Source organism: Alcaligenes sp. GW821-FHT11D07, assembly GCF_058808495.1.
Window position 1 is genome coordinate 180291 of the sequence record NZ_JBXART010000001.1, and the last position, 56458, is coordinate 236748.

The 56458-nt window shown below is 55.4% G+C and carries 50 protein-coding genes and 3 tRNA genes (1 of these 53 running past the window's edge); 29 read left to right on the forward strand and 24 right to left on the reverse strand.

Annotated elements, in window-relative coordinates; translation table 11 throughout:
• Positions 1-2: 2 nt before the first annotated feature.
• From AC1RSM_RS00800 to AC1RSM_RS00810, 3 genes are all read right to left on the reverse strand, one after another.
• A tRNA-Gly gene (locus tag AC1RSM_RS00800) sits at positions 3-75 on the reverse strand.
• 36 nt (positions 76-111) lie between these two features.
• Positions 112-185, reverse strand: a tRNA-Cys gene (locus AC1RSM_RS00805).
• A 42-nt stretch (positions 186-227) separates the two neighbouring features.
• Positions 228-303: transfer RNA gene (locus tag AC1RSM_RS00810), tRNA-Gly, on the reverse strand.
• Positions 304-643: 340 nt separating this feature from the next.
• On the opposite strand from AC1RSM_RS00810, the gene murB reads away from it, so the two are divergent.
• The gene (gene murB, locus AC1RSM_RS00815; protein WP_492928530.1) at positions 644-1654 is read left to right on the forward strand and encodes a UDP-N-acetylmuramate dehydrogenase; all 1011 of its coding nucleotides are present in this window, start codon (positions 644-646) and stop codon (positions 1652-1654) included.
• Here the strand turns inward: murB and AC1RSM_RS00820 are convergent.
• A complete protein-coding gene (locus AC1RSM_RS00820) occupies positions 1651-2322 on the reverse strand; it encodes a GntR family transcriptional regulator (RefSeq protein WP_492928532.1) in 672 nt (223 codons plus the stop codon). The genes murB and AC1RSM_RS00820 overlap by 4 nt on opposite strands.
• A 173-nt stretch (positions 2323-2495) precedes the next feature.
• Between AC1RSM_RS00820 and AC1RSM_RS00825 the strand changes: the two genes are divergently transcribed.
• Positions 2496-3785 (forward strand): C4-dicarboxylate transporter DctA, encoded by a 1290-nt coding sequence (locus tag AC1RSM_RS00825; protein ID WP_492928534.1) that lies wholly within the window; start codon positions 2496-2498, stop codon positions 3783-3785.
• A 111-nt stretch (positions 3786-3896) separates the two neighbouring features.
• Here AC1RSM_RS00825 and AC1RSM_RS00830 read toward each other — a convergent pair whose 3' ends face one another.
• From AC1RSM_RS00830 to AC1RSM_RS00840, 3 genes are all read right to left on the reverse strand, one after another.
• Complete coding sequence (locus tag AC1RSM_RS00830) at positions 3897-5261, reverse strand: MFS transporter (RefSeq protein ID WP_492928536.1); 1365 nt, start codon at positions 5259-5261, stop codon at positions 3897-3899.
• 155 nt (positions 5262-5416) lie between these two features.
• Positions 5417-6664 carry an iron-containing alcohol dehydrogenase gene (locus AC1RSM_RS00835; protein WP_492928537.1) on the reverse strand — a complete coding sequence of 416 codons (1248 nt, stop codon included), beginning with the start codon at positions 6662-6664 and terminating at the stop codon, positions 5417-5419.
• The gene (locus tag AC1RSM_RS00840) at positions 6661-7386 is read right to left on the reverse strand and encodes an alpha/beta fold hydrolase (RefSeq protein WP_492928539.1); all 726 of its coding nucleotides are present in this window, start codon (positions 7384-7386) and stop codon (positions 6661-6663) included. Before AC1RSM_RS00840 ends, AC1RSM_RS00835 begins: the two co-directional genes overlap by 4 nt.
• A 135-nt stretch (positions 7387-7521) precedes the next feature.
• On the opposite strand from AC1RSM_RS00840, the gene AC1RSM_RS00845 reads away from it, so the two are divergent.
• Positions 7522-8250, forward strand: a complete 729-nt coding sequence (locus AC1RSM_RS00845) for a GntR family transcriptional regulator (protein ID WP_492928542.1) — start codon at positions 7522-7524, stop codon at positions 8248-8250.
• 14 nt (positions 8251-8264) lie between these two features.
• On the opposite strand, the gene AC1RSM_RS00850 is transcribed toward AC1RSM_RS00845, so the two are convergent.
• From AC1RSM_RS00850 to AC1RSM_RS00860, 3 genes are all read right to left on the reverse strand, one after another.
• Positions 8265-9083, reverse strand: a complete 819-nt coding sequence (locus AC1RSM_RS00850) for a sterol desaturase family protein (protein ID WP_492928544.1) — start codon at positions 9081-9083, stop codon at positions 8265-8267.
• 828 nt (positions 9084-9911) lie between these two features.
• Positions 9912-10703, reverse strand: a complete 792-nt coding sequence (dapB, locus tag AC1RSM_RS00855; protein ID WP_492928546.1) for a 4-hydroxy-tetrahydrodipicolinate reductase — start codon at positions 10701-10703, stop codon at positions 9912-9914.
• An 18-nt stretch (positions 10704-10721) separates the two neighbouring features.
• A complete protein-coding gene (locus AC1RSM_RS00860) occupies positions 10722-11222 on the reverse strand; it encodes an outer membrane protein assembly factor BamE (RefSeq protein WP_492928548.1) in 501 nt (166 codons plus the stop codon).
• A 114-nt stretch (positions 11223-11336) separates the two neighbouring features.
• Between AC1RSM_RS00860 and fur the strand changes: the two genes are divergently transcribed.
• A complete protein-coding gene (fur, locus tag AC1RSM_RS00865; RefSeq protein WP_492928550.1) occupies positions 11337-11792 on the forward strand; it encodes a ferric iron uptake transcriptional regulator in 456 nt (151 codons plus the stop codon).
• A 189-nt stretch (positions 11793-11981) separates the two neighbouring features.
• Here the strand turns inward: fur and recN are convergent, their stop codons facing one another.
• Together recN and AC1RSM_RS00875 are read right to left on the reverse strand one after the other, a co-directional pair.
• Positions 11982-13631 (reverse strand): DNA repair protein RecN, encoded by a 1650-nt coding sequence (gene recN, locus AC1RSM_RS00870; RefSeq protein WP_492928552.1) that lies wholly within the window; start codon positions 13629-13631, stop codon positions 11982-11984.
• Between the two features lie 6 nt (positions 13632-13637).
• On the reverse strand, positions 13638-14537 hold the full coding sequence (locus AC1RSM_RS00875) for an NAD kinase (RefSeq protein ID WP_492928553.1): 900 nt from the start codon (positions 14535-14537) through the stop codon (positions 13638-13640).
• A 127-nt stretch (positions 14538-14664) separates the two neighbouring features.
• Here AC1RSM_RS00875 and hrcA point away from each other — a divergent pair, with 127 nt between their 5' ends.
• From hrcA to dnaJ, 5 genes are all read left to right on the forward strand, one after another.
• The gene (hrcA, locus tag AC1RSM_RS00880) at positions 14665-15678 is read left to right on the forward strand and encodes a heat-inducible transcriptional repressor HrcA (RefSeq protein WP_492928554.1); all 1014 of its coding nucleotides are present in this window, start codon (positions 14665-14667) and stop codon (positions 15676-15678) included.
• A gap of 63 nt (positions 15679-15741) precedes the next feature.
• A complete protein-coding gene (gene hemH, locus AC1RSM_RS00885; RefSeq protein WP_492928556.1) occupies positions 15742-16824 on the forward strand; it encodes a ferrochelatase in 1083 nt (360 codons plus the stop codon).
• Positions 16825-16943: 119 nt separating this feature from the next.
• Positions 16944-17534 (forward strand): nucleotide exchange factor GrpE, encoded by a 591-nt coding sequence (gene grpE, locus AC1RSM_RS00890; RefSeq protein WP_492928557.1) that lies wholly within the window; start codon positions 16944-16946, stop codon positions 17532-17534.
• A 192-nt stretch (positions 17535-17726) separates the two neighbouring features.
• Positions 17727-19652 (forward strand): molecular chaperone DnaK, encoded by a 1926-nt coding sequence (dnaK, locus tag AC1RSM_RS00895; RefSeq protein ID WP_492928559.1) that lies wholly within the window; start codon positions 17727-17729, stop codon positions 19650-19652.
• Between the two features lie 103 nt (positions 19653-19755).
• Entirely contained in the window at positions 19756-20889 is a 1134-nt protein-coding gene (gene dnaJ, locus AC1RSM_RS00900; protein WP_492928561.1) for a molecular chaperone DnaJ, read from the forward strand.
• Between the two features lie 79 nt (positions 20890-20968).
• On the opposite strand, the gene AC1RSM_RS00905 is transcribed toward dnaJ, so the two are convergent.
• The 7 genes from AC1RSM_RS00905 to AC1RSM_RS00935 all read right to left on the reverse strand — a co-directional run bounded on the left by AC1RSM_RS00905 (position 20969) and on the right by AC1RSM_RS00935 (position 31919).
• A complete protein-coding gene (locus tag AC1RSM_RS00905) occupies positions 20969-23788 on the reverse strand; it encodes a M16 family metallopeptidase (protein WP_492928562.1) in 2820 nt (939 codons plus the stop codon).
• Between the two features lie 176 nt (positions 23789-23964).
• Complete coding sequence (locus AC1RSM_RS00910; RefSeq protein WP_492928564.1) at positions 23965-24489, reverse strand: MarR family winged helix-turn-helix transcriptional regulator; 525 nt, start codon at positions 24487-24489, stop codon at positions 23965-23967.
• 12 nt (positions 24490-24501) lie between these two features.
• Positions 24502-25230: a hypothetical protein gene (locus AC1RSM_RS00915; protein ID WP_492928566.1), complete on the reverse strand. Its 729-nt coding sequence runs from the start codon at positions 25228-25230 to the stop codon at positions 24502-24504.
• A 104-nt stretch (positions 25231-25334) separates the two neighbouring features.
• On the reverse strand, positions 25335-27335 hold the full coding sequence (locus AC1RSM_RS00920) for a collagen-like triple helix repeat-containing protein (RefSeq protein ID WP_492928567.1): 2001 nt from the start codon (positions 27333-27335) through the stop codon (positions 25335-25337).
• A 229-nt stretch (positions 27336-27564) separates the two neighbouring features.
• Entirely contained in the window at positions 27565-28155 is a 591-nt protein-coding gene (locus AC1RSM_RS00925; RefSeq protein WP_492928569.1) for a MarR family winged helix-turn-helix transcriptional regulator, read from the reverse strand.
• Positions 28152-29918, reverse strand: coding sequence for a collagen-like triple helix repeat-containing protein (locus tag AC1RSM_RS00930; RefSeq protein WP_492928571.1), 1767 nt, complete (start codon positions 29916-29918; stop codon positions 28152-28154). The genes AC1RSM_RS00925 and AC1RSM_RS00930 overlap by 4 nt, the downstream gene beginning before the upstream one ends.
• 327 nt (positions 29919-30245) lie before the next feature.
• Positions 30246-31919, reverse strand: coding sequence for a ShlB/FhaC/HecB family hemolysin secretion/activation protein (locus tag AC1RSM_RS00935; protein ID WP_492928573.1), 1674 nt, complete (start codon positions 31917-31919; stop codon positions 30246-30248).
• A 761-nt stretch (positions 31920-32680) separates the two neighbouring features.
• Here AC1RSM_RS00935 and AC1RSM_RS00940 point away from each other — a divergent pair.
• The 15 genes from AC1RSM_RS00940 (at position 32681) to AC1RSM_RS01010 (ending at position 47187) form a co-directional block, all read left to right on the forward strand.
• Positions 32681-32863, forward strand: a complete 183-nt coding sequence (locus tag AC1RSM_RS00940) for a Flp family type IVb pilin (protein WP_492928576.1) — start codon at positions 32681-32683, stop codon at positions 32861-32863.
• A gap of 70 nt (positions 32864-32933) precedes the next feature.
• The gene (locus AC1RSM_RS00945; protein ID WP_492928577.1) at positions 32934-33437 is read left to right on the forward strand and encodes an A24 family peptidase; all 504 of its coding nucleotides are present in this window, start codon (positions 32934-32936) and stop codon (positions 33435-33437) included.
• A complete protein-coding gene (locus AC1RSM_RS00950) occupies positions 33419-33949 on the forward strand; it encodes a TadE/TadG family type IV pilus assembly protein (RefSeq protein WP_492928579.1) in 531 nt (176 codons plus the stop codon). The genes AC1RSM_RS00945 and AC1RSM_RS00950 overlap by 19 nt, the downstream gene beginning before the upstream one ends.
• Positions 33946-34437, forward strand: a complete 492-nt coding sequence (locus AC1RSM_RS00955; protein ID WP_492928581.1) for a TadE/TadG family type IV pilus assembly protein — start codon at positions 33946-33948, stop codon at positions 34435-34437. The genes AC1RSM_RS00950 and AC1RSM_RS00955 overlap by 4 nt, the downstream gene beginning before the upstream one ends.
• Positions 34434-35387, forward strand: a complete 954-nt coding sequence (gene cpaB, locus AC1RSM_RS00960) for a Flp pilus assembly protein CpaB (RefSeq protein WP_492928584.1) — start codon at positions 34434-34436, stop codon at positions 35385-35387. Before AC1RSM_RS00955 ends, cpaB begins: the two co-directional genes overlap by 4 nt.
• An 84-nt stretch (positions 35388-35471) precedes the next feature.
• Positions 35472-36806, forward strand: a complete 1335-nt coding sequence (locus AC1RSM_RS00965) for a type II and III secretion system protein family protein (RefSeq protein ID WP_492928585.1) — start codon at positions 35472-35474, stop codon at positions 36804-36806.
• 41 nt (positions 36807-36847) lie between these two features.
• Positions 36848-38101, forward strand: a complete 1254-nt coding sequence (locus AC1RSM_RS00970; RefSeq protein ID WP_492928587.1) for a CpaE/TadZ family protein — start codon at positions 36848-36850, stop codon at positions 38099-38101.
• A gap of 27 nt (positions 38102-38128) precedes the next feature.
• Positions 38129-39463, forward strand: coding sequence for a TadA family conjugal transfer-associated ATPase (locus AC1RSM_RS00975; RefSeq protein ID WP_492928589.1), 1335 nt, complete (start codon positions 38129-38131; stop codon positions 39461-39463).
• Positions 39464-40387 (forward strand): type II secretion system F family protein, encoded by a 924-nt coding sequence (locus AC1RSM_RS00980; RefSeq protein ID WP_492928592.1) that lies wholly within the window; start codon positions 39464-39466, stop codon positions 40385-40387. It begins immediately after the preceding gene.
• Positions 40388-40396: 9 nt separating this feature from the next.
• A complete protein-coding gene (locus AC1RSM_RS00985; RefSeq protein ID WP_492928595.1) occupies positions 40397-41377 on the forward strand; it encodes a type II secretion system F family protein in 981 nt (326 codons plus the stop codon).
• A 5-nt stretch (positions 41378-41382) separates the two neighbouring features.
• On the forward strand, positions 41383-42381 hold the full coding sequence (locus AC1RSM_RS00990; RefSeq protein ID WP_492928597.1) for a tetratricopeptide repeat protein: 999 nt from the start codon (positions 41383-41385) through the stop codon (positions 42379-42381).
• 25 nt (positions 42382-42406) lie between these two features.
• Complete coding sequence (locus AC1RSM_RS00995) at positions 42407-42895, forward strand: DUF3613 domain-containing protein (RefSeq protein ID WP_492928600.1); 489 nt, start codon at positions 42407-42409, stop codon at positions 42893-42895.
• Between the two features lie 33 nt (positions 42896-42928).
• Complete coding sequence (locus AC1RSM_RS01000; RefSeq protein ID WP_492928603.1) at positions 42929-44992, forward strand: pilus assembly protein TadG-related protein; 2064 nt, start codon at positions 42929-42931, stop codon at positions 44990-44992.
• A gap of 20 nt (positions 44993-45012) precedes the next feature.
• Positions 45013-46416 carry a sigma 54-interacting transcriptional regulator gene (locus AC1RSM_RS01005; RefSeq protein ID WP_492928606.1) on the forward strand — a complete coding sequence of 468 codons (1404 nt, stop codon included), beginning with the start codon at positions 45013-45015 and terminating at the stop codon, positions 46414-46416.
• 60 nt (positions 46417-46476) lie between these two features.
• A complete protein-coding gene (locus AC1RSM_RS01010) occupies positions 46477-47187 on the forward strand; it encodes a DUF2968 domain-containing protein (RefSeq protein ID WP_492928608.1) in 711 nt (236 codons plus the stop codon).
• A gap of 73 nt (positions 47188-47260) precedes the next feature.
• Here the strand turns inward: AC1RSM_RS01010 and AC1RSM_RS01015 are convergent, their stop codons facing one another.
• From AC1RSM_RS01015 to AC1RSM_RS01025, 3 genes are read right to left on the reverse strand one after another with little or no spacing between them, the layout of a single operon-like run.
• Positions 47261-48433, reverse strand: a complete 1173-nt coding sequence (locus AC1RSM_RS01015; protein WP_492928610.1) for a vWA domain-containing protein — start codon at positions 48431-48433, stop codon at positions 47261-47263.
• On the reverse strand, positions 48423-49043 hold the full coding sequence (locus tag AC1RSM_RS01020) for a GNAT family N-acetyltransferase (RefSeq protein ID WP_492928612.1): 621 nt from the start codon (positions 49041-49043) through the stop codon (positions 48423-48425). Before AC1RSM_RS01020 ends, AC1RSM_RS01015 begins: the two co-directional genes overlap by 11 nt.
• Before the next feature lies 1 nt (position 49044).
• Positions 49045-49902: an AAA family ATPase gene (locus tag AC1RSM_RS01025; protein ID WP_492928614.1), complete on the reverse strand. Its 858-nt coding sequence runs from the start codon at positions 49900-49902 to the stop codon at positions 49045-49047.
• 232 nt (positions 49903-50134) lie between these two features.
• Between AC1RSM_RS01025 and AC1RSM_RS01030 the strand changes: the two genes are divergently transcribed.
• Positions 50135-50476, forward strand: coding sequence for a c-type cytochrome (locus AC1RSM_RS01030; RefSeq protein ID WP_492931402.1), 342 nt, complete (start codon positions 50135-50137; stop codon positions 50474-50476).
• Between the two features lie 16 nt (positions 50477-50492).
• Complete coding sequence (locus AC1RSM_RS01035) at positions 50493-50861, forward strand: c-type cytochrome (RefSeq protein WP_492928616.1); 369 nt, start codon at positions 50493-50495, stop codon at positions 50859-50861.
• Between the two features lie 25 nt (positions 50862-50886).
• On the opposite strand, the gene AC1RSM_RS01040 is transcribed toward AC1RSM_RS01035, so the two are convergent.
• Positions 50887-51315 (reverse strand): DUF1841 family protein, encoded by a 429-nt coding sequence (locus tag AC1RSM_RS01040; protein ID WP_492928619.1) that lies wholly within the window; start codon positions 51313-51315, stop codon positions 50887-50889.
• A gap of 268 nt (positions 51316-51583) precedes the next feature.
• On the opposite strand from AC1RSM_RS01040, the gene icd reads away from it, so the two are divergent.
• From icd to AC1RSM_RS01055, 3 genes are all read left to right on the forward strand, one after another.
• Positions 51584-52840, forward strand: a complete 1257-nt coding sequence (icd, locus tag AC1RSM_RS01045; RefSeq protein WP_492928621.1) for an NADP-dependent isocitrate dehydrogenase — start codon at positions 51584-51586, stop codon at positions 52838-52840.
• Positions 52841-53137: 297 nt separating this feature from the next.
• A complete protein-coding gene (locus tag AC1RSM_RS01050) occupies positions 53138-54373 on the forward strand; it encodes an acyl-CoA dehydrogenase family protein (RefSeq protein ID WP_492928622.1) in 1236 nt (411 codons plus the stop codon).
• 3 nt (positions 54374-54376) lie between these two features.
• The gene (locus AC1RSM_RS01055; protein WP_492928624.1) at positions 54377-55711 is read left to right on the forward strand and encodes a carboxylesterase family protein; all 1335 of its coding nucleotides are present in this window, start codon (positions 54377-54379) and stop codon (positions 55709-55711) included.
• A 13-nt stretch (positions 55712-55724) separates the two neighbouring features.
• Here the strand turns inward: AC1RSM_RS01055 and AC1RSM_RS01060 are convergent, their stop codons facing one another.
• Positions 55725-56458 carry the 3' portion of a PaaX family transcriptional regulator gene (locus AC1RSM_RS01060; RefSeq protein WP_492928625.1) on the reverse strand. Its footprint extends 163 nt past the window's final position, so the window shows 734 of its 897 coding nt (coding positions 164-897); the start codon falls outside the window, past its right edge — the gene reads right to left on this strand; it ends in the stop codon at positions 55725-55727.

Below are 56458 nucleotides of genomic sequence, written 5' to 3' on the forward strand. Positions count from 1 at the left end.
GGAGCGGGAGACGAGTCTCGAACTCGCGACCTCAACCTTGGCAAGGTTGCGCTCTACCAACTGAGCTACTCCCGCATTTTTACTGCACTACCGACTTGTGACCAGAATTACTGGAGGCGCAAGCCGGAATCGAACCGACCTAGACGGATTTGCAATCCGCTGCATAACCACTCTGCCATTGCGCCGTGGTCGATTAAAAAGGGAAGCCTAGGCTTCCCTTAGGAATCTGGAGCGGGAGACGAGTCTCGAACTCGCGACCTCAACCTTGGCAAGGTTGCGCTCTACCAACTGAGCTACTCCCGCATATCTGCTTTGCAGATTGTTTGCTTTCAAGCAGAGTTTTAATCTGTTTTTCAGCGTTTTACTTGTTAGCTAGTGCTTATCAAGTAAAGAAAGCTAGTTTAGAGTAGCTGTATTTTTTTGTCAAGCATATTTTGGTTTTTGCTAATGCTTTATAACCAGAACTGTCTGACAAAACTGCACATCTTTAAACTGCTTTTCCGCTGCGAAACTGACGCCGCCCTAAGCAAGAACGTAACTATAGACTGGGTGGAGTTGGCTTGTCAATAGATTCTGTAATTTTTCCCGGAAATTCGCCTGTCCGAGCTATGCTTATTGCTTTCTTTGATCGTGGAACAGGGCCGTGGACAGGCAGCGTAATGTGGATTTGAGCTCCTTTAATACCTTGGGATTGAGCAGTCATGCTCGCGAGCTCATGGTGTATGACGATGTTACCCAGCTGCCTGCCTTGCAATCGCTGGTCGAGCAGGGCACACGTGTTTTTGTTCTGGGTGGTGGCAGCAATGTGGTGCTGGCCGAGCAGGTCGATGCTCTGGTCATCAAAGTTCAAAGCAAAGGCATCCGTTTACTGGCCGAGCAAGACCACGCCTATATTGTGGAAGCGCAGGCGGGTGAATGCTGGCATGACTTCGTGCTGCACTGTTTGAACCAGGGCTGGCCGGGGTTAGAGAATCTGGCTTTGATTCCTGGCACGGTAGGCGCATCTCCTGTGCAAAATATTGGTGCTTACGGCCTGGAGCTGGAGCAACGAGTACATAGTGTTCTGGCCTGGAGCTTTAAAGAGGGCAGGCAACTGGAATTGTCCGCAGCAGAATGTGGCTTTGCTTATAGAGACAGTCGTTTCAAGCACGATCCCGCGGGTAGCTGGCTGATTCTGGCGGTTCGCTTTGCCTTGCCGCGGAAATGGACGCCTGTGCTGGAGTACCCGGATTTGAATAAGCAGGCGCATCTGGCGGGAGAGCCGGACCCGCATACGATCTTCCAGGCGGTCTGCGATATTCGCCGTCAAAAACTGCCCGATCCCCAAGTGCTAGGCAATGCCGGGAGTTTTTTCAAAAACCCGCTTGTGCAGACAGAACAGCGCGATGCTCTCAAGCTGCAGTGGCCCAATCTGGTCTCGTATGAGCTTGGACAGGGCCAGTGCAAATTAGCCGCAGGCTGGTTAATTGACCAATGCGGTTGGAAAGGCCAGCGTGACGGTGCTGTTGGAGTGCATGATCGGCAAGCCTTGGTGCTGGTTAATCATGGTGGCGGAACAGCCCATGATATTGAACGATTGGCCCAGGCTATTCGCGCCTCCGTCCGGGAGCGTTTCGGGGTAGAGCTGGAGCAAGAGCCGGTTGTAGTGACCTAGGTCTGGGCCGCACCCCACCAGCGCAGTGTTTGCGCCAGGTGGTGGCGCACGGCATTCATCGCCGCTTCAGGATCACCCGCTTGCAATGAGTCCAATATCTGCAGATGCTCTGTCATGGCAGGGACGATGCGCTCGGGCAGTGGGCGGCGCGAATGCTGCAACACGTTGATGCGATCGCAGTTTTCTTCGTAAATCGTCATGGCAGAGCGGTTATGCAAGGCCTGTGCCAAATAGCGGTGTAGTGCCCAGTCCACCTCCATCGCCTGAATCTGCAAAGCCGTATTGACGATGCCGCTTTGAGCTTGCTCCAGGATTTTCTCGTGCTTGCTACGTAAGCTATTTAATGCCGGCGCTTTAGCTCCGCTTGCCAAAATCCTGGCCCCCTCCTGATCAAATACGCAGCGCAATTGGAAACATTCCCGTAGCGCTTCCGTTGTGGCCTCCAAAACCAGCACCCCTCGTTTGGGCAGGATGGATACCAGTCCAGCCGCAGCGGCACGCTTGACGGCCTCGCGCACCGGCGCCAGCGGGAAGTCGCTTAATTTCATGAGCTCGGCCATGGAGACCATCTGCCCTGCACGCACCTGTCCTGTAGCCAATAAATGACGAAACGCCTGGAACGCTTGTGTGGCTAACAAGGTGTCGTCTGAGGAGGAGGGAATACTCATTTAGCGTCTCCGTTTTGTACTTGTAGGGGTTTTTACGACTGCTTCTTCGTATTCGATTTTAATTATATTCGGTATTTCATATTGAATATATTCTGACATGTCAGATGAAATTTCAGATCAGTTAATGGTGATGAAAAACAAGCGGTAGTCCATACCAAACACAGGAGACAGCGATGCGGTTTTTATACAGAACTTTGTTCGGCCAGGTCATTGTGGCGTTGATAGTGGGGGTGCTGGTGGGCGTGATCTGGCCGGAGTTTGCTGCGTCGCTGAAACCCTTGGGTGATGGTTTCATTAAGCTCATCAAGATGATCGTGGCTCCTTTGGTGTTCTGCGTGGTGGTGCACGGGATTTGTGGCAGCAGTGACTTGAAAAAGGTGGGGCGCGTTGGCATCAAGGCCCTGGTTTACTTTGAAGTGGTCACGACCTTTGCTTTGGCCCTGGGTATTTTGTTGGGTTACTTTTTTACGCCGGGCCATGGCATGAATGTGGACCCCAGCACTTTGGATGCCAGCGCGATGGCGGCTTACACCTCGCGGGTTGAGCAAAGTACGGATACGGTCGGCTTTTTAATGAAGATCATCCCGACGACTTTTGTTGATGCTTTTGCCTCTGGCGACATTCTGCAGGTCTTGCTGATAGCCATTTTGTTTGGTCTGGCAGTGGCCTTGCTGGGGGAGCGTGGCCGTCCGGTGGCGTCCGCAGTCGAGACCTTGTCGCACGTGTTTTTTAAGATTATTGGTTTCATTGTTCGTTTGGCTCCCTTGGGTGTGCTGGGTGCGGTGGCTTTTACGGTGGGGCAATACGGCTTGGGAACTTTAGGCAAGCTGGGTTTGCTGGTGGTGCTGTTTTATGTCACTTGCGCCATTTTTGTGGTGGGTGTGTTGGGCCTGATCTTGCGTATGATCGGCTTTAGCATCTTCAAATTGTTGAAATACTTGCGAGAAGAGCTGCTGGTTGTTTTGGGTACGGCTTCATCCGACGCTGTATTGCCACAAGTGATGCGCAAGCTGGAACGGATGGGTATCAAGCAATCAACGGTAGGCTTGGTCGTGCCTACGGGCTACTCCTTCAATCTGGATGGATTTTCGATCTACCTGACCTTGGCGGCCGTGTTTATTGCGCAGGCTACGAATACGCCCTTGTCCTTCATTGATCTGATGACCATTTTGCTGATTTCCATGTTGACCTCCAAAGGGGCGCACGGTGTGCCAGGGTCGGCGATTGTGATTTTGGCGGCCACCTTGAGTGCGGTGCCTGCAATCCCGGCCATTGGTTTGGTGCTGGTGTTGTCAGTGGACTGGTTTATGGGAATGGCGCGTGCCTTGACCAACTTGATTGGAAATTGCGTGGGTACGGTAGTGGTGGGGGCCTGGGAAGGAGATGTTGATCGTGAACGAGCGCACGATGTGCTGGATGGCCGTATACAGGTTGATCTGAGCGATGACGCCCAGAGCCAATAAGCCTGGTCATTAGATATTGAAAAAACCCGTGTTGGCTTTTCGTGCCAACACGGGGTTTTTTCATGGCCTCTTGCCGCTTGAGTCAGTCAAGAAGCATGTCACTGATTCTTGTCAGGCTGACACTTCTTCCAAAGATCGACCTTTCGTTTCGACACCCAAAGCAATCACGACTAAAGCGGCAATGGAGAACGAAATTGCGCCCAGTGTGAAGACTCCTGTGTGCCCAGTCCAAGGCAGGATGAAACCCACCAGCAATGGTCCGAGCAGCGAACCCAAGCGACCTATGGAGGAAGCAAAGCCTGCACCTGTGCTGCGTGTACGTGTTGGGTACAGTTCCGGCGTGTAGGCATACAAGACGGACCACATGCCAAACATAAAGAACTGCATGCACAAACCAGCGCCAATCAATTGAGCGACGGGTGCCTGGCTGGTGGCGACATGGCCGTAGATAAATGCACAGCCCGCACTTCCCATCAGCATCAAGACCATGGTTGCTTTGCGGCCCCATTTTTCCAATAGCCAGGCCGAGAAGATGAATCCAGGGATACCGGCCAGAGAAATATAGATGGTGTAGGTCACAGACTTGGTGACTTCATAGCCTGCTTGCTGCAACAGGGCACCCAACCAGGTAGTCAGGCCGTAGTAGCCCAATAAAGAGAAGAACCACAGCATCCAGAGCATCAGGGTGCGGCGCGCGTACTGACCTTGCCACAGTTGGGAGAACAAAGCGCCCCGGTCTAAGCGTTCGATAGGTGTAGGCGGCAGGGGGGAGGGCAAGGCAAGGCCACCATTGGCTTGTATCACTTTGCTTTCAAAGGCACTGGTGACTTGTTCGGCTCGCTCGTTATGGCCAGCTTCTTCCAGCCAGCGGGGAGATTCAGGCACGCAGCGGCGAATTACAAACACGAATAAGGCTGGAACAGACAGGGCGATGAAAATGCCACGCCAGCCTATGTAATCCAGAGACAGGTAGGTCAGGATGCCTGCGCTGATAAAGCCCAATGGCCAAAACCCTTCCAGAATCGCAATGTAGCGCCCCCGGCTTTTTGCAGGGACGATTTCTGAGACCATTGCCAAGCCAATTGGAAACTCCATCCCCATGCCAAAGCCCAGCAAAACCCGAAACGCCATCAACTGCTCGATGTTTTGCGACAGTCCACAGGCCAGGCTGCCCACCCCCCAGAAAATCATGCTCCATTGAAAAACCGGCTTGCGGCCATACTTGTCAGCCAGCATGCCGGCAATGGCAGCCCCTAAAAACATCCCTAGAAAACTGGAACTGGCCAACATCCCCGCCTGAGCGGTGCTGAGCCCCATTTCTGCTTTGATGGAACCTAAAACAAAAGTCATGATGCCCAGATCCATTGAATCGAAGAACCAGGCAGTAGCGATAATTCCGAACAGCATGCGTTGATAACGCGTCATGGGTAATCGCTCAAGGCGATTAGCCACATTGGGGTGATGCTTGGCGGTCATAGGTGTCTCCTGTCAGTCCGCTCTTGTGGCGGGTTTTATAGGTAGGTGGCCTGCCTTTTCAGGCCAGGGCAGGCCTTTTGTTCTACTGATATATTACATGGATACTAGTGGTATTTATTTCAGGATTAAATAATGGTATCTACTTAGCAAGCTAATTAAGTGCTGACGACGGCTCCGGCCAAGGTGCCTTCAAAGGCATGGCGAATGATGCGTTGATAGGCGCTGACGCAGTCAGCCACGGGGAAGGCTTTGGCTAGGCGAGTAACTTGCAGGGCGTCCGTCAGCAAGCGTTCCAGTTGTTCTTCTTGCACGCCGCATTGGCTCAGATCAGAGGGGATGTCCAGCAACTCCACCAGCGAACGTACATATACGGGCAAGGCCTGCAAGGTATCGGCCGGATCGCCTTGAGGCATTCCCAGCAGTTGTGCGACTTCCAGTAGTTCGGACGTACGGGTCTGGCGCAGCTCATCCAGCACATACGGCAGCAGAACGGCATTGGTTGTGCCATGAGACTGATGGGTCAGACCGGCCAGCGCATAGGCAATACCGTGTACGGCGTTCAATCCTGCGGTGCCATAGGACAAGGCTGCGTAGTAGCTGGCGCTGGCCATGCCATCGCGCGCTGCGGTATCTGTGCCGTCGCGGTAGGCCCGCAACATGAACTCGCCACACAGACGTATGGATTCGCGCGCAAACATCATCGTCAGAGGGGAGCGGCCGCTATAGCCAGGGTCTGGGCTGCCTGCACGATCAAAGTCGCGGGCGTCTTGCGTCACAAAGGATTCGATGGCGTGGGTCAGGGCGTCAATGCCTGCGTCAGCGGTGACGCGGGGCGGGCAGCTATCGCTAAGCTCGGGATCAATGACAGCGATGGCAGGGCGCAGTGCATTGCCCATGACGGCGATTTTGGTGGCATTGTCCGGGTCCACAAGAATGGCACCAGGAGTGGCCTCGGAGCCAGTCCCCGAGGTGGTGGGCAGAGCGATCAAGGGCAAAGGCTGGGTATTGGCGGGCCAGGGGCCGCTATAGGTCTGTATGGCGGCGCCTGTGGGGACGGTCAGGCAGAGCGCCTTCGCCAGGTCAATATTGCTGCCGCCACCTAAAGCGATGACGTGATCTGCGGGATGCCCCGCCAAGTGAGCCCGTATCTGCAGTGCGGCCTGATCGCACAAGGTCGTTGATGGGTCGGGTGCGCCTCCGTCAAATACCACGACTTCAATACCCAGTTCTCGACATGCATTGATATGGTCTTGAACCCAGTTGGTCTGGACGGTAAAGAAACGATCGGTGATAAGCAGGCCCCGACGCCAGCCCAGGTGAGCAATCAGGGCGGGGAGCTCGTGACGGCAGCCACGGCCCATCAGCGTGCGGGCTGGGGGACAGAAGAAAACATGGTCGTTCATGGGGAGGTCCTTGAAAGGTGGTGGGAGCAAAAGCTGTCTACCAGGGAGGCAATCTGGGCGCTATGAGAGCCCAGAATGCTGTGTCCGGCATTGGGTAGGATGTGCAAACGGGCTTGCGCTAAGTTCTGCGCCAGAAGCTGCGCGTGAGAGAGGGGGCAGTCCTGATCCTGCTCTCCGTGGATGAGCAGAGCAGGAATCTGGATATCGGGTAATTGCTCGTAGAGGTCGTGATGACGGTTGGCTAACCACGTCCAGGCAACGTCTTGATGGCCCGCCGCTTCAGTCAAACCCAGCCGTTGTTCTCGTTCAGCAATTTCCTGCAGCAGGGCAGAAGTCTCTTGGGCATGAAACCACTGCGTGTTTTTTAAACTTGCCGTACCAGACAACAAGATCAGAGCCTTAGGGAGCGAGGCCTGTTCTTTTAATAGGGTCAGATAGCTCTGCAGAACAATGGATACGCCTAAACTCCAGCCTGCCAACACATAGGGCGCATCTTGGGGCAGAGCCTCTATGCTTGATCGCAAATCCTGCACAAAGCAGTCCAAGGCGTAGTCCTCTAGCGAGGCACCGCGTGCCGCTTTTGCGCGGCCACGCAAGTCCGGGGTGCACCAGGAATGGCTGGCTTGGCTGGCCTGTACAACAGGCAACCAACTGCGGTGTGTGCCTTGAATGCCATGAATGGCAATGATGGTGCCTGGATGTAAATCAGATGCTGTGCTCATGTCGCTTCCTGCAGTAGATAAATACAACTAAGATATGAGGTGTTGCCGGCACATAGACCCCTACACAGCGGGTTGTGACAGGCGTCAGAAGTTGGGTGTTAGCAGCAAACGTTGCGTTTTAAAGGCATGGTCAACATGGTCACAAGCAAGCAGAAGGTAGCGGGGAAAACGAAGGGGCAGACTCAAGAGGACGCCTTGGATATCAAGGCCTTGACGGAGCCCAAGCCCAAGCTCACGGACATTGCTTACGAGCGTTTGGAAGAGGCCATCATTACCTTGAAGTTGCCGCCGGGCAGCATCGTGTCGGAACTGACCTTGAGCCAGATGTTCGAGATTGGCCGCACGCCCATTCGGGAGGCTATCCAGCGCTTGGCGCGCGAGCACTTGATGCTGGTCTTGCCGCAACGCGGGCTGTTGATTCCAGAGCTGGATATGCCCAAGCAATTGCGTCTGATCGAGACCCGACGTGAAGTCGAACGCCTGATCTGCCGAAGTGCGGCACGACGGGCGACGCGAGAGCAACGCGAGCAGTTCAAAAGCTTGCATGATGCTTTCCTGGAAGCCGCCGCCCAAAACGATGAAGTCAGTTTTATTGGGGCGGACCGGCGTTTGAATGAACTGGAGATCGCGGCGGCGCGTAACGAGTTTGCCGAAGGGGCGATGCGCCTGCTGCATGGCCTGTCGCGACGTTTCTGGTTCTGCCACTATCAGCAAAATCCGGATCTGTCGGAAATCGGCAGGCTGCATGCCAATTTGGCGATGACCATTGCGCAGGGCGATATGGACCAGGCGGGTCAGAGCCTGGACCTGTTGATGGACTACATCGAAGAACTTGCCCGCACGACCTTGATCTCCAGCTTGTAAGCAAGCTGCCGGACTTAGCCGGTCAGGCCACGCTGCAAAGCGTGCTGCTCATCTTTTTGCAAGGCGGGGCCGTCTGTGGTGTCGCCGGTGTCTTCAAAGCGGAAGCGGCGAATGATGGGCTTGAGCTCTTCTTTAACGTGCTTTTCGCTATAGCCGTTAAACAGATGGCCCAGCAGCCCGCGACGCAGATCCGTAGTGCCCATGGCCCAGTCCGCAATAGGGAAAGTCAGGTTCATGTTGTACTTCATCATGATGCCCTGATTGTGGTGCGCGGTATGGTGGCGGCGAATCGTATTAATGAAAGGCATATTGCGCACAAAGCTGTTCTCATGCACATGACAGCAGTAGTGAAAGGCCTCGTATATCAGGTACTGCGCCACCATCGTCATAAAGACAAAATAGCCTGCATTAGGATTGATGACGGTTGCCGCCAGCCAGCCCAACAGTCCACCGCCTACGCCCAGTGTGGCCAACACGCGCCATGGGAAAAACACGATACGAAACTCCTTGCTGGAATCAATCGTGGCTTCATTGTCCGTAAAGTATTGATGATGCTGGCGGGTGTGGCGCTCGTAAATTTCCCGTAGGCCAAAAACGTTGATGCGGCGATGCATGACATAGCGATGCATGGCCCATTCAACAAAGTTGCCTGCCAAGAAAACGGGAATAACAATCAGCCATTCCCAACCCACTTGTTCCAGCTTCCCGACGCTGTAAAAAATCGCAGCCAAACCCACGATATAAGTCACCACAACGTGAAGAATACCGTTGTAAGCGGGGCTGATATTAGATTTGTATTCCTCGCGGAATTTGCGTTGGCGTTCGCTCATCATGATATGTGTCTCCTGCAGAAAGGTTTATTTTTTAAATATCCAACTAACATATTAGTGGTATTTTTTTTTACGTCAAGCAGGGAAAACCGAGGGGTAGGGCCAGAGAGTCGTCCAGCGAACCTTCTAGGGATTGGTGAATGAGCAGGTGAAACCTTGGGTTGTTCAGGCTAAGTGCCGAACTGGCGGGCAAAGAACCTGAGAAAGGCAGAGCTCAGAAAACCAGAGCACTGACATAGTTCTGCCACTTTGAAGAAGCAGGAGGCTGTTGTTCAAAAGCCAAAAGCCCCTAAGCTAAACGTTATGGCTATGGCTATGGCTATGGCTATGGCTATGGCTAGGCTGCTGTTGTGATGAGCCCGTCAGGTCCTGCGGAGGGGGGCAGGGCGGGTCAGAGGGCTTGCCGCGGCTCGGGTATGGCGCAGGGGTGCAAGCACCTTGCTGTTTGAGTCCGGCGCTTGTGCTTTGTCCGGTGGACAAAGCACCGGACGAGTTCAAGGTGCGCCCGTAGCCATAGCTGGACAAGGGCACCGGTGCGCAGCACCGGCAAGAGCTCAGCCCTGCCCCCCTCCGCAGGACCTGACAGGTGTCTTCTCAGATCCTTTTCTCAGCTCACATTTTTCCCCGAACTTTAGAAAAAAGCGCCCTACAGCGGCGTCGCTACTGACTAAGCCCCAATAGCCCTGAAAAAACGTCACCATTGCACATGGCAGCCATAGCGTCAGCATCAGTATTCGACAAGGGCATCCTGCATGTATGAGCAAGAAACCGACCATAGAAACAAAAAAGCCGGCTCGAAAGCCGGCTTTACGTGCAGGAGCGCCCAAACGCTTAAATCCCCAACACATCCTGCATGCTGAACAGCCCCGTGCTTTTGTCACCCAGAAAACGGGCGGCACGCAAACTGCCGTTGGTATAGCCAGCACGGCTGGTAGAGCGATGAGAAATCTCGATACGCTCACCTTCGCCGCAGAAAAATACCGTGTGGTCACCCACAATGTCACCACCGCGCAGCACAGAAAATCCGATACGGCCATCCTGACGGGCGCCAGTGAGACCGTGACGAGCCCAATCGGCCACCTCATTCAAGGACTCGCCCCAGGTCTTGGCGATTGCCTCACCCATCGCTAAAGCCGTTCCCGACGGAGCATCCACCTTGTTACGGTGATGAGCTTCAAAAACCTCAGCGTCATAGCCCTGATTCAGCAAGGCAGCTGCCAGCTCAATCAATTTCAAAGTGGCATTGACGCCTACGCTCATGTTCGGGGCGAAGACAACAGCGATCTCGCGACCAGCCGCCATAATTTCCTGCTTGTCAGCTTCCGAAAAACCAGTTGTGCCAATCACCAAACGGGTGCCGTGCTGCAGGCACGCATCCAGGTGCAGCATCGTGCCTTCAGGACGAGTGAAATCAATCAGGCAGTCGGCATGGGCCAAGGCATCAAGGTCATCCGTAATTAAGACGCCCGTGTCTTTGCCCAAAAAAGCACCTGCATCCTGACCGATGGAGCTGGAGCCTTGACGGTCCAGGGCAACGGCCAAAGTCAGGTCAGTACTGTTCAAAACAGCTTCAATCAGCATACGGCCCATACGGCCGTCTGCGCCAGCAATGGCAATGCGCATGAATCCAGTGTCCTTAACTTAAAGCGTGGGCTGAGTGCCGGTGACCGTAGGCGTAGGAACGCTTTCCTGGGCATCAGCCGGTGGCGGTGTGTGAGCTTTGCCGGTGTCGCTGCGCTCGAACGGCTGGCGGTCCGGTTGTTCGTCGCCTTGCCAGCGAACCAGGGTGTCACCCTCGAACCAGACAGTAAACGTGCGCTGCTCGGGTTTGCCGTAGCCAGGTTTGTTCAGGTAAGGGTAATCCCAGCGATCTGCATGGAAAATATCCTGCAAAGTGGGAGAGCCCAAGAGATAGCGTACCTGTTCGCGAGTCATCCCGGCTTGCAGACGAGCGACTTGCTCGGCGGTAATCCAGTTCCCCTGTTGGACGTCGGCGCGGTACGGAAAGCCCCATTTAGAGGATCCGCAGGCGCTCAGGGCTGCGGCAGCCAAGCTGGCTGCGAGTATGGCGCGGATGACAGGAGTGAATGAATTTGCCTTCTTCTGCACGAAATGCCCCAGTAGGAATAAAATCGTTATCATATAAGGGTTTAGGAAAAAGCGCATGAATTGCGCATTGAACCGCCTCAAGACGGCCTGGTTTCAGGCCAGAACCGGACTTGAGACCCATCCCCATCAAGATGCGATAATTTAGCCATGAACGATCAAAATGAACTGAAGAACATGGGGCTTAAGGCGACGTTTCCGCGCCTGAAGATTCTGGATATTTTTCGCCGCTCCGATCAGGACGGTCAACGACATCTGAGCGCAGAAGACGTATACCGCCTGCTGATCGCCGAGGAAGTCGATATTGGTTTGGCAACGGTATACCGCGTGCTGACCCAATTTGAGCAGGCCGGTATTTTGGTGCGCAGCCAGTTTGACGGTGGCAAAGCCGTATTTGAACTGAACGACGGCGATCACCACGATCACCTGATTTGCACCAATTGCGGCGTTGTAGAAGAATTTACCGATAGCGATATCGAAGCCCGCCAGCACCAGGTCGCCAAAGACCACGGCTTTGTGCTGGAGAGCCACACGATGTTGTTGTACGGCATTTGCCCCAAGTGCTCGGAAGCGGGCAAGCAGGCCAAGCCTACCTCGCGTAGCTAATCTGGTTTGATGCTGTGCCCGCTGGCGCGGGATCTGATGATTGGGGGCAGGGTCGCCAAGATGGCATCCTGAAAAAACAAAGAGTAGTCAGATCCATGCCGCAGGGCCAATCAGGGCCGGATAAAAAAACCACCAGATGCCATCGGCGCTGGTGGTCTAACTTGCACTTTTAAAAGCGTTCACATCTGATTAGCGCTGGCGCTCCAACATTTCGCGTGCATGTTCACGTGTCGTTGGCGTAATTTCCAGGCCACCCAACATACGAGCAATTTCGTCTACTCGTTCGTCTTGCGTCAAAGGATGGATTGAGGAAAAGGTCTGACCCTGCTCGGTCGTCTTTTCTACTTTCAGGTGATGATTGCCACAGGCAGCTACCTGAGGCAGGTGGGTCACACACAGAACCTGATGGCGTGCACCCAGCTCTTGCAGCAAACGTCCCACCACTTCGGCCACCGCACCGCCCACACCCGTATCCACTTCGTCAAAGATCAAGGTCGGCACACGTGCTGCCTGGCTGGCAATCACCGACAGCGCCAGCGAAATTCGGGCTAGTTCACCGCCTGAAGCCACTTTGGCCAGAGGGCGTGGTGTTACCCCCTCATGACCGGCCACCAGAAATTCAACTTGCTCCACCCCGTGAACCTGGGGGGCGCAGGGCGTCAGCGCAACTTCAAAGCGGCCACCCTGCATGGCCATGGATTGCATGGCTTGGCTCACTTGCTTGCCCAACTGCACGCTGGTTTTACGCCGTGCGGCGCTCAGCTTGCTGCTCAGGTCCTGATAATGCTGTTCTGCTTGTTGGGCCTTAGCCTGCAACGCTTCCAAATCAAATGATTGCTGCAATTGCGCTAACTGCTCCTGCCAGCTTTCCAGCAGAGACGGCAGTGCCTCTGGCTCCACCTTCAACTTGCGGGCCGCGCCGAAAATGGCCGATACCCGTTCCTCGGCCTGGGCCAGACGCTCAGGGTCCAGATCCATGTCGCTTAAATAGCTGTTCAAGTCCGAGGCTGCTTCAGTGACGGCAATCTGGGCAGACTCCAGCGCATCCACAATTGCTTTCAAGCCAGGGTCATGGCGTAGCAGAGCGTTCATCTCGTGGCTGGCTTTGCCCAGCAACTGCTGTACCGATGTGTCTTCGCCGTCCAGTGCGTTTAAAGCCAAGGCACTGCCATCGATCAGCGCTTGGGCGTGGGACAGGCGAGTGTGTTCTTGTTGCAGCTGATCCCACTCACCTTGGCGCAGATTCAAGCTGGACAGCTCATTGATCTGCCATTCAAGACGCTCTTGTTCGCGTTTGCCTTGCTCGGCACTCTGGCTGGCCTGTTCAACCGCTTTACGTGCCTGGCTCCATTGCTGCCAAGCCTGGGCCAGCTGACGTGCCAGCGCCAAGTGGCCGCCCTGACTGTCGAGCAAGTCGTACTGGCTTTGTGGGTTCATCAGGCTCTGGTGGGCGTGCTGGCCGTGGATATCTACCAGCAGTTCGCCCAGCTCGCGCAATTGAGTCAAGGTTGCTGCACTGCCATTGATATAGCTGCGGTTGCGACCTTGCTGATCAATCAGACGACGCAAGATCAGTTCCTCTGAAACATCAAAATCGCGTTCGCTCAACCAGCTTTGAATGTGTTGTTCGCAGCTAAAGTGCGCGCTGACTTCCGTGCGCGAGCAGCCTTCGCGTATGGCTTTGGCATCGCCTCGTGCGCCCAGAACCAGGGAGAGCGCATCAATCAGAATCGATTTACCAGCGCCGGTCTCACCGGAAAATACCGTGAAGCCGGTTTCGAAATCAATCGTGGCTTGATCCACGATCACAAAGTCTCGAACGTGCAGGGTACGGAGCATAGGGGTTTATTCGTTGTCGTCGTTAGGCAGCGGGATGTGGTTCCAACCCAGCTTCTGGCGCAAGGTGGAGAAAAAACTATAGCCCTTGGGATGGATGAAGCGCGATGTGTTCTGCGCCCGGCGCACATCAATGCGGTCACCTTGCTGACAGTCTGACCAGGTTTGCATGTCAAAGTGCACACTGCCACCGGATTCGACACGGCCCAGTGCGGTAATCGTCAGATTTAAGGTGCCGCTGTCAGGCAAGACAATGGGGCGATTGGACAAGGTTTGTGGTGCCACGGGCACCAGCAAGAAGGCATTGACCGAAGGGTGCAGCAAAGGACCGCTGGCGGCCAGGGCGTAGGCCGTTGAGCCGGTCGGGGTGGAGATGATCAAGCCGTCAGAACGCTGACGGTACATGAAAACACCATCCAGTTCGACGCGCAGCTCGATCATGCCGCCGCGGCCGGCACGGTTGATGACCACGTCATTTAGAGCCACGCCCGAATACAGGACTTCGCCGTCCCGTACCACGCGCCCCTCCAGCATGGAGCGCTCTTCAATATCGTATTGGCCATTCAAGACGCTCAGCAGTGCGTCGTTGGCATCATTCAAAGGGATGTCGGTAATAAAGCCCAGGCGGCCGTGGTTGATGCCAATCAGTGGAACTTTACTGTGGGCTAATTCGCGGGCAGCGCCTATCATGGTGCCGTCACCCCCCATGACAATGGCCAAATCAGCGCGTTCGCCAATTTGGGCATAATCACAGAGCGGGAATTCGGTAATCCCGGCGTTACGGGCAGTGTCGGCCTCCAGCAGTACCGAGCAACCAGTGTTGACCAGGGTTTTGGCCAGCGATCGGATGGGTGCATCCAAGCCGGAGTCCTGATATCTGCCAACAATGGCAACCGTTTTGAAATGCATGGGGCGAAAACCTTAAGATTAATGAAATAATGGCGATAAATGGATTATAGAGTTGCCACTATAGGCTTGGCTGTAAGAATCTCCCCTTTATCATGCAGAGCTGGTGTTTTTAAGTGACGTACGCGACATGGATGACAGAGCAAACGCCTTGTTAAAGGTGCTGATCGAGCGCTATATTGCCGACGGTCAGCCGGTAGGGTCTCGTACCCTATCCACCGTTTTTGACTTTTCCCCGGCCACCATACGCAATGTGATGGCCGAGCTGGAAGGCTTGGGCCTGATTCATAGCCCCCACACCTCGGCGGGGCGCATTCCCACGCCCAAAGGGTATCGCTTGTTTGTGGATCGCCTCTTGGCGGCCGAACGTTTCGAGCGGCCCGATGCCCGTAACCTTAGCCAATATCTGCCGTTTGACGAGCCTACTCGTGCGGTCAATTCCGCCGCGTCTTTGCTGTCGAACTTGTCGCAGTTTGCGGGTGTGGTATTGGCCCCTAAAAAAGCTCAGACTTTCAGGCAGATTGAATTTATCCGTTTGTCTGACAAGCGGGTGTTGCTGATTATCGTCACCCCGGATGGTGACGTGCAAAACCGTATTTTGTTTGTGCCACGTGATTATCTGGAACAGGAACTGGTCGAGGCCAGTAATTTTTTCAACCAGCATTTCTCGGGCATGTCCTTTGAGTCGGTCAAGCTGGCCTTGTCTCAGGAACTCAATACCTTGCAGGTCGATATCTCCCGACTGATGCAGCAGGCCGTTGACGTGGGCAGCCACCAGCCTGATAGCGAAGAAGCGGTTGTGATCGCTGGTGAAAGCAAGCTTTTGAATGTCACGGAAATGGTCGCTGATATGGACCGTCTGCGGCGTCTGTTCTCTTTGTTCGAGAAAAAGACCGATTTGCTGCATCTGCTGGATGTCTCCAGTCAGGCCGACGGTGTGCAAATTTATATCGGTGGGGATTCCCAGTTATTGCCTTTGGACGATGTGTCTGTCATCACTGCGCCCTATGGGGTGGATGGCAAGGTCGTGGGCACGCTGGGTGTGATCGGGCCATCACGGATGGCGTATGATCGTGTGATCCCTATCGTGGACATTACGGCCCGGCTATTGTCCAATGCCTTGAGCCATCACTCTGCCAGTTAATGGATAAGCCTTGGCCCTGTTATGGGGTGAAAGGCAAGCTGGCTGTCTAACGTATCTATCATCATGCCCAAGTTGTTTGCCTCTCCTTATTTGCCCGAAGCGCCGGACGCCGACATGTTCAATGCCAAGGCTCCGGTACGCGAGGCCGGGCCTATCGGTATCTTGCTGGTTAATCTGGGCACGCCCGATCAGCCAGATGCAGCGTCGATTCGTCGCTATCTGGGTGAGTTTTTGTCCGACCCGCGCGTCATCGAAATTCCCCAGCCGGTCTGGCAGATTATTCTGCGACTGTTTATCTTGCCGCGCCGGCCCTCCAAGCTGGCGCCGCGCTACAAGGACATTTGGCTGCAAGACGGCGCGCCTTTGCTGGTTTACAGCCAGGCACAAGCCGATGGTTTGCAAGAGCTGCTTCAAGCGCAGGGCCACGATGTGAAAGTGGAGCTGGGCATGCGTTACGGTAATCCGTCGATTGCCAGTGGTCTGGATAAATTGAAGGCCGCTGGTTGCGAACGGATTCTGACCCTGCCTCTGTATCCGCAATATGCCGCCAGCACCACCGCGACTGCGGTCGATTGCGTGGCCAGCCATGTGGCAAAGCAGCGCAATCAGCCCGAACTGCGCTTTATTAAGCGCTATCACACTCACCCGGATTACATCGGCCCTTTGGCGGCTCAGATTCGCCGCTATTGGGATGAACATGGCAAACCAGAGCGCTTGCTATTGAGCTTTCATGGCCTGCCGCGCCGTTGTGTGGAACTGGGCGACCCTTATTACCGTGATTGCCGCGAGACGGCGGATGCCTTGCGTGCTGCGCTGGATGAACCAGCGGTAGAGGTGCATATGGCTTTTCAAAGCCGTTTCGGTGCCCAGCGCTGGCTGGAGCCCTACACCGAGCCCACCTTGCGCGAGTGGGGCAAACAAGGCGTAGGCCGAGTGGATGCGGTATGCCCCGGTTTTCTGGCTGATTGCCTGGAAACTTTGGAAGAAATTCAGGTGGAATGCCGCGACGCCTTCCTTGAAGAGGGCGGCCGAGAGTTCCATTACATCCCTTGCTTAAATGCTGATCCGCAATGGGTGGAAGGCTTGGGACGCTTGGCTGTGCAGCATTTAGGGGGCTGGTTACCCGGTCGTCTGGTGCCGGGTTAATGGCCTTGTTCGGGTTTTTTAAAGCCCAGGCCAGCAAAATACGACTGAGGGTCTTGAACTGGGGGCAGATGCCCCCATTTTCATGCGATCAACGAATTCATGTAGTGGAGATCAAGCGAATGGCTACACATGCCGATCCTAATAAGCCTCTGGACGGGGAAGTGACAGAAAACACGCCTGAACAGGCACAGCAAGGTGCTGTCGAGCAAGATCAGCCAGAGATTCTGGGCCAACAGCCCGAAGAAAGCTCGGCAGATCTGGCTACCGAATTGGCCCAGGCTCAGGAAAAAGTGTCGCAGTACTACGACCAGTTGCTGCGCGCCAAGGCTGAAGTGGAAAACATCCGTCGCCGTGCGGAAGATGATGTCTCGAAAGCTCGCAAATTTGGCACGGAGTCTTTTGCAGAAAGCCTGATTCCTGTGCGTGACAGTCTTGAAGCTGCTTTGGCCCAGACCGAGCAGAGCACGGAAACCTGGAAAGAAGGTGTGGAAACCACCTTGCGCCAGTTGAACAAGGCCTTTGAGCGCAATAGTCTGAAAGAAGTGGCACCGCAAGCCGGTGACAAGTTTGACCCGCATCTGCACCAGGCAATTTCGGCCGTACCGTCGGAATTCGAGGAAGGCGCGGTCGCTCAGTTGCTGCAAAAGGGTTACACCATTTCGGATCGCGTGTTGCGCCCCGCCTTGGTGATGGTATCTGCCCCTAAGTAATGCATTGAGCCAGCCTGACGGTGTCGGCGGCTAATCCGGTATTACAGTGCCCATTGGGCGTATTTATTGGATTTGCCGCTGATACTGTTAAAAAAATTAGGCTGCTGCTCTTGAAATGTGCGGACTGTTCCCCATATGCATTTCATCAAACAATTTGCTTTCGCAATCAATCTTTTAGTCAGGTAAAAAATCATGGGCAAAATCATTGGTATTGACCTTGGAACCACCAATAGCTGTGTATCGGTGTTGGACGGTGACCAGGTTCGTATTATCGAAAATGCCGAAGGCGGTCGCACGACCCCTTCCATCGTGGCTTACATGCAGGACGGCGAAATCCTGGTTGGCGCTCCTGCCAAACGCCAGGCAGTCACCAATCCTACGAACACCATCTTCGCTGTTAAGCGTTTGATTGGTCGTAAGTTCACAGAAAAAGCAGTACAGACAGACATCGATCACGTGCCTTACACCATTGTGGCTGCCGATAACGGCGACGCATGGGTGGAAGCTCAAGGCAAGAAGATGGCTCCTCAGCAAGTGTCTGCCGACATCTTGCGCAAGATGAAGAAAACTGCAGAAGACTACCTGGGCGAAGAAGTAACCGAGGCCGTGATTACTGTGCCCGCTTACTTTAACGACAGCCAGCGTCAGGCAACCAAAGACGCAGGTCGCATTGCCGGTCTGGACGTCAAGCGCATCATCAACGAGCCAACCGCTGCTGCTTTGGCTTTCGGTCTGGACAAGGCTGAAAAGGGTGATCGCAAGATCGCTGTGTACGACTTGGGTGGCGGCACGTTTGACGTGTCCATCATCGAAATCGCAGACGTGGACGGCGAGAAACAGTTTGAAGTGCTCTCGACCAACGGTGACACCTTCTTGGGTGGCGAGGACTTTGACAAACGCATCATTGACTACATCATCGACGAGTTCAAAAAAGAAAGCGGCGTTGATCTGTCCAAAGATGTGCTGGCCTTGCAGCGCCTGAAAGAGTCCGCTGAAAAAGCCAAGATCGAGCTGTCTTCGACGCAGCAGACCGAAATCAACCTGCCTTACATTACGGCAGATGCATCCGGTCCTAAGCACTTGAACCTGAAGATCACTCGCTCCAAGCTGGAAGCGCTGGTTGAAGACCTGATCGAACGCACGATCGAGCCTTGCCGCGTTGCCATCAAGGATGCAGGCGTGAAGGTTTCGGAAATCGACGACGTGATCCTGGTCGGCGGTATGAGCCGTATGCCTAAGGTCCAAGAGCGCGTTAGAGAGTTCTTTGGTCGCGAACCACGCAAAGACATCAACCCGGACGAAGCAGTGGCCGCAGGTGCTGCCATTCAAGGTTCCGTGTTGTCGGGCGACCGTACTGACGTTTTGCTGCTGGACGTGACTCCTCTGTCCCTGGGTATCGAAACTCTGGGCGGCGTCATGACCAAGATGATCCAGAAGAACACCACGATTCCTACGCGTCATTCGCAAGTGTTCTCCACGGCTGACGATAACCAGCCTGCTGTGACCATCAAAGTGTTCCAGGGCGAGCGTGAGATCGCTGCCGGTAACAAGGCATTGGGCGAATTCAATCTGGAAGGTATTCCACCAGCAGCGCGTGGCCTGCCTCAGATTGAAGTGACTTTTGACATCGACGCCAACGGTATCTTGCACGTGTCCGCTAAAGACAAGGGCACTGGCAAAGAGAACAAGATCACCATCAAGGCAAACTCCGGTTTGTCCGACGAGGAGATCGAACGCATGGTGAAAGATGCCGAAGTCAACGCAGCGGAAGACCACCGCATCGCTGAACTGGCCGTTGCTCGCAACCAAGCAGAAGCGTTGATCCACTCGACCCGCAAGTCTCTGACCGAATACGGCGATAAGCTGGAAGCGGAAGAGAAAGAAGCCATCGAAAAGGCTATCGCTGATCTGGAGGAAACTCTGAAAGAAGGCGATAAGGAAGCCATCGATGCCAAGGTCGAAGCCTTGGGTGTGGCCTCGCAAAAGCTGGGCGAAAAGATGTACGCCGACATGCAGGCTCAAGCAGCTGCACAGGAAGGCGCTGAAGGTACGGCTCAACAGCCCGCCGACGAGAACGTGGTCGATGCTGACTTTAAAGAAGTCAAACGCGATCAGTAATTTGCGAGCCTGAGTAAGGTTCCCTGGCCCGATCTTTGGCGGCATACGCTGGAGATCGGGCATTATTATTCAATCAGCGGCGTTTGTACGTCGTTAATCAAACATGGCAAAACGCGATTTATACGAAATTCTCGGTGTGGCCAAGAATGCGACGCAGGATGAACTCCGCAAGGCGTATCGCAAACTGGCCATGAAGTTCCACCCTGACCGTAATCCGGATAGCAAGGACGCCGAGGAAAAGTTCAAGGAAGCCAAGGAAGCGTACGAGATCCTGTCCGACGAACAGAAACGCGAAGCCTATGACCGCTATGGTCATGCCGGAGTCGATCCCAATGCTGGCATGGGCGGTATGGGTGGTGGCATGGGCGGGGCCGGATTTGCAGACGCCTTTGGTGATATTTTTGGCGAAATCTTCGGTGGTGGCGGCGGTCGTCGCGGCGGTGGCCCTCAGGTCTATCGCGGTGCGGACTTGCGCTATGCGCTGGACATCAGCCTGGAGCAGGCGGCGGCCGGTTTTGATACCGAGATCCGTGTGCCTAGCTGGGAAAACTGCGATACCTGCTCGGGTACGGGTGCCAAGCCTGGAACCTCTGCACAGACTTGCCGCACTTGCCAAGGCAGTGGCGCAGTCCGCATGCAGCAGGGCATTTTCAGCATGCAGCAGACCTGCCCGACATGTCATGGCAGCGGCAAGGAAATTCCTGATCCCTGCGTGGCATGTCACGGCGAAGGTAAGGTCAAGAAAACCAAGACCTTGCAGGTCAAGATTCCAGCCGGTATTGATGACGGTATGCGTATCCGCTCCAGCGGCAACGGCGAGCCGGGTGTCAACGGTGGACCTGCCGGTGACTTATATGTGGAAATCCGCATCAAGCCACATGGCATTTTCCAGCGTGATGGCGAGGACTTGCACTGCGAGCTGACCATTCCGTTTACCACCGCTGCCTTGGGTGGAACAGTGGAAGTGCCGACCTTGACCGGTCGGGGCGAAATCACTATTCCTGAAGGCACGCAGGTTGGCAAAACCTTCCGCTTGCGTGGCAAGGGTATCAAGGGCCTGCGCTCTAGCTACCCGGGTGATTTGTACTGCCACATTCAAATCGAAACGCCTGTGCGTCTGAACGAAGAGCAAAAGAAGTTGCTGCGTCAGTTTGAGCAGGCTTTGAGTGATGGTGGCGTGAAGCATTCGCCCAAAAGCGAATCCTGGACGGACAAGGTCAAGAGCTTCTTTTCCTGAATCCTGGGATGAGTAAATAAAAAACCCGGTACCTAAGTACCGGGTTTTTTTTATGCCTGCACAGTGCGGGCTATCTGGATCAAGGTTGTGCATCCAGGGGGGCTGGGGCCACTGGCTCGGCTTCCGGCTCCGGTGCTGCTCCAGACTTCTGGCGCTCATGGTCTGCCGCTACTGCGATGACCATGTCCTTGGGCTTCAGATACTTGCGAAGAGCGGCATTGACTTGCTCGGCATTGAGCTTTTGCAAGTCTTGATCCATCTTCTCGGACCATTCAAAGCTGCGGCCCAGATCCAGATAGTTCAGCCATGCGCTGCTGACGACGGTGTCCTGGCTGCGCGACAAACGGCGGTAGTTCAGCAAGGCGTTGATGCCTTCCTTGACCTCTTGCTCGCTAAAGCCATCTTTCAGTGTTTGCGTCAGCACCTCTTCAATGGTGTTGCCCAGTTTTTCGCTATTGCTAGGAGCATGGATGGCATAGACCGTCCACGAACCATGAGGCTCAAAGCTGGAAGCATCCACCTGGCTACGTACGTTGTAGGACAGGCCGTCTTCCACCCGCACGCGGTTCCACAGGCGAGAAGTCTCGGACAGACCTAACAAGTAGTTGGCCAGATACACCGCTGGGAAGTCCGCATCACTGTCTTGCAACTTCAGGCCCAGATCCGCCAGGTAAAAGGCATTGGCCTTGTCCGGGGTGTTGATATCAAACTGCTTGGGAGCAACGGATTGCAAGGGGTCATCAGGGCGCTGATAGGGGGGGGCTTTACGCCAGCCCTTCAAACCGTCTGCCAGTGCTTTGCGAACCTGCTCTTTATCAAAGTCACCCACGGCGCTAAAGGCAACATCGCCCACACCGTAGAATTTCTGATGAAAGTCCCGTACCTGCTTGATCGTCAAGGCCTGAACCCGCTCTATGCCTTCTTCAAAGCTGGGGGTGTAGCGGATGTCGTCTTTGGGCCATGGGTTGGTATAGCGTTCAATCTCTTGGCTGGCCAAGGCGGCCGGCTCGGTGCTGGCCGATTTCAATTGCGTGACAACGGCTTGCTGATACTTGTGCAGCTCATCTTCAGGGAAGCTGGCGTTGCGCAATACATCCAGGGCAAGGGCAATCGCTTTAGGCAGATTTTCCTGGGTAGACGACAGGCTCAGGTACAGACGGCCGTTCGAGCCGCTGGTACTGAATTGAGTCTGCAAAGCGGTGAACTGATCCGAGATTTCTTCCCGGTTCAGTTTTTTGGTTCCCGTGCTGAGCAAGCTGGCTACAGCCGCGGCTGCAGCCGTTTGGTTCTTGAGCTGATCAGGTGAGCCGAACTTCAAGGACAAACGGGCTTCCACACGCTCGGCACGAGTGCCTTTTGGCAGCAAGGCCATTTTCACTTCGCCCAAATCCTTACCCAGGGACAAAGGCTGTAAATCCGTGCGGGCCATGATGTTGGCAGGGCTAGGGTCAAAGGCCTCGACTGCTTTGCCGGTGTCTTTGCCTGCGTAGTCTTGCAACACCTTGGCGACATCAACGGTGGTGGCCTCGGGTGCCCGGACGGGTTTCTCAGTGGGAATGTACAGGCCGTTGCTGCGGTTGCTGGCTACTAGCCAGGTTTCCAGTGCTTTTTGAACCTGGGGTAGCTTGGCTGCCTCTACCCGGTCGCGTTGCAAGAAGAACAAACGCCAATCGCCGCTGGCAGCGGCCTCGGACAAGGCGCTGGCAAGGCTGGCAGGGTTGGCATAGGTTTGGGTCCAGCCCGTCATCCACTGGCTGCGAATCCGTTCCAGGTCAGTGTCTTTCAAGGGCGACTTGGCCAGTCCTTCCAGCGTGTCATTCATGGCCTTCAAGGCTTTTTGCTGATCCATATCCGGTTTCAGCTCGGCGCCAAACAGGGCATAGCCGGGATCGTGGCTTTCAGAGTCAAAGCTAAAGACGCTGGTGGCCAACTGCTTGTTGACCAGATTCTTGTACAACTGCCCGCTAGGGGTATCGCCCAAGGCGCTGACCCCCAGGCTTAAGTCCATATACTCCGGGCTGGCAGCGCTGGGCAGGTGGTACAGCGACATAATGATCGGTGCACCACCATGACGACGCAAGGTAACCGTACGGGTGCCATCCTGGACTGGTTCAACTGTGTATTCAGGGCGCAGGGTACGGCTAGGTTTGGGGATGGAGCCAAAGGCTTTGGCGATGGTATCCAGGGTCTGTTCGGTGTCAAACTGCCCAGTCACAAACAGAACTGCGTTATCGGGCTGGTAGTAGTCGTGGTAGAACTTGCGCAACTGTTCAATATCCACGTTCTCCACATCCGAACGAGCACCAATGGTGGTCTTGCCATAGCTGTGCCATTGGTAGGCGGCGGCTGTCAGTTTTTGCATCAAGACTCGGAACGGGCTGTTCTCACCGCTTTCCATCTCGTTGCGCACCACGGGCATTTCCGCTTCCAGATCTTGTTTGTCGATCAGGGCGTTGACCATGACATCGGCCTGCCAGTCCAGATACCACTTCAGGGTTTCAGGGTCCGCAGCAAAGCTGGCAAAGTAATTGGTACGGTCACTGGAGGTAGTGCCATTGGCTTCCAGTCCGCGTTTGGAAAACTCCCCCAAGGCGTTGCGCAAGGTGGGTGTGCCGCGGAACAGCATGTGCTCCAGCAGGTGGGCCATGCCAGTTTGGCCGTAGTTTTCGTGGCGAGACCCGACCAGATAGGTCATGTTGACGGTAGTGGTGGGCTTGGAGTCGTCAGGGGCCAGAACAAGGCGCAGGCCGTTGTCCAGCGTGTATTGAGTGACGCCTTCGACAGAGGGACCTTGAGCCAGTCCAGCGGGCATCGCATAGGCTGCCAGAGAACTGGACAGCAGTGCAGCCCCTGCCAGATGACGCAAGCGCAGGGCGGCAATCAGTACAGAGAGTTTCATGAACAAATCCTTACGGTTTTAGCGATGAATAAGCCAGCTACGCCGACCAGTGTCTTTTGTAGCATGGGGCCGTTTGGCTGGGTAGGCAGGCACATAGACAAAAAGGGCAAGCGCACCGAAAAAAAACCCACCAGGAGCACTGGTGGGCAAAACAGCAAGAAACAGGGCTCTGGTCTTTAGCCAGATTTTCGTTTGAGTCGGTCCAGCGCATCATCACGTAAATGGGCAATGCTGCTGATCAAAAAATCGTAAAGGGCAATCAACTGTCCCGGATTTTGTTGAGCGGTGGCGCTGATAATGTGCTGTGCAGCGTGTTCCATATTAGCGATCAAGCGTTTACAGCGTTCCTGATTCGGATAGAGGCTGGTCATGCGCCCATCACGAGGATGTGGCCGGCGCGTCAGATACCCTGATTGCTCCAATCGAGAGATCAAGGCGTGGGCGCCGCTGGGGCTAAGATGCAGCAGCTGGGCCAGCCTGCCAGGTGATAGCGGTTTTAGCTCCAGTACAAATTCCAGTGCTTTATATTCGTTCAGGCTCAAGCCTGCTTCGTGAGCCAGTTCGTGTTTATTGGCTTCCATATAGACATCAAACTGGCGCATCATCATGCGGACAATGTCTCCCCGCATTTGCCCTGACAAAACCTCCTCTTGAAGATCGGGGTCAATCCAGTTGCTTGTCAGAGGCTGTTTATCTGGCATACACACAAGTCCTTAGCGTGGTGGGCCGCCCAGCAGTCCGCTGACCAGGCCCGTGACGGGGGCCAGCAGGCTGTTATTGGCTGAGGAAGTTGCAGAGCTGTTGTTAGCGGGTAAGCCACTTAATGACTGCAGGTGATTGTTGTCTTGTAAGAGAGCAGTGGCCGCATCCGCCAGTCCGCCTGTTGCGTGACTGAGCGCGGAGGTCAATGGATAGGGGTTGTTGGGGGTGTTATGGAGCAAACCGCTGGCGCTACCCATCGCATCGCCTACGCTGTGAACGAGTAAGCCAGATGCTTCGCCCAGATTCAAAGGCAGATCAGATTGCTCAATAATCCTTCCCAGGATATCTACTGCCTCGCTCGACGAAATGTCGATTATTTCGCCAGTTTCTGAAAGGAAAACACTTTGATCAATGGCGTCCCTTATGCGTTGCTCGTAGTCCATGATCTCTTCCAGAGCTCCTACAAAAACCGGCTGATTTAAATAAAAGTAGTTAGGTCTTGTCGGAAATGCGATGTCGACTGTTCTATCAAGATTTCTCAAGGTCATTTCAGCTGGGCTGGGTGCAGCGGCCATCTCTGCAGTCCAAGAAACGTGTGACGTTGAATTGAAAACTGAGGGGAGGGCCTGCTGATCCCTTGCCAGGCCGCTGGTCTGGGCTGACACCGACACCACAGATTCCAGCAGGCTGAACAAAATGATCCCGCTAGAAGCAAAACGCTTACGTGTATTCGTAGTCATGACTTACTCCTTTTTGTGATTGGGATTGTCCGGACCTGCCAGTAAGCGCCTGGTAACTTCTGTTTGGTCACGGGCGGGGCCTTTATCAGACCCCGCCCTGTCACTTAGCGAGGAGCGCCGCCGCCCAGCAAACCGCCAAGCAAGCCGGTGACTGGGGCGAGCAAGCCGCCCTTATTGCCGCCAGCTGCTGCGCCACCACCCGCACTGATGCTGCCAGAGGCATTCGCCTCAACACTTACAGTGACGGTGCCCAGCAGACCTCCTACCAGGCCAGTAACCGGAGCCAGCAAACCACCGTTAGCCCCTTCACCGCCACCTAGTCCGCCCGTCAAGCCACCGACCAGATTGGTCACGGGAGCCAGCAATCCACCGCCGTTGGCCGCGTCACCGCCACCTAGTCCACCGACCAAACCGCCTACCAAGCCAGTGACTGGGGACAGCAAACCGCCGTTAGCCCCTTCACCGCCGCCCAGTCCGCCCGTCAATCCACCGACCAGTCCGGTCACGGGAGCCAGCAATCCACCGCCGTTGGCCGCGTCACCGCCACCCAGGCCACCCACCAAGCCGCTTACCAAACCAGTTACTGGGGCCAGCAAACCACCGTTAGCCCCTTCACCGCCGCCTAGTCCGCCCGTCAGGCCACCGACCAGTCCGGTCACGGGTGCCAGCAAACCGCCGTTGCCGGGGTCACCGCCCAAGCCACCCGTCAGGCCGCCCAGCAAACCGGTGACAGGGGAGAGCAAGCCGCCCTCACCATTCCCCGTCAAACCACCCGTCAAGGAGGCTACGGCTTGGGTTGCGTGGTTCAAAGTGTTGCCCAGTGGGTTCGTGTTGCCTTCCGTTTTGTGCAGCAGGCCGCCCAGGGATGCAACGGTTTGACCCAAGTGGTTAACCGTCCCGCCCAAGCCCAGAGGTGTCGTGCCATCCAGTTGGGTGCCGACTTGGCTTAGGCTATTGCCCAAATTACCCAGCAAGGAATTGATAGGCTGGCCGACGCCCAGGCCATCGCCCAACTGTTGGGTCACTTGGGTCACGACGGCGCCTACAGGAGCCACCACCGTATCCAAGGCTTCACCCACATTGCCCAAAATTGGATTCAAACCAATAGGCAAAATGTTGTCGACGGTCTGGCCTACGTTAGCTAGTGAAGGTTGCAAAATAGGTTGGGCATCTGCGCCACTGAGCAAGCCGTCCAGTCCCAGTTGACCGGTCAGAGGATAGAGCAGGCTACCTTCGCCCAGCAGTGAACCGGTCAATGCCGAAACGCCGCCGGTAAGATGCCCCAGAACAGCAGTTACTGGTTTCGGGTTATTGGGATCATTGTTCAGCAAGCCACCCACGCTGCCCAAAGCCCCACCCACACCGGCAACCAAGCCGCCCACACCTTGGCCCAGATTCAACGGCAAATTGCTGTTGCCCAACTGCTCGCCCAAGTTGGTAACCACATTGCCTGTTTGTCCCAGCAAGCTGTCGATAGGTTTGCCAAGACCGGTGGCGCCGCCGATCTGTTGCGTCAAGCCGGTCGCAGTGTCAACTACAGGGGAAACCACCGTATCCAGTGTTTTGCCGATTTTGCCACCGGTGTCTTGCAAACCAATTGGCAGCACGTTATCAACCGCTTCCCCAACATTGTTCAGCGTTGTTTCTAGTGGTCCAACTGTGCGGCCGGGAGGATTGCCACCGCCGTTATCACCACCGCCGTTGTCGCCACCACCGTTATCGCCGCCGCCGTTATCGCCGCCGCCGTTATCACCACCGCCGTTGTCGCCGCCGCCGTTATTGCCGCCGCCGTTATCACCACCGCCGTTGTCGCCGCCGCCGTTATTGCCGCCGCCGTTATCACCACCGCCGTTATTGCCGCCGCCGTTATTACCACCGCCGTTGTCGCCGCCGCCGTTATTGCCGCCGCCGTTGTCGCCGCCACCGTTATTGCCACCACCTGAACCGCCTGGGTCGGGGTTGGTTGGAACGGAGTTGTCTGAACCGCCCGAGGAACCGCCACCGCTCAAGCTTCCGCAGGCAGTTAACGCCAAGGTACTGACCATCAAGGTGGCCAGGAGTGTCAGGCGCAGGCCTGGTTTCTTGCTGTCGATATTTTTATACATTGCGTGCTCCAATAAATAATCGGTATGTGCTTGCTTCCTGAATCTAGTGAAGCAATTCGCGTGCCAATTTATTGGGGCCTCTGAAAGCCGCATTTATATTGAGTTTGGGCGAAAGAGGAGAGAAAAAAGAGGCCTATTTGTTACGGCTTAAAGGCCGGGGGCGGAACGTGTTACGTAACAAAAAAAGAACCGCTGACAAGCAGCGGTTCTGGTGGAGATATACAGGGGGTCAGGAAGTTCGGGGTACGAGCGCCTTGGCGTCCAGCCAAGCCTTGGTGTTCTGCCTGAAGGTACTCATGCTATCGACCAGAAAGTCATACATCGCGATCAGTTGTGCCGGATTTTGATTGGCAGCTGTGTTGATGGCCTGGTTGATCGCTCGCTCTTTGACAGCCAGTACATCGCGACACTTGTCTACTACCGGGTGCAGAGCAATGACGCGTTTGTCCAAAGGGTGGCGACCGCGAGTAATGTAGCCCCGGTGTTCCAGCCTATTGATCAATGCGCTGACTCCGCTAGCGCTCAAATCCATCAGATGTGCCAGTTGTCCGGTAGGTAGAGCATCAAACTCCATGATGTATTCCAGCGCCTTGAAATCATTGAGTGGCATGCAGGCCTCTTCAGCCAGGCTGGCTTTCAGAGCTTCGGCATAAATGGTGAATTGGCGACCCAGCATTTTGCTCAGATCCAGCAGCATTTTTTCAGATAACACGGCTTGCTCGTCAGAAAAGCTAGACCAGTTTGATCGGGCCCCGGCGCCCTGGGCGCCAGGGTGGAAATTGACTGGCAGACTTACCGGGTTCATCACTTTATTCATCATTTCTTGCCACCTCCCAGCAGGCCGCCCAACAGGCCGGTTACAGGAGCCAACAAGCCGCCATTTGCTTGGGTACCGCCTGCTGCATTACCTTCCGCTTGTACACTGACTCCGCCGGTCAAGCCGCCTACCAGACCGCCAACTAAGCCGGTTACCGGTGCCAGTAAACCACCACCCGCTTGTGCCTCTGCGCCGGCACCGCCGCCGATTGCAACACTGCCTGTGATGCCACCCAACAAACCTGTTACGGGAGCCAGCAAGCCGCCGTTGGCACCTTCACCGCCAGCCAAGCCGCCCGTCAAACTGCCGACCAAGCCAGTGACTGGAGCCAGCAAACCGCCGTTGGCACCTTCACCGCCAGCCAAGCCGCCCGTCAAACTACCGACCAAGCCAGTCACCGGAGCCAGCAGGCCACCGTTGCTTGCCTCACCGCCAGTCAGGCCGCCTGTCAATCCACCCAACAAGCCAGTGACTGGAGCCAGCAAGCCAGCGTTGGCTCCTTCACCGCCACCCAAGCCGCCCAGCAGGCCAGTGACAGGCGATAAGAGACCACCGCCTTCTCCACCTGTGATTCCGCCCAGTCCGTTTGTCAAAGAGGCGACGGCCAAGGTAGTGCTATTGAGCACATTACCCAAAGGATTAGTGTTGTCAGGCGTAGCGTGCAGCAAGCCGCCTGTGGCCGATACTGCATCCCCCAAGTGGCTCAACACACCGCCCAAGCCCAGAGGCGTGGCAGAGTCCAAGGTGCCGCCTGCCTGGTTCAGTACATTGCCTACGCCGCCCAGCAGCGAGTTGATAGGCTGGCCTACACCCAAACCATCACCCACTTGCTGAGTGACATTGGTGACGGTTGCCACTACAGGGGCCACCGTATTGTCCAACGCGGAGCCGACATCACCCAGAATCGGAGCCAGGCCCACAGGCAGAATGTTGTCGACGGTTTGGCCGACATTGCCCAAGGCTGGTTTCAAAATAGGTTCGCCAGAATCTGCCAGCAAGATGCCACCCAGCCCCAGTTGAGAGGTCAACGGGTGCAGCAAGCTTCCTTCACCCAGCAAGGCACCTGTCAGTACTTCTACGCCTTTGGTGGCGTGGTGCAGGGTATTGCCCAGTGGGTTCGAGTTCTTGGGATCGTTGACCAACAAGCCGCCTAGCGAGCTCACAGCCTGTCCCAGATGATTCGTCAAACCGCCTACACCTTCGCCCAGGTTCAGAGGCAAGCCCGATTGGCTGAGTTGTCCACCCAAGTTGGAGACCACTCCACCCACTTGTTGGGTAAGGCCATTAACCGGTTGCCCCAGACCAGTGACACCACCGACAGTGCGTGTCGTGTCCGTCACAATATTCGTGACGGGTTTCAGGGCGCCATCCAAGGTTTTGCCCAGTTCTGAGCCGGTTTTGCTCAAGTTCAGAGGAACAACGTTATCTACGGCTTTGCCCAAATTGCCCAGGGCATTTTCGGTCAGGCTGTTATTGCTGCCGCCATTGCTGCCGCCATTGTTACCACCCCCATTATTCCCGCCGCCGTTGTTGCCGCCCCCATTATTGCCACCGCCGTTATTACCACCTCCATTGCCGCCGTCACCGGGGTTGGGCAGATTGGGGTCTACAACGGGGGGACGTACGGACACTTCAAGGCCGTCCCGAACGCCTCCGCGCGAGGAGCAACCGGCCAAAGCGACCGCGCTGATGACTAAGGTGGCCACAACAGTACGTTGCAAAATCTGCTGTACCGAGGCTTTTCTTGCTGAATTCCTTGCTTTCATGTCTGACTCCGATTGGAAGTGTAGGCTCGCCCTGATGGGTCTGTTGATAGACATGAAGCAAGTACTGTGCCAATTCCCTATTTTTACTTTTTTTATTTTTATTTTTTTAATTTAATCAATGACTTATTGGTTTTTAGGTGGTGTTTGTTATTTTTCATTGAACCCTTTATGAGGTGGGTTTTCCCTTGTTTAGGCGTGTTCCGAGATCATGTTCCGTTCCTGTTACGTAACGTTTTTCGTAACACCTGGGGGCTTAATCGGGCTAGATGGGATACAAAAAAGGCCATCTTGCGATGGCCTTGGTTCCAGACAGGGGCGGGGAGAGGCTTAAAACCCGTCGTAAAAGAACAGGAAGTTGGTGTTCACGCGCAGTTTGCGCTTGTCGGAGTTGACCGGTAGATCGCCCATGGGCTTGGCCACGTTAATGTCGAACAGGTAGTGTTTGTTATTGGATAGTCGAACCCCAATAGCGGCGGAGCGTAAACGGCGATTGTTATAGCTGTTGAGCCTGTCCAGGTTGTACCAGGCACGGGCCCAGTCATAAGCAATGTAAGGCTGGATGTTATTGAGCCAGGTAGAAGAATTGGTAAAGCGACGATTCAGTTCCAGAGTGGCGCCCACGCCCTTATCGCCTGCCAGCTCACCTTGTGGATAGCCGTAGCCATGTCGCCAGGCTCCAAAGGAAACTTGTTCGGAGTTGGGCAAGACATTCGAGCTGTATTGGCCACTAGCGGAAAAGCTCATGCCAAATTGGGCGGGCAAAACGACGTTTTGTTTGAACGCTGCCGTCCAGCGGGTGAAGTTCAGATCCAGGTCAGACTCCAGGTCGCGTTGCAGATAGGTATTCAGACTCTTGCGAGCACCCATTGCATCCAAGCCTTTGTAGGCCCCCAAATTCAGTTCCCGTGATTGCCGTTGCGAGGCATCGGTATAGCGCAGTTCAGCTTTCAGGGCACGGACGTCTGTCGTATTTTCAATCCAGACATTGTCCAGGGTTTTGTGGGTGTAGTCGTCCAGGGAGCGGCTGGCATAAAAACCAGCTGTGCCTTTCAGGCTGCGCTGATTGCTCAGAATAAAGGGGTAGCTGATTGCAGCCCCCACACGCTCGTTGATCACCTTTCTATTCCAACCCTGACTTTCAAGGACTTCGTCACGCGGTTTGGAGCGGTAGTGGTAGCCGTCGATTTCCAGTGCCAAACCATTGCCGCTGAGTGGGATGGTCAGGTTACCGGCGATGTAGTTCACGTCCTCGGAGCCAGTAGGGATGGCAGCGGTCAGCTTCAGCTCTTCGCCCAGCGGTGTCAGGCTATTGGCGCTTAGCTGCACGATCGCCTGTTTGCTGGAACCCATTTCTGCCACGCTGGCATTGGCGCTGAAAGATTTGTGCTGGGCATTGATGAGCAACTCGGAAGCGCCATCCGTGCGCACAGGCAAGTCCAGCTTGGGATCGATTTTGAGTCCAGGCACGGTGCGCAGCAAATTCATCGTGCGCTCCAGTGTTCGTTGTGTCAGTGGCTTTTCATCCACCATGGCCTGTGCAATTCGTTCAATGCGCGCTTGGCTACGGCCTGGATCTCCTTCAATACGCACACTGCCTACGTGTCCCTCCACCACCGTCACTTTGATATGGCCTTGGGCAAAATCCTGCTGCTGCAATAGAGCAAAGGACAGGGGGTAGCCGCGTTCCTGATACAGGGCAGTGATCTTGTTCACTTCCATGATCAGTTGAGCAATGCTCAGCGTTTTGCCTGCCAATGGTTCCAGAATCGCGGTGATCTGTTCGAACGGAATACTGCGACTGCCGCTGACATCAAAACTGCGTACCACCAGTTGCTGTTGGAGTTGCTGCTGCAACTGATTTTGGGCAGCAGCAGGGGGAATAGCTAAAGAGGGGGCCCGGGTAGTGGGGGCGGGAGCATTGATGGGCGGCAAAGAGTCTACCGGATTGCCTCGTAAAGGGGCGTCGGCCAAGCTATTTGAGCTTGCGGCAGCCAGTCCCATAAATAATCCCAGGCTTGCAATCAGGCTGGGATTTTTTCTTTTAAGGCAGGCCAATGGCAAGTAGGGCTTGTGATTCATATTCTTTAATCATTATTAGCTGAAAATCGGGCGCTTTTTTCTACTGTGCCGTAGTTTGTCTTTGCTGTCACTTTTTGCTGTTTGAAAAGTGGCTGTTGTTCACTAAGGCTTAAAAACAAAGCAACTATTACATTTTGAAACCTAAAAGAATTTGGCCTTATTTGGCTTGTTCGCAAACAGTCTTTTATCACTGTATTGATGCTTACTTACGTCCTATGGGGTTTTCCCTTGGACGCAGGTAGTCGGAAAGGAAAAATGACCTTCTTTCAAGTAATTAAAAAGAACAGAGTTGTCGCTTTGCCCTAGCGAGAGTGAATTTTCTGTCACATTCTGAAATGATAAAAACGGTAACATTAGCAAATTTAGACACATTTTGGGTAAGTGAATGTTTCTAATTATCCGTTTTTTGCCGTTTTTCCATGGGATTTTGGCTGTTGTAAATACACAATCATGCGTTTTCAGTATCTTTGGGATAGAATTCGGTTGTGTATTTAACGTGTGTTACACGTAAACCCTAGTGAAAACAGTCACATACATGGGTTTAAGATGTTTTCATCTGGAAAATACAAAAATTGATAACGGTTAGTGGTGGAAGTTGCCAAAGTTGGCAAAGTGTTGTGCCCCAAAAGGGCGTCTTTTCCTCACTTTTGAGGGTAATTTTTTATTTTTAAATGGGGACAGTCATGAAGACTCAACTTCAGCAATTCTGGAATGACGAAGACGGTGCAACCGCTATTGAGTATGGTCTGATCGCTGGTTTGATCGCGGTGGCCATCATCGGTGTTTTGACCGCGCTTGGCACGAATTTGGATGGGCTATTCACAAAAGTGTCCGATGCGGTAAGTGGCGCCGATTCCGTAACTTAATAGACGGTTATGTTTTAGCATCAGCCAATTCAAGTCTGGCTGTGCCTTTTAGCTTGAATGGCTGATGCTTATGTTTGACTTAATCAATCTCTCTTTTGTTTTTTTGCTTATTTTCTTTTCCCTTCAGATTATTTATCACGATCTGAGATTTCGGAAAATATCTAATTCATTACTGGTTTTTTACTGTTTGGCGGTATTGCTGCACAAGGTGACGGTCAGCGTGCTCTATGGCCTTCCCTGGGGATGGATTGCTGGCTGGGCAGACTCCTTGATTGGCTTTGCTGGTGCCTTGCTGATTTTTTATCCGGTCTGGTTAGTGCGTTTGATGGGTGCAGCCGATGTAAAGCTGATGGCCATACTAGGCCTGGCTTTGGGATGGAAGGAAGCGGGAATGGTGGTGCTGTTTGCTACTGTTTTGGCGGGTCTTCATGCTTTGGTGCTAGTGCTGATACCGTCCTTGGAACAAAAGTATGGATTTGCTTTACCAGGGACTCGAGTTAAAGCGCGCAGTGTGCCGTTAGGCGCCTGGTTATCCCTTGCAACAGTGGGGTGGGTATGGATGCAAAATCAATAAAGCCCCCACGAGAGGGCCAATTACAACAGCGGCGTGGCGTAGCTAAAAGAAATCAATACGGGGCCTACGCGCTGGAATTTGCATTTGTGTTTCCCCTGCTATTTCTCTTCATTTATGGCTTGTTGACCTTTGGTCTGATCATGACCGCTCAACAGTCTTTAAATTTCGCTGCTGAATCCGGGGCGCGCGCCGCCCTGGTAGATCCTGGCTCAGGTTCAGGTGGTCCGATGGCGGGCCTGAATCGTTTGCAGGCCCGGGCTGACCGAGCCAGGCAGGTTGCTGCTAGCCAAGTGAAATGGCTGAGCAACTGGGTAGGCAGTGATCATGTGCGAGTGACGGCAGACCTGGTCAGTAACGAGGTCCACGTCGGCATTGAGTACGACTATCTGCTCGCTCCCCTTGTGCCGCGATTTGCTCCCAATACTCTATTTGCTTTGGTTGTGCCTGAGCAATTGAAGGGCAATGCACAAATCAACCTTCTAGTGGCGGGTGAAGTGGGGGACGCGCAATGAATCTGACCCATAAACCGCGCAGCGCAGCGAACCGCCAACAAGGTGTTGCAGCGATCGAGTTCGCCTTGATGGCGGGAATTTTGCTCCTGGTGTTCAGCGGCATCATTACTTTCAGTTCTCTCTTTCTGGCTCAACAAAAAATGACGCATTTGGTCGGTGATCTTTCTCGACAGGTGACGGCGCAAGCCATGAATCCTGAAGAGATTGCCCCCTTCATCAATAAAGAGCTTTCAGACAATTATGGCAAGGGCAAGGCCAAGAGCGATCCGTTTCTGAACTGGTTTGGAGACCTTAGCGCGAAGGTGAACTCCAAGGCCTGTCAGTCAGAGCCCAAGTACGAGTGTGCAGAGATCGCTTTGAAACTGGATCTGGAGCCTGGAATTCTTTCTCAAACCTTGGATTTGCTCACCTCTGAGCAAGACCAGGAAGATCAACTGCGCACCTTAAGTGCCAAGTCATCACTCGTACTACGGAGACAACCTCAATGAGCGGCATTATGAAGGGGGCGGCAGTCCTTTTATTGCTGATAGCAGCCGTATTGGTTGCATTTGCCCTGTATCTGGGCATGAAACCTAAACCGGAGGTGGTCCAGCCCCTCATCAGCACGCAGAACCCGGAGCCGGCGGCTACCTTGCAGGCCGTCGTGGTGGTCAAGCGCGATGTAAAAGCAGGGGAGACCTTGCAGGCCGATGCGCTGCAGTTGGCTCAATGGCCTGCTGCCCCTGCTCAGTCTTTCAACAGTCTGGAGGAGCTGAACGGCAAAACCCTGCGTTTTGACCTGGAGCAAGGCCAGCCAGTCCTGAGCAGCTTTATTGCTAAAAGCCTGGCTAGTTATCTGGATGCTGGTGAGCGCGCCGTCACTATTCCCATTGATGTGATTACCGGGGCCAGCCATCGGGTGGAGCCCGGTGATCTCGTGGATATCTTCATTACCTTCAATAGCAATAACGAAGTCCACGATACACAAGCCCGCCTATTGATGCCGCGTGTGCGCGTACTGGCCTATGGCGGTGCGTCTTTGTCCGGGCCGGACAAAGAGGAAGCTAACCCCAGTCGTGCTGATACTCAGGCCCGTCACGCCATGCTGGCCGTACCGCTGGAGTCGGTGAACGAACTGCTGTTGGCCAGCCGCAGCGGCAGTCTGCAGTTGGTCTTACGCGCTCCGATGGACGAAAGTCTGCCCGACGCCAGCCTGTTCCCTGAATTTGCCGGTTTGATTCCTGCCCGCGCGGGTTTGGACGCCGATCAGCGTGATGCTTTGAAGCTGCCTGATAACCGAGCCATGGCTGGTTTGGGACTGCGTGAGTTTGCGATCAGCCAGACTGAGAAAGAACAGGAACGGGCACGAGCCGTGAGTAGCTCCGGTGAGCGCCAGGCGGCACCGCCACGTCGTACCGAGGTGATACGTGGTGGCCGTTTAGAGCTTGTTGAGCATTGAGCAGGTCATAGCTTGTAGTGGGGACGGGTCAGCCTGCTTGGCTAGGTTGACGGGAAGCGACGCAAGGCAGCATGGATTAAACACATGAAACAGAAAATCAAAAAATTGGGTCTGGGTTTGGGGTGCTGGTACGCGCTCTGCTTGGGAGGGCTGGTACCGGTGCCGGTGATGGCGCAGTCGACTCAGGCCAGTGCCGGCCAGAAAGTAATTCGGCTGGTGGCCAACGATCAGGATATTTTGCGCCTGCCACAAGTGCCTCAACGTCTGGCGATCAGTGATGACAGTGTGGCCGATGTGCAGTTGCTGTCCTCATCGGGCGGTCAGGGAGGCGAGATCCTGTTGATCGGTAAGCGACCTGGTACGGCGGATTTACGTGTCTGGATGCCGGGCCGCAGTACCCCGGAGCGTTGGACGGTGGAAGTCAGCAGCCAAGTGCAGCAGCAGCTGTCGCAATCGGGCCGTACCATGTCTGCCCAGGTGTCCAGTGCAGGCCAGCAGTCTTTGATTACCGGCAGCAGCCCATCTTTGCTGGAACATCAGGATGCTATGGCCGCTGCCCGCTCTGGCGCTGGGCCTGATGCGGCGGTATTGGATCTCTCGGAGGTCAGCGCCAGCGGCATGGTGCAGGTGGAAGTTAAAGTGGTTGAGGTGTCCCGTGAAGTAATGAAAGACATTGGCCTGAGTGCCAATGCTATTGGCGGCAAACCCTGGTCCGGTGGTATGAATTTGTTGCCCGGCGCGCTGAGCGGTGGTTTGAGCGTGGCGTATAACTCGCGCAACTTCAGTGCCACGCTGAATCTGCTGGAGCAAAACGGCCTGGCCCGCGTGCTGGCGGAACCGACGCTGGTGGCCATGTCCGGCCATAGCGCCAGCTTCTTGTCCGGCGGCGAAATTCCTATTCCCAGCTCCGGTGGTTTAGGGACTACCACCGTGGAATACAAGCCTTTTGGTATCGGCCTGACCGTGACGCCTACTGTCTTGTCGCCAGACCGTATTGCCCTGAAGGTAGCGCCAGAAGCCAGTGATCTGGATTACACGCGTGTGGTGGAAATGCCAGGTGGCGGTGTAATGCCATCGCTGCGTACTCGCCGTGCGGACACCACAATTGAGCTGGGCGATGGCGAAAGCTACATCATCAGTGGCTTGGTCTCGCGTCAAACCGCTGCAGCCGTAAAAAAGATCCCTTTCTTGGGTGATTTGCCCATTCTGGGCAGTTTCTTTCGCAATGTGCAGTACAGCCAAAAAGAGCTGGAGCTGGTGATTGTGGTGACTCCGCGCCTGATCAAACCCATCAAGAAAGGCGCCACGATTGCCTTGCCGGGTGGACGTCAGGAAAAGCTGGATGATGCGCCCAATGCCTGGGGTTACTTTTTGCTGGGTCGTCATGGCTACGAGCAGATGCCAGGGTTTTCGCGCTGAGCGCTTGGAGTAGTGAAGTGCATCGATACCGGGAATATCTCTTGTGTACAGAGCACCCTGAGCTGGCTGTGGCAATCAACACGGCAGCCGCAGGCCTGTTGACGGTGCGGGCGATTGAGCCCACTACCGAGAACTTGCGTAGAGAGCTAGCCCAGCAGCCCGAGCCTTTGGTCTTGTTCGATTTTGTGCACAAGCAGCAGGGTGAGGAACACGGGCCGATTGTTAACTTGGTACGCAGCCTGGCCCGTCTGGATGCCACTGTGCAGCGGGTAGCGGTAGGGCGTGCTTCGGCCCCTCAGGGGCCGGTGAATGCCTTGCGGGCCGGTGCAAATGAGTTTTTGAGTCTGGATAGCACTGAGGACCTGCATCAGCAGTTGCAAGTCTTGATCGAGAGGCTGGGCCAAACCCAGCAAAGCCCTTTATTGGACAAGCCTTTTCGTAGTGTGCTGGTGATGGGAGCGCGAATTGGGGTGGGTTGCAGCACCACAGCCAGCAGTCTGGCCTGGCTTTTGCAGCAAGAGATGAACCGCATGGGTAAAGAGGTGCGCGGTGTGGCGTCTGCCAAACCGTTGCCGGTAGAACTGGTGCCGTTGAGCGAGCGGGTGGGTCTGCTGGATCTGGGGGCGCCGACCGGAGACTGTGCCTTGTATATGGGCTTGGGATCGGAGTTTGATTTTATTCAGGCGGCCTCCCAGCGTCACCGCATGGACGACACCATGCTCCATTCCGCGCTGGCGCAGCATAGCAGCGGGCTCAATTTGCTGTCTTTGCCCGCCGACGTGAATACCTTGAATCAGATCAGTCTGGAAGACTCCTTGGGCCTGTGCAGTTATCTGCGTGAGCGCATGGGATGTCTGGTGATTGATGCCGGCGGCTTTCCGAATCCCCGTTTTTTGGTGGAGCTGGAGTCGCTGGTGGATGAAGTGCTGGTAGTGACTGACCAGAGCATGGGGGCGCTGGTGTCCCTGGCCGAATTCCTGGCCCTGCGCACTCAGTTTGATGCGCTGGCTAATGTACGTTTAGTGGTTAATCAGTTCGATCCCGCTTACGGGTTTTCTGGCTCGGCCATTGCCGAGCGCTTTGAACTGGATTTGGCTGCTGTGTTGCCGGACCGGCGGCTGGGCCACAGGCGCAGTGCCAGTCTGGGCAAGATTTTGGTGCAAGTCGATGAGAAGGACCCTTATTCCCGCGCCATGCAAGCCCTGGCAACGGGTTTGTCGGGGCGCAGGCAGGTGCTGTCGCAAAACAAGGTGGGTTCGGTTTTGGGACGGTTGAAATTCAGGTTCGGGGGCTGAGCAGGCCCAAGCATGGAAAAGTAAGGCATGAACAATACTTCATTGCTCGGTGGGCGTCCGGACCTGATTCAGGTCCGGGAACAGGCTCACGAACATTTGCTGGCTCGTATCGAAGAGTTAGGGGCCGAGTTTGGCCGTTGGACACGGCAGGCGATACAGGACTTTGTTGGTATCGAACTGGCCAGCTTCGTGCGCTTGAAACGGGTGCCGGTCAACGAACAGGAAGTTCGCGAGATCGTGCAGGCCTTGACTCGCGAGTTGGCGGGCCTGGGGCCGCTGGAGGACTTGCTGGAAGATCCGGCTGTCGAAGATATTTTGATCAACGGCTATGACAAGCTGTTTGTGTCGCGTGCCGGAGTTCTGGTACGAGAGCCCAGCGGCTTTACTGATGATCAGCATGTGCTGCGCATTGTGCGCCGCATTCTGGCTCCGTTGGGGCGTCGTCTGGATGAGTCCGTGCCGATGGTCGATGCGCGTCTGCCCGATGGCGGCCGCTTGAACGTGGTGATCCATCCCCTGGCGGTAGATGGCCCCATGGTGTCCATCCGTAAGTTCCGCAAGGACCCGCTCAAACCCGAGGACCTGATGCGTCTTGGGGCATTTGATGAGCCTGTTGACCGACTGCTGCAAGCTGCGGTGGCGTCGCGCTGCAATATCTTGATCTCGGGCGGGACCAGCTCGGGTAAAACTTCTTTGCTCAATGCCCTGGCTTTTTATGTTCCCAAGAACGAACGTGTGGTGACCGTGGAGGATACGGCGGAGCTGGCCTTGAACCACCCACACGTAGTGCGCCTGGAAGCACGTCAGGCTGGCTATGACGGCAGTGGCGAAATCTCGATTCGTGAGCTGCTGCGCAATAGTTTGCGTATGCGTCCTGACCGGGTGGTGGTGGGAGAGGTTCGAGGCGCGGAAGTGATCGACATGCTGCAAGCCATGAACACGGGCCACGAAGGATCAATGGCGACAATTCACGCCAACTCTCCGCGTGAATGTGTTTATCGCGTTGAAATGCTGGCTGGTTTTGCGGGCTTCCAAGGCAGTGAAGACAGCCTGCGCCGCCAGATTGCCAGTGCGCTGGATTTCATTATCCAGATTGGCCGTCTGCCCAATGGCAAGCGCCGCGTGTTGTCCATTACCGAAGTAACCGGGATGGGCGATGGCGTGATTGCCATGCAGGAACTGTACCGTCACGAGACTTATGTGCTGGACGATGGGACCGAGCAAGATCGCTGGGTCAGCCTGGGGATTCACCCGCATACGCGCAAGTTGACACAGTACAAGGATCAGTTAAGCAACGAGCAGGCTCAGGCCCAGGACAACGCGACCAAGGATGGCGGTGGCTTCTGGGATTGGAGGCGCTAAATGACCGCTTTGTTCATTGCTATTTCAGCGGTGATCCTGATGTTGGGGGCCTTGTTGCTGTGGGCCAAAGGGGCCCAGCGGCAGCAGGCACAGCGCTCGGCACACGTGCTGGAGCAGCAACTGGCTTTGCGTCCCACGGCCCAGAGCAGCGTGCGGGCGCAGACCGTCACCCAGGATGCCTGGCTGGGTGCGCCCAAGGGCTGGCGGGAGTTCATGCTGCGCACGGGTATTCAGCCCTCACGCCGTTTCTACCTGATTCTGCTGCTGGGGACTCTCGTGCCTCCCGCCATTTTGCTGGTGTTGGTGGGGCCCGTGGCTGGCGGAGCGATGCTGGTGGCGACCTTGTTGGGTGCCTATACCTTTCTTTGGTTTCGCAGCGATAAGCGTCATCGCAAGATTGTTTCGCAGATTCCGGACTTTCTGGATCTGATGGTGCGCTTAATCACCATTGGCAACAGTATGGGGGCAGCGTTTTTGAATGCGGCCGATAACACGCCGCTGCCTCTGGGGGCTGTGCTGCAAGATGCCAATTCCTTGCATCGTTCAGGGCAGGATTTGGACGTGGCCTTGCGTGCTGTGTCGCGTCAGCATGGCTTGCATGAGCTGTTTTTGGTGGCAGCGGTCATCAGCGTGGCAATGCGCTTTGGTGGTCGCAGTGACCAGACCATGGAGCGTATGGCCGGTTTCATGCGTGACCGGGAAAACGCCCGTAGCGAACTGGTGGCCTTGTCAGCCGAGGTGCGTTTATCTGCCTGGATTCTGGCGCTGTTACCGATCCTGATCGGTATCTACATTTTGATTTTCAATAACGAACTGTTTTTGACCATGTGGCATGACCCTGTGGGCTTTCGCATGCTGCTGTTTGCGGCTGTGTTGCAGGGGGTGGGTTGTTATTGGCTTTATTGGATGGCACGCAATGTCTAGGAGCAAGACATGATGGCCTTGGAAGCACAAACCGTTCTGGTCTGGGGAGCTGTAGCTTGCGCTTTGGCCGGGCTGATCCTGTTTGCCCTGTGGTTTCACCATTATTGGCAGCAGCGGCAGCAGGCTCTGCGCTTGAGCCAGGTGGTGGATGAGCGTCTGAAAGGTGCACCGCATATGGCGCAAGCAGGTAGCCAGCCTCGTCCGACGGTGGAGCAGATCAAGATGCAGGCAGGCAGCTTGGGGGAGCGCTGGTTACAAGGGCGCTTTGGTTCCAGCCTGCTTAGCGATGAAGACCGGCTGCTGATTATGAATGCGGGCTTCAAGCACATTGATGTGGCGCGCCAGTACTTCGTCTTGAGCCGGGTGGGCTTGAGCCTTGTTTTCATTGTCCTGTTCAGTTTTTTACCCATGACCCGCAGGCTCAATGATTTCGTGCCTTTTGTGTCGGTGTTCATTGGTTTTGCACTGGGCTGGATGATGCCCAAGTGGTGGCTGCTTCGTCGTGTGAGTCAGCGTCGCATACGTATTGCTGCCGAGCTTCCCCTGTTTGTGGATTTGCTGCGCTTGCTGCAGGGCGTGGGCCTGTCGATGGACCAGACCTTGCACACGATTGAGCGCGAATTTCACGATGTGATTCCGGTGATGGGTTCGGAACTGACGATTGCCGTGGAGCAATACGCCCGTGGCCGGACACGAGAGCAGTCTTTGGAGCGGCTATCCAGCGGCTTTACCAACGAAGACCTGGCGGTGATATGTCGCCTGATCGTGCAGGTAGACCAGCATGGTGGTGCGATGCAAGAACCCTTGCACCGTTTTGGTGTGCGCTTGCGTGAACAACGCCGCCTGGAACTGAAAGCGAAAGTGGGCAAATTAACGGTGAAGATGACCGGCGTCATGGTCCTGACTTTGCTGCCCGCTCTACTCATTATTACCGCAGGGTCGGGTTTTCTGGCCTTGTTCCGTGGCTTGAGCCAAGTGGCCGGAGGATGACTTTGATGAAAACGTCTATATGGATTCGTCCCGTGATGCGCTGGGCGGCACTGGGTTTAAGCAGCGCTTTGCTAGTGGCTTGTTCCACCACTGAGTCCGCTTACGAGCTGGTCCGTCAGCAGCAAGAGCAAGAGGCCTTTTTGCAGAGCAAAGAGATTGAACAGTGGGAAAAGCGCAGACCCAGCGATAAGCAAATGGCGGTACGGATGCTGGAAGAGACACAAAAGCAGGGGCGCTACTTTGCCTCTCTCGCCTACGCCGATTCCATGGAAAAAGAATATGGCTCCGACCCGGAGGTGAGGGTGCTGCGCGCGGAGGCGCTGCGTCAGACCGGGCAGTTGGAGCAGGCGGCTCAGACCTTCAACAGCTTGCTCAATACCCCGGTTGCCGGTCGTGCTTACCAAGGGCTGGGGCTGATTGCTGGCTCACAAGAACACTTTGAGCAGGCGGCGCATTACTTGAAACAGGCCGCGCAATTGGACCCGACCAACGCGGTTGTGCAAAGCGATCTGGCCTATGCCTATTTGCGCTCCGGTCAACCGCAAGGGGCTCGCCTGGCTTTGGGCAAAGCTGCGGAGTTAGCCCCGGATAACCCCAAGATTCTTAGCAATATGGCCTTGTACTTGCTGGTAAGCCAAGAGACCCAGCGTGCCACCTTTGTGATGCAGCAGGCGGGGATGGACGAGGCCACGCAGCAAGCGATTGCACAGATAGCGCAACAGATAGGACAGGAGCTGGAGCAACTGCATGCCAGTCAGCAATTGCAAAAACAGCAGGAGCTTCGCATGGCCGCTGCCGCCAAGGATGAGCAGGCACGCGCCCAGGCGGTGGCCTTGAGTCCGGCCCCATCGGCCGCGGCTACACAGGTGGTGCTGAATCGTTCGGCTCAGCCCCAAGGCAATGCAGTGGCACGCAGCGGGCAAACCGTCGTCTCATCGTCGCAGGCCGGTCTGAACCGGCCTTTGCTTGAGAGTCTGGGCCCCGTGTCTTATTCAATGAACTGATTGCTGTTTTTTCAAGGATATTGCTATGAACCGATCCCGCATTTTGCTCTGCTGCTCCTTGCTGATTGCCAGTGGGGCCTGGGCGCAAACACAGCCGCCCATAACGGGGGCGATGGCTACCGGAACCAATTCCTATCCAGTGAGTACCAGCCCGGCTGCCGCCAGCAATCAGGGAGTGCACACACCGGCCGCTGCTGCCGAGCCTGCTGAACCCGCCGCACGTCAACCATATGAAAAATACCGTTTGAGTGACGCTGAAGTGCACCCTTGGCCGGAGGTGGAAGGCTTGCCCGTGCATGTGCAAAACGAGCGTCGCCATATTCCGCCACGGCTGGAAGTGGGGCAGGAGACGCGTAGCTTGCTTAGCATGCAGGCCGACCCGGATCGTGAAGGTGCAGTGCTCCCCGTACACGGTGCGGCGGCCAATCTGGCTTGGGAACGTTACTTGAACAGCTTCAAGCATCCCATTCCGGAGTACATGAAAGAGCGCATCAAAACAAACGGTAGTGAATAAGCCCCTTGGGGCAGAGCGGGCCAGGAGAGCGACATGAAATGGGGAAAAACTCGAACCCGGAGTGAGCAGGCGCACAAGCAGCAAGGTTCAATTATTGTGCCTGCGGCGGCGGCCTTGTTTGTGGGGCTGGTCCTGCTGGGGGCTGCGCACCTGGGACACAATTTCTCCGTCAAGCGGGATTTGCAAAATGCCGCTGACTTGGCCGCGTTGGCCGGTGCCCAAGCTTTGGGTTCAGGGGACGAGATGGGGTGCCAGCAAGGGCAGAATATGGCTCGCTTTAGCTTGCGCAGCCAGTCTGGTTCACCCGCGGCTGGTTTGACGGGTAACGGCGCTCAAGTGCTGTGCGGTAAATGGAAGGGGGGCGACGCCGCTTCTGGGCAAAGCTTTACGCAGGTCTTGCCAGCCGATGCCGTTCAAGTGCGCTTGAGCTATCAGCCACCTTCCTTATTCCCTTTCTTCACTTCCTCAGTGATTGAGGCTGTTGCCACCGCCAAGAGCAGTGAGCCTGTTGCGACCTTTTCTGTCGGTAGCCGCTTATTGTCTTTAAAGCGCAATGGTTTGGTCTATAACTTGTTGCGCGGCGTGGGCCTGCGCCCGGATCAGTTGAACGTGCTGGACTCTGCGGGTTTGGTCAACGCCAAAATTACGCCCTCTGGTCTGTTGAAAGCCCTGGGTCTGCCAGCCACTGTTATTGCTGGCGTTGGTACGCCAGAGGAATTGGCTCGATTGGAGCAACTGACTCTAGCTGATTTGTTGAACGCCAGCCTTGAATTGTTGGATCAGAAAAAGACGCTGGGGCTGGATGTAGGGGCGTTGCAGGACTACATCAAACTGCTGCTTGGCGTCGGTCCGCTGGACCTGCCTGTCAAATTATTGGGTGAGGGTGGCATTTTGGCCCTGATCAACGGCGTAGACCCCTTGTCGGCGCTGAATGTGAATCTGGACGTGTTGCAACTGGTCAATACAGGCTTGGTGGTTGCCAATGGCAAAAACCTGATTGATTTGAATCTGACCGCACTGCCTTCAGGCTTGTTCAACAACACCTTGGAAGTGCGCGTCCGTGTGGTGGAACCGCCCAGTATCGCTATGGGGGGAATTGGGACGAAAGCCAATTCGGCCGGCGTACGTGTTTATCTGAAGTTGGATACATCCAATATCCCGGCAGTGGGACCGATTCTGAAGGTGCTGGGCACTCAAGTTAGCCTGCCTATCATTATCGAGCTCTCGCAAGCCACGGGGGAATTGGTCAATGTGTGCAGACCACCTATTGAAGATAACCAAGCCACCATTGCCGTCAGCTCTTCGCTGGTGAACGTGTGTCTGGGCAAGTTCCCGCACACGGACTTTTTCTCGGCCACCAATAGTTGTAAGGACGAGTCCTTTGGTCAGATCCAGCGTCATCGCGTGATCAATGTGCTGGGTATTTTGCCCTTGACGGCTAAAGTCACTTTGCCCCTGATTGACACGAAAAATCCGGTGCATGTGACTTTGACAGCCCCTCCGGGCACGCCCTCGGAAAAGACGGTAAATGCCACTCAGTTGGACCTGACCCGTAGCGTGAGTCTGCTTTCGGATGCGGTGCTGTCGGGTATTTTGGGGGACTTGCTCAATACGCCCTGGAGCGGTGCGTCGGGCAAACGTCAGATGGCGGAAAGTCTGGTGGGTGACGGGGCCGGGCGATCGGTGTCTGCGGTGGTGAACGAGATGAACTGGTCCAAGGAGCGGATGGATCAACTGGCCCGCACCATGAGCCAAAATGGTTTGATTGGTATCTTGGGCGGCACTTTGGGCTTTGTTGATAATTTGTTGACGACCTTGCTGGGAGCCCCCTTGAGTGATCTGGCGTGTGTGATTGGCGGTATCGGTGGCCAAAAAGCAATGCGCGATTGCCGCACGGGAGCCGTGGAAACGTTGGTCTTTAAAGACTCGAACCTGGTCGGTGCGGTGCTCAGCCTGGTCATCGCCTTGCTGGACCCCGTCTTGCAGGCCCTGAGTGCACTGCTGGAAGGGCTGCTGAACCTGCTGGGCTTAAGCCTGGTCGAGGCCGATGTGAAACTCCACGATGTGCAGTGCGGTACTGCCTATCTGGTGCAGTAGGGAAGGGGGCATACACCGTAATGAGTGTCAGCTTTATGGGAAATGAACCTGTTTTATACGTCTGGGAGGGAAGCTCCGATCTGGCTGCGCGTGCTGAACGCGCCTTGGAACCCAGCTCGGTAGCTGTCATGCGCGTAGAGCCTTCATTATTGTTGGACTCGCAGTTGCACCCTACGACCCATGCTGTGGCGCTGGTATCTGTCAGCGTCATGGCGCAAGGGCGTTTTGAGCAGCACCAGTGGCTTGTGGAACACGCCATTCCAGTGATCTGGGTTGCCTCGGAGGACAGGGGCTACGATCCCCGCTTTTATCCTTCGGCCTATTCCTATACCTTGCCCCTGTCATTTAGTCAGGCCGAGTTACGGTCTTTGGTGGCCAAGTTGGCGGGGCTGGCGGCTCAGGTTGAGCGTGAAGGGCAGGGCGGGCCGCAACCGCTGGTGGCAGTCTCGCCCGTGATGCGAGCCTTGATTGCCGAAGCAGATATGTATGCCGATAGCGGCGCCAGTGTCCTGATTCATGGCGAGACGGGGGTGGGCAAGGAGCGTATCGCGCAGTTGCTGCATGAGCGCTCATCCCGCGCTCAGGGGCCTTTTGTGCCAGTGAACTGTGGTGCGGTCCCGGAGGGCTTGTTTGAGGCTCACTTCTTTGGCCATGCCAAAGGAGCCTTTACGGGCGCCATCGGCGCGCACAAAGGCTATTTTGAACAGGCTGATCAAGGCACCTTGTTTCTGGATGAAATCGGGGATCTACCCTTGCATCAACAGGTCAAGTTGCTGCGTGTGTTGGAGCAGCGCTCGGTCACCCGCTTAGGCTCAACCCAGCCAATTCCGGTGGATTTTCGGATGGTGGCCGCCACAAACAAGAATTTGTTAGGGCTGGTGCAACAAGGCCAGTTTCGGGCGGACTTGTACTATCGTCTGGCCGTGGTGGAATTGTTGATCCCCAATCTGGAGCAGCGTGGCTCGCAAGAGAAGATCGCAATTTTTTGTGCCTTGCTGGAGCAGGCACTGGAATGCGACGTTGAAGATATTCCGCAATGGGTACTGGATGCGGTGGGCAGCATGCGCTTTAACGGTAATGTGCGTGAACTGGCTAATCTGGTTGAACGTGTTGCCGTCATGAGCAAGCAATTTGGGGCGTGGGAGTCCGTGCAATTGCGTCAAGTGCTGGAGCGCTTTAATGCGCCTGTGATGGCACCGGCCATCGCCTTGCCGGAAGATGCCCCCTTTTTGGATAGACCTGAGCCTGTCATCAGTTTGAGTGCGCAGGAACAAGAGGAACGTAGCCGGATTATCAATGTGCTCGATTCCCAGAATTGGCGACGCCAAGATACCGCAGCGGTATTGGGGATTTCTCGCAAGGTCTTGTGGGAAAAGATGCGCAAATTCAACATAAAGGCACAAGATGCGACAACGCGCGTTTAGAATACGGGCTGTTTCTGTGTATCAAGCTAATCACAAAAAATTGATTATCAAGGGATGGGTATGGTGAACCTTAGTCAGAAGACGGCGGTGTTGCTGTCCTTGGGAGGACTTCTTTTATTGTCAGCGTGCAGCTCGGTGTCTTTGGTACAGGAGCCAGAGCGTCCCGTTGTGGCGCAAACCCAAGAGCAAGATGTTGAGGACGTGGCCCCTGTTGCTCCTCCTGCAGCCGCCCCTGCCGCTGCCCCGGCCTATCAGAACACGACTGTCGCTCAGCTACAGCAATTGATCCAGGCTCGTGGTGTGCAAGAACTGCGTACGGCCTATAACGGCCGTTTTGGTGCCAGTCTTTTGTTCGCCGCTGACAGCATGACCTACTACGTGGCCCTGTTCCAACAGCGCGAATTCTGGCGTGTCTTCAAGACCACGGATGAATCCTTGGCCGAACGCATGTACACCCAGTATCGTCAGGACACCGTGGACTATGCCGCTGCCGATCTGGAGCGCATCAAGCTGCAGGCCGAAGTGGCCAATGCTGAAAAGCAATTGAATGAAAGCGCAGACCAGTTGACGGTCTTGCAAAACGACCTGGCCTTGCAGCGTCAGCAAGAAGCCCTGGCGATTGCCCAGCGAGAAGAGTCTCGCCGTGAAGCCAATGCTTTGGCCGAGCAGGAACGCGAAGCCCGCGAGCAGTTGCGTGAATTGCAGCGTCAGATCAAGGATCTGGAGCAGCAGCGTGCCGGTATGCTGGATCAACAACGCAAGCGTCGTTAAGCGCCCGGTTATCTAGGTTTTAAAAAAGCCGCGGTGCAAAAAATGCACCGCGGCTTTTTTCTATCTGCCGGTTTTAGCGCGACAGGTAACGCATGGCTTCTTCCAGCCCGGCGCTGGTGACCGGGTACATATGGTCCGACATCAGGTTCTGAATGATGGAGATCGACTGGCGATAGGGCCAGTAGGCCTGAGGTTCAGGGTTTAACCAGGCAACGCGGGACCAATGGGCATTGATCCTTTGCAACCAGGCAGCGCCCGTTTCTTTGTTGTAGTGTTCGACCGAGCCGCCGGGTGCCATGATCTCGTAGGGGCTCATGGTGGCATCCCCCACGATGATGATGCGCCAGTCATCGTTGTACTTGCGCAGCAAATCCCAGGTGTCCAGCCTTTCATTATGGCGGCGCGAATTATGTCGCCATAGAGACTCGTACACGCAGTTATGAAAGTAATAGGCTTCCAGATGCTTGAATTCGGAACGAGCCGCTGAAAACAAGGATTCGACTTGTGCGATGTGGTCGTCCATGCTGCCGCCCACATCCAGCAGCATCAGCACATTTACGCGGTTTTGCCGCTCAGCACGCATCTGCAAATCCAGCATGCCGGCATTGCGGGCGGTTTCGCGTATGGTGCCGTCCAGATCCAGCTCATTGGCTGCACCTTCGCGGGCAAAGCGGCGCAGGCGTCGCAAGGCCATTTTGAAGTTTCGTGTGCCCAGTTCCTGCTGATCGTCGTAGTCCAGGAAGTCGCGCTTCTCCCACACTTTGATAGCTGTACGGTTCCCGGCAGAGGGGCCACCAATACGTATCCCTTCAGGGTGATAGCCACCGTGCCCAAAGGGGGAAGAGCCGCCCGTTCCGATCCATTTGCTGCCGCCGGCATGACGCCCCTGCTGTTCCTTCAGGCGCTCTTTGAACATTTCCAGCAGCTTGTCCAGACCGTGCTTTTCCAAAGCGGCTTTTTGTTCCGGCGTCAGATGGCGGGTCAGGGTTTTGCGCAGCCAGTCTTCCGGCAAGGTCTTGTCCTTGGCCAGGGCTTCCAGCTGGGGTTGGTAGAACTCGCCAAAGGCCAGATCAAAACGGTCGTACAGAGTTTCGTCTTTGATCAGGACCAGCCGGGACAGATGATAGAAATCATCCAGCGTGGGCGGCATGATGCCTTTGCAGAGCGCATCAAGCAGTGTCAGGTGCTCTTGAATGGAGACCGGCAAGCCGCGTTCGCGTAGGTGATAGAAAAAATCAAGCAACATGGTTGTGCTGCCTCAGTCTGTCGAGCAAGTGGGCACGGGTATCGGCCCACTCGCCAGCCATCAGGCTGTAGAACATGGTGTCGCGTATGGTGCCATCGCGGCGTACCGCATGGTGGCGAATTCGACCATCAAAACGTGCTCCCAAGCGACTGATAGCCTGCTGGGATTTGAAGTTCAGATGATCTGTACGCCAGCCCACTACCGCGGCGCCTAAGGTCTCAAACGCGTGTTGCAGCAAGAGCAGCTTGGCGGCGGTATTGACGTGGCTACGCTGGGCGCTTTGAGCGTACCAGGTGTAGCCAATTTCCAGGCGTCCCACGGGGGCCACAATATCGTGATAGCGCGTAGAGCCCACAGCTTGCCCTGTCAGCAGGTTGCGAACCAGAAAGGGCAGCATATGAGCTTGCTCCTGTCCTTCCAGCGCCGTTTGGATATAGGCCTTGGCTTGGCCGGGGGAAGGAACGCTGGTGACGCGTACCTTCCACAGTTCACCATCGGCCGCCGCCGCTTCCAGCAGCTCGCTATGGGCCAGTTGCAAGGGCTCAAGTCGTACACCCCAACCCTCCAGAGTCAGGGGGGTAAGAGGCTGGGTGAAAGCGCTTGCTTGCATATCAGCTCCGGCGTTGACTGCGTTGGCTCATGGCCGCCAGACGCTGCATCAAGGACAGGTCCTGTTCGTTCTTCAGCAAGGCACCGGCCATGGGGGGCAAACCATCATCCAGCTCGTGCAGGTCGCTGGCAGGGATGTCGTTGGCCAAGAGCAGGCGCAGCCAATCCAGGAACTCAGAGGTGGAGGGCTTTTTCTTCAGGCCCGGGACATCACGCAGGGCAAAGAAGGTATCCAGGGCGCTGGCCAGGATGTCGCTGCGCAAGTCCGGGTAGTGCACCGCCACAATTTGCTCCATGGTCTCGCGCTCGGGAAAGCGGATGTAATGGAAAAAGCAGCGTCGCAAAAAGGCGTCGGGCAGATCTTTTTCATTATTGGAGGTAATGATGATCAGGGGGCGGTGGCGCGCTTTGACTGTCTGGCGAGTCTCATAAACATGAAACTCCATCCGGTCCAGTTCCTGGAGCAAGTCATTGGGAAATTCGATGTCTGCTTTGTCGATCTCATCGATCAGGACAACCGTGGGTTCATCGGACTCAAAGGCTTGCCACAGTGTGCCTTGCACGATGTAGTTGCCAATGTCGCGTACCTTTTCATCGCCCAGCTGGGAGTCGCGCAAGCGCGAGACCGCGTCATATTCATACAGACCTTGATGCGCTTTGGTGGTCGATTTAATGTGCCATTGCAGCAGGGGACGTCCCAGCGCGCGGGCCACTTCCAAAGCCAGCAGAGTTTTCCCGGTACCGGGTTCGCCTTTAATCAACAAAGGGCGTTGTAGCGTCAAAGCGGCGTTGACGGCCAGCTTCAAGTCATCGGTGGCAACGTACTGGTCGGTGCCTTCAAAACGGGTCGCATTAGTCATAAATCGGCTCAAACTTGTACTTAAAATGTTGATCTGTCAAGAATAGAAACTCGGGTATAAATACTAGTATCAGTCATCCTTGGCAATTATCATACAATCGACTCAGTACTCGTCGGTCAGCATCACAGAGCCAGGTGTCGCGTTGATTCACCTTTTGCTGCAGTAGACGCAGAACCTGACCCGGACCGTTTTCAACTCCACGACAAAGCGAATAGCGATGATGAAGTTGCAAATGAAGCGGTATGTCTCTTTCTTTATTCTGGCCTCAAGCGCCTGTCTGCTCTCGGCAGCCCAGGCGCAGGATTCCGAGCCTGTCAAAGCCAATCCCGAGGCAGCACGCGACAAAATCTCCATGTGTATAGGCTGTCATGGCTTGCCCGGTTACAAGGCAAGCTTTCCAGAGGTCTATCACGTCCCCATGATTTCAGGGCAGGGCGCCGCTTATATACAAGCCGCGCTTCAAGAGTATGCCAGCGGAGCCAGAACTTTCCCGACCATGCAGGCCATAGCGCAAAGTCTGTCCGAGCAGGACATGGCTGACATTGCGGCGTATTACGCCGGCAACAAACCTTAAAGGCGGGGAGGCAAGCATGAGAAAAGCAGTATTGCTGGTGGCAATGGGGCTGGTGATGGGCGTGGGCACGCAAGCCACGGCCGCCGAGGATCTGGCCAAGGCAGGCGGAGAAGCCTGGAAAAACTTAAATTGCGCGTCCTGTCATGGCGAAGATGCCAAAACGCCCTTGAATCCGGAATACCCGATTCTGGCGGGGCAGCATGCGGATTATTTACGGCAGGCCTTGATGGCCTACCAGCGCGGACAGGCCGGAGCGCCTGCCACCGCCAATATCCGCAAAAATGCCGTGATGGGGGCGATGGCCAACACCATGAGTCAGGCCGATATCGACAGTATTTCGGTATGGCTGTCACGCCAGCCCGGCCCCTTGAACAACCGGAAGTAGGCCGCCAGCGGCCTGTCCGGTTCTTTTAGTCGCGGGTGCTGTGGCGCAAGATCAATTCTATATAGCGCTCGTTGTTCAGCGGCGTACCTAGCCGCTGAGCTTCCCAGATCACCTCGCCCAGGGCTTCCATGATGATGTGCGCGGCACCGTGCGGATCATGGGTGGTCAACAGGCGCTGATAAGCACCCTTGATGCCGGGAGGCTGGTCAATGGACAACTGCTCGTTGATGGCCAAATGCATGGACAGGTGCAAGAAGGGATTGCTGCGCCCCTGTTCTACTGCATAGTCCTGGTTGACGGCATCGGCATTGCGCAGGTCTTCGTGGTATTCGGGGTGCTGTTGCACCAGATCCACCGCCATCGTCTCCAAGGCGGTCAGCAGATGACCACTTTGGTGCTTGTCCCAAGCTTCAATGAAAAATTGGCGAACCTGCTCGCGAGAGGGGTTGAACATGGCGGAATGTAGAAAAAAATGGTCAGAAAATGCGAATCTGTCAGGCGCATTTTACGCGGGTCTGCGGGAGCGGGGAGACAGGTGCAAGCGAGAATCGAGGCCGTGTAGAATGGAAAAGCGGTCAAGAATGCAAGCATTTTTGGCAAGCTTTGAGTTTACAGGTGCCTGAATACGCGCGAATTAAGTTAAACTCTTATATAAGACTTCGGAAACGCAAAAGCGTTCCGTGTTTAGCTATCTCTAATATTGGAGCACAACTGGAGCATCCATGTCCTATCAGCATATCAAGATCCCCGCGTCGGGGCAGAAAATTACAGTTAACGCGGATTTTTCCCTGAATGTTCCCGATCAACCCATTATTCCTTACATCGAGGGTGATGGTACGGGCGTGGATATTTCGCCAGTCATGATTAAAGTAGTCGACGCTGCGGTTGCCAAGGCCTACGCCGGCAAGCGCAAGATCGAATGGATGGAAGTGTACGCGGGTGAGAAGTCCACCAAGGTATACGGTTCCGACGTGTGGCTGCCAGAAGAAACTCTGAGTGCCGTTAAAGACTACGTCGTATCCATCAAAGGCCCACTGACCACGCCCGTTGGCGGCGGCATCCGTTCCTTGAACGTGGCTCTGCGTCAGCAACTGGACCTGTACGTCTGCCTGCGCCCCGTGCGCTACTTCAAGGGTGTTCCTTCGCCTGTGCGTGAGCCAGAAAAGACCGAAATGGTCATTTTCCGCGAGAACTCCGAAGACATTTACGCCGGTATCGAATTTGCTGCTGAGTCCGAAAGCGCCAAGAAGCTGATCGACTTCCTGCAAAACACCCTGGGCGTGAACAAGATCCGCTTCCCCAACACCTCCGGTATCGGTGTGAAGCCTGTTTCCCGCGAAGGTACCGAGCGCCTGGTGCGCAAGGCCATCCAGTACGCTATCGACAATGATCGCTCCTCCGTGACCATCGTTCACAAGGGCAACATCATGAAGTTCACCGAAGGTGGCTTCCGTGATTGGGCTTACGAACTGGCTCAAAAAGAATTCGGTGCTGAGCTGATCGACGGCGGTCCATGGTGCAAATTCAAGAATCCCAAGACCGGTCGCGAGATCACCGTCAAGGATTCGATCGCTGACGCCTTCTTGCAACAGATTCTGCTGCGTCCTGCCGAGTACGACGTTATCGCTACATTGAACCTGAACGGCGACTACATCTCCGACGCTCTGGCCGCTCAAGTGGGTGGTATCGGTATTGCTCCCGGCGCCAACCTGTCCGATTCCGTCGCCATGTTCGAAGCGACCCACGGTACCGCTCCTAAGTACGCTGGCAAAGATTACGTGAACCCCGGTTCGCTGATTTTGTCCGCCGAAATGATGCTGCGTCACATGGGTTGGACTGAAGCGGCTGATCTGATCATCGAAAGCATGCAGAAATCCATTACTTCGCGCAAAGTGACGTATGACTTTGCCCGTCTGATGGAAGGCGCGACCCAAGTGTCGTGCTCCGGCTTTGGCGATGTCATGATCGAAAATATGTAATGACAATGGGCTGTTAAAGCCTGTTATCTACATAGAAAACCGCCGACCTTCGGGTCGGCGGTTTTTTTTGTCCTGCGCTAGCTCAAAGGTGTTTGGTCTGATCTTTTGTGATTCAAAATTATTTTGATCGTTAGATTTATGCAATTAAATTGATCGTCCAATCAATCGGATTTCTAGGTGTAAACCCGTAAAAATCATGTGAAATAGGTGCTTGTCAGGTTTTTCCTTGTTTTTGATATTGCGATTAATTTACGATAGTTATAAATTTGCCATATTAAATAATTCTAAGGAACAGCTATGTCTATCACGGGGCTAACTTCTTTGACTGAGTGCGAACGCATCACTGTGTCTCAAGCGCCTTCGCGGCAGGAGACGGGGGCGCTGCTGGAGCGCATCCATGAGATTGGGCCGCTCTTGCGAGAGTTGGCTCCTCAGGCAGATCGCAATCGCATGTTGTCAGACGAGGCGGTTCAGGCGTTGGAGTCCACGGGTGCTTGGCGTATTTCGGCCTTGAAGCGTTACGGTGGCTACGAGGGCGGGGCGGATATGCTCTTGCAGTGCGCCAGTGCCGTGGCTTACTACGATCCGGCCGCCGCCTGGTGCGTCGTGATCTCTAACGGTTCGGTCATGCTGGCTAACCGCTTTAGCGATGCCATGCTGGATGAGGTGTTTGCGGATGGCCCAATTCGCGCCGCCTCGATTTTTGCTCAGCCCCAAGGCACCGCCACCCCGGATGGCGATGGTTGGCGGATCAATGGCAAGTGGCCTTTCGCATCCAACAGCAATCATTCGGACTGGGCCTTAGGGATTTTGTTCATCAAGGAAAGCGAGTTGGCCGAGCCGACGGTGGGCTTTGTGCTGATGCGTCGTGATGAATTTGAAATTCAGGACACCTGGTACACCATCGGCATGCGTGGTTCTGGCTCCAACACCATGGTGGCTGAAAACCTGTGGGTATCCAAAGAGCGTTTGATCACGTTTGAACAGTTGATGGGGGATGTGCCTGAGCATGATCCCCTGGCGACTTTTGGTCGTCGACTGACGCCGCACTTGACCATGTCCACCTGCATTCAGGCGCCATCTCTGGGGGCTGCTCAGGCTGCTTTGGATTTCACCAATGGCGTCAGCGGCAAGCGGGGAATTACCTATACGCATTACAAGAAGCAGTCGGACTCTGGCGCCTTTGTGCAGAATTTGGGGACCGCCAGTATTCAGATTGATGGGGCTCGTTTGCTGCTGGAGCGTTCCGCTGCACAGATTGATGCAGCAGCCTCGGGTTCCGTGCCTATGCCTTTAGAGTTGCGGGCTCGCCATCGTGCGGGTATAGGCCATGCGGGTCATGAGTTGGTTGAGGCCGTCAATAATCTGTGCTGGTTGCACGGCACAGCTTCTTTTGCTGAAAACAGTTTGCTGGGGCGTATGTGGCGCGACATCAATACAGGCACACGTCATGCCTCGATTACCGCGCCTATGGGTTACGAGCTGCACGGTAATGCCATGACCGGGACCCCCTATATTTCCAACAAGCTCTAAATCATGGTGATGATTGTGACGGCGGGCTCTGCCTCGCGTTCTTATTGGCTTGATGGCGTAGAGGTGCAGGCTTGGTACGGCTTGCGTTATGCGCAGGGAACCCAGCGCTTTGCGTCGGCAGTGGCCGCAGGTGGCCGCCTGGAGGTGGGGCGTCTGAACCAGGTTCCCATTTTTCCCCAACGTCCCAGTCGTTTGGCGGCCGTGATGGGGGCAGGCAGCGATAACCCGCAATCAGAGGATGCGTACTTTCTGAATGTGTGGGCTCCCGCTCAGGCGCAAGGCTTGCCTGTCGTGGTATTTATTCACGGTGGGGCCTGGATGAGTGGTGGCGGTTCGCTGGACTGGTACGACGGCAGTCGCCTGGCAGCGCAGGGCATATTGGTCGTCAATGTGAATTATCGCTTGGGAGCTTTGGGGCATCTGGGAGAGGCGCAAGCCGATCCCTTGCCCTTGCCAGCGTCGGATCTGGTTTTGGCCCTGCAGTGGGTCAAAACGCATATTCGCCAGTTTGGAGGCGAGCCGAACAAAATTACCTTGATGGGGCAGTCGGCTGGGGGCTGGTATGCGCATCTGCTGAGCGTATTGGATACCACGCGGGGTTGGATTGATCGCGTGGCCTTGCTCAGCATGGGAACGCGTGCTCCGTGGCATCCACGGCAACAAAGCGTGATTAGCGAACGTGTCCGCTGCGGTTTGGAAGGCCAGTGGCTGGATGCTGATGTGGAGCGCGTGATGCAACAGGGCGTGGCGGCTCTGGATATGGAGCCTCCGTGCTTAGGATATGCGCCTTCGGCATTCTTGCCTGTGGCCAGTGCGGATGTGCCGGTGCAGCTTTTGAACCCGGATTGGGCGGCGCAGGCCTGCCATGCGCAGGCTGTTTATATGCGCTGTACGGCGCAGGAGTCTTCGGTGTTTTTCTTTGATCTGCCTTTTCACAGACAGGCCACGCAGGAGCTGGTGGATCAAGCGCTGGGCTTATGGCCCTTGAATGATCTGCCTGATATTTTGATTCGTGATGGGGCGTATTGCGGTGCAGCGTCAGGTTTGACGCCGTATCAACAAGTTGTGGCGGCCTCGTCCTGGGCGCAGTTTCAGCGTTTCCCGACGCAGTATGCGGCCAGTCTGAAGCGCGCGGGCCGTTCTGTGCAATGGAGTGAGTTTAGCGAGCAAAGCCAGCAGGAAGCCGTGCTGAGCGGGCACTGCTTCGATCTGCCGTTTCAGTTCGGTAATTTCCCTGCTTGGAAAGACGCTCCCATGATGCAAGGGGTCACCGAGGAACAGTTCGAGACCCTTGCGCAGAGTTTGCTTAAAGAGATTGCTGAGTTTGCCGGAGCGTGAGGTGTCGTGCCGCTTACTCCGCGCTGCGGGCCTTCCAATCGGGAATGGCCTGCTGTACGTGTTGCGTGCACAAGGGGCTGAGCAAACGATGCAAATCACCAAACAACTTGCGGGCTGTATTTCCAACCCAGTTTTCGGGCAGAAGTTCAGGAGCCAGACCGGGGTCCAGAAAAGGCAGCCGACGCCAGCGCGTAATCATGGGCATATAAAGCCGGAAAGCCTCTAACGGGTCGCCTGTGCCTTGGCGCAGAGCAGTTTGCCAACCTTCGACTTCATGCTGATAAGTGTTCAGGAAAGACTGGTATTCGTTGGCCAGCTTGTCCCAGTTCCACCAGCGGGAAATTTTTTCCTGAATATCGCTCAGGCCGCTGGGCTCGCAGGTAAACAATTCAATATAGGGCCAGAGCTGGTGTTCGCGTATGTATTCAACCGCTTCTGGCTGCAGGCGAGCGGGGCCGATATACAAGCCCGCGTTGACGGTGCCAAAGCCCATGCGAGCCAAGCCTGTGCGAATTTTATGGCGGTTTTGGCGCTCGCTCTCAGGAACAGAAAAAGAAACCAGCAGCCATGGGTCGCGGATATTCATGGAGGGCGAGGAAAAGATGCGCTCGTCCCCGGCGTGCATATGAGGCTCAAGCTCACCCGCCAAGGCATAGCCCTTGCCGGAGCTGGCTTGCTGGCTGACCAGAACGCCTTTTTTCTTCAAGCGGGAGATGGCGGATCGAACACTGGACGGTTCGGCGCCCA

What these genes read in the sequence shown, in the direction of transcription:
- AC1RSM_RS00820 (WP_492928532.1), bottom strand. Translation starts at nt 2,322, where the DNA reads ATGAGTATTCCCTCCTCCTCAGACGACACCTTGTTAGCCACACAAGCG.
- AC1RSM_RS00825 (WP_492928534.1), top strand. Translation starts at nt 2,496, where the DNA reads ATGCGGTTTTTATACAGAACTTTGTTCGGCCAGGTCATTGTGGCGTTG.
- AC1RSM_RS00830 (WP_492928536.1), bottom strand. Translation starts at nt 5,261, where the DNA reads ATGACCGCCAAGCATCACCCCAATGTGGCTAATCGCCTTGAGCGATTA.
- AC1RSM_RS00835 (WP_492928537.1), bottom strand. Translation starts at nt 6,664, where the DNA reads ATGAACGACCATGTTTTCTTCTGTCCCCCAGCCCGCACGCTGATGGGC.
- AC1RSM_RS00840 (WP_492928539.1), bottom strand. Translation starts at nt 7,386, where the DNA reads ATGAGCACAGCATCTGATTTACATCCAGGCACCATCATTGCCATTCAT.
- AC1RSM_RS00845 (WP_492928542.1), top strand. Translation starts at nt 7,522, where the DNA reads ATGGTCACAAGCAAGCAGAAGGTAGCGGGGAAAACGAAGGGGCAGACT.
- AC1RSM_RS00850 (WP_492928544.1), bottom strand. Translation starts at nt 9,083, where the DNA reads ATGATGAGCGAACGCCAACGCAAATTCCGCGAGGAATACAAATCTAAT.
- dapB (WP_492928546.1), bottom strand. Translation starts at nt 10,703, where the DNA reads ATGCGCATTGCCATTGCTGGCGCAGACGGCCGTATGGGCCGTATGCTG.
- AC1RSM_RS00860 (WP_492928548.1), bottom strand. Translation starts at nt 11,222, where the DNA reads ATGATAACGATTTTATTCCTACTGGGGCATTTCGTGCAGAAGAAGGCA.
- fur (WP_492928550.1), top strand. Translation starts at nt 11,337, where the DNA reads ATGAACGATCAAAATGAACTGAAGAACATGGGGCTTAAGGCGACGTTT.
- recN (WP_492928552.1), bottom strand. Translation starts at nt 13,631, where the DNA reads ATGCTCCGTACCCTGCACGTTCGAGACTTTGTGATCGTGGATCAAGCC.
- AC1RSM_RS00875 (WP_492928553.1), bottom strand. Translation starts at nt 14,537, where the DNA reads ATGCATTTCAAAACGGTTGCCATTGTTGGCAGATATCAGGACTCCGGC.
- hrcA (WP_492928554.1), top strand. Translation starts at nt 14,665, where the DNA reads ATGGATGACAGAGCAAACGCCTTGTTAAAGGTGCTGATCGAGCGCTAT.
- hemH (WP_492928556.1), top strand. Translation starts at nt 15,742, where the DNA reads ATGCCCAAGTTGTTTGCCTCTCCTTATTTGCCCGAAGCGCCGGACGCC.
- grpE (WP_492928557.1), top strand. Translation starts at nt 16,944, where the DNA reads ATGGCTACACATGCCGATCCTAATAAGCCTCTGGACGGGGAAGTGACA.
- dnaK (WP_492928559.1), top strand. Translation starts at nt 17,727, where the DNA reads ATGGGCAAAATCATTGGTATTGACCTTGGAACCACCAATAGCTGTGTA.
- dnaJ (WP_492928561.1), top strand. Translation starts at nt 19,756, where the DNA reads ATGGCAAAACGCGATTTATACGAAATTCTCGGTGTGGCCAAGAATGCG.
- AC1RSM_RS00905 (WP_492928562.1), bottom strand. Translation starts at nt 23,788, where the DNA reads ATGAAACTCTCTGTACTGATTGCCGCCCTGCGCTTGCGTCATCTGGCA.
- AC1RSM_RS00910 (WP_492928564.1), bottom strand. Translation starts at nt 24,489, where the DNA reads ATGCCAGATAAACAGCCTCTGACAAGCAACTGGATTGACCCCGATCTT.
- AC1RSM_RS00915 (WP_492928566.1), bottom strand. Translation starts at nt 25,230, where the DNA reads ATGACTACGAATACACGTAAGCGTTTTGCTTCTAGCGGGATCATTTTG.
- AC1RSM_RS00920 (WP_492928567.1), bottom strand. Translation starts at nt 27,335, where the DNA reads ATGTATAAAAATATCGACAGCAAGAAACCAGGCCTGCGCCTGACACTC.
- AC1RSM_RS00925 (WP_492928569.1), bottom strand. Translation starts at nt 28,155, where the DNA reads ATGATGAATAAAGTGATGAACCCGGTAAGTCTGCCAGTCAATTTCCAC.
- AC1RSM_RS00930 (WP_492928571.1), bottom strand. Translation starts at nt 29,918, where the DNA reads ATGAAAGCAAGGAATTCAGCAAGAAAAGCCTCGGTACAGCAGATTTTG.
- AC1RSM_RS00935 (WP_492928573.1), bottom strand. Translation starts at nt 31,919, where the DNA reads ATGGGACTGGCTGCCGCAAGCTCAAATAGCTTGGCCGACGCCCCTTTA.
- AC1RSM_RS00940 (WP_492928576.1), top strand. Translation starts at nt 32,681, where the DNA reads ATGAAGACTCAACTTCAGCAATTCTGGAATGACGAAGACGGTGCAACC.
- AC1RSM_RS00945 (WP_492928577.1), top strand. Translation starts at nt 32,934, where the DNA reads ATGTTTGACTTAATCAATCTCTCTTTTGTTTTTTTGCTTATTTTCTTT.
- AC1RSM_RS00950 (WP_492928579.1), top strand. Translation starts at nt 33,419, where the DNA reads ATGGATGCAAAATCAATAAAGCCCCCACGAGAGGGCCAATTACAACAG.
- AC1RSM_RS00955 (WP_492928581.1), top strand. Translation starts at nt 33,946, where the DNA reads ATGAATCTGACCCATAAACCGCGCAGCGCAGCGAACCGCCAACAAGGT.
- cpaB (WP_492928584.1), top strand. Translation starts at nt 34,434, where the DNA reads ATGAGCGGCATTATGAAGGGGGCGGCAGTCCTTTTATTGCTGATAGCA.
- AC1RSM_RS00965 (WP_492928585.1), top strand. Translation starts at nt 35,472, where the DNA reads ATGAAACAGAAAATCAAAAAATTGGGTCTGGGTTTGGGGTGCTGGTAC.
- AC1RSM_RS00975 (WP_492928589.1), top strand. Translation starts at nt 38,129, where the DNA reads ATGAACAATACTTCATTGCTCGGTGGGCGTCCGGACCTGATTCAGGTC.
- AC1RSM_RS00980 (WP_492928592.1), top strand. Translation starts at nt 39,464, where the DNA reads ATGACCGCTTTGTTCATTGCTATTTCAGCGGTGATCCTGATGTTGGGG.
- AC1RSM_RS00985 (WP_492928595.1), top strand. Translation starts at nt 40,397, where the DNA reads ATGATGGCCTTGGAAGCACAAACCGTTCTGGTCTGGGGAGCTGTAGCT.
- AC1RSM_RS00990 (WP_492928597.1), top strand. Translation starts at nt 41,383, where the DNA reads ATGAAAACGTCTATATGGATTCGTCCCGTGATGCGCTGGGCGGCACTG.
- AC1RSM_RS00995 (WP_492928600.1), top strand. Translation starts at nt 42,407, where the DNA reads ATGAACCGATCCCGCATTTTGCTCTGCTGCTCCTTGCTGATTGCCAGT.
- AC1RSM_RS01000 (WP_492928603.1), top strand. Translation starts at nt 42,929, where the DNA reads ATGAAATGGGGAAAAACTCGAACCCGGAGTGAGCAGGCGCACAAGCAG.
- AC1RSM_RS01005 (WP_492928606.1), top strand. Translation starts at nt 45,013, where the DNA reads ATGAGTGTCAGCTTTATGGGAAATGAACCTGTTTTATACGTCTGGGAG.
- AC1RSM_RS01010 (WP_492928608.1), top strand. Translation starts at nt 46,477, where the DNA reads ATGGTGAACCTTAGTCAGAAGACGGCGGTGTTGCTGTCCTTGGGAGGA.
- AC1RSM_RS01015 (WP_492928610.1), bottom strand. Translation starts at nt 48,433, where the DNA reads ATGTTGCTTGATTTTTTCTATCACCTACGCGAACGCGGCTTGCCGGTC.
- AC1RSM_RS01020 (WP_492928612.1), bottom strand. Translation starts at nt 49,043, where the DNA reads ATGCAAGCAAGCGCTTTCACCCAGCCTCTTACCCCCCTGACTCTGGAG.
- AC1RSM_RS01025 (WP_492928614.1), bottom strand. Translation starts at nt 49,902, where the DNA reads ATGACTAATGCGACCCGTTTTGAAGGCACCGACCAGTACGTTGCCACC.
- AC1RSM_RS01030 (WP_492931402.1), top strand. Translation starts at nt 50,135, where the DNA reads ATGAAGCGGTATGTCTCTTTCTTTATTCTGGCCTCAAGCGCCTGTCTG.
- AC1RSM_RS01035 (WP_492928616.1), top strand. Translation starts at nt 50,493, where the DNA reads ATGAGAAAAGCAGTATTGCTGGTGGCAATGGGGCTGGTGATGGGCGTG.
- AC1RSM_RS01040 (WP_492928619.1), bottom strand. Translation starts at nt 51,315, where the DNA reads ATGTTCAACCCCTCTCGCGAGCAGGTTCGCCAATTTTTCATTGAAGCT.
- icd (WP_492928621.1), top strand. Translation starts at nt 51,584, where the DNA reads ATGTCCTATCAGCATATCAAGATCCCCGCGTCGGGGCAGAAAATTACA.
- AC1RSM_RS01050 (WP_492928622.1), top strand. Translation starts at nt 53,138, where the DNA reads ATGTCTATCACGGGGCTAACTTCTTTGACTGAGTGCGAACGCATCACT.
- AC1RSM_RS01055 (WP_492928624.1), top strand. Translation starts at nt 54,377, where the DNA reads ATGGTGATGATTGTGACGGCGGGCTCTGCCTCGCGTTCTTATTGGCTT.